57 protein-coding genes (2 of these 57 cut by a window edge) are annotated in these 55,076 nt (G+C 74.4%); 24 read left to right on the forward strand and 33 right to left on the reverse strand.

All coding sequences use genetic code 11. From position 1 onward, the window contains the following. The 10 genes in view from cobA to GKE82_RS15580 are tightly spaced (at most 52 nt apart) and all read right to left on the reverse strand, a layout consistent with a single transcriptional unit that may run on beyond the window. Positions 1-740 carry the start of a uroporphyrinogen-III C-methyltransferase gene (gene cobA / locus GKE82_RS30860; protein WP_309233628.1) on the reverse strand. 805 nt of this gene lie to the left of the window's left edge, so the window shows 740 of its 1,545 coding nt (coding positions 1-740); it begins with the start codon at positions 738-740; the stop codon falls past the left edge of the window. Further along, positions 737-1,645: a hydroxymethylbilane synthase gene (hemC, locus tag GKE82_RS15545; RefSeq protein ID WP_309233629.1), complete on the reverse strand. Its 909-nt coding sequence runs from the start codon at positions 1,643-1,645 to the stop codon at positions 737-739. The genes cobA and hemC overlap by 4 nt, the downstream gene beginning before the upstream one ends. Beyond that, positions 1,642-3,012 carry a glutamyl-tRNA reductase gene (gene hemA / locus GKE82_RS15550; protein ID WP_309233630.1) on the reverse strand — a complete coding sequence of 457 codons (1,371 nt, stop codon included), beginning with the start codon at positions 3,010-3,012 and terminating at the stop codon, positions 1,642-1,644. The genes hemC and hemA overlap by 4 nt, the downstream gene beginning before the upstream one ends. Further along, positions 3,009-3,206, reverse strand: coding sequence for a hypothetical protein (locus tag GKE82_RS28675; protein ID WP_107567854.1), 198 nt, complete (start codon positions 3,204-3,206; stop codon positions 3,009-3,011). The genes hemA and GKE82_RS28675 overlap by 4 nt, the downstream gene beginning before the upstream one ends. Next, positions 3,203-3,946, reverse strand: coding sequence for a cytochrome c biogenesis protein CcsA (ccsA, locus tag GKE82_RS15555; protein WP_154733909.1), 744 nt, complete (start codon positions 3,944-3,946; stop codon positions 3,203-3,205). The genes GKE82_RS28675 and ccsA overlap by 4 nt, the downstream gene beginning before the upstream one ends. A 14-nt stretch (positions 3,947-3,960) precedes the next feature. After that, complete coding sequence (locus GKE82_RS15560) at positions 3,961-4,668, reverse strand: heme exporter protein CcmB (protein WP_154733910.1); 708 nt, start codon at positions 4,666-4,668, stop codon at positions 3,961-3,963. Beyond that, positions 4,665-5,348, reverse strand: coding sequence for an ABC transporter ATP-binding protein (locus GKE82_RS15565; RefSeq protein WP_199223866.1), 684 nt, complete (start codon positions 5,346-5,348; stop codon positions 4,665-4,667). The genes GKE82_RS15560 and GKE82_RS15565 overlap by 4 nt, the downstream gene beginning before the upstream one ends. Next, a complete protein-coding gene (locus GKE82_RS15570) occupies positions 5,338-5,838 on the reverse strand; it encodes a MogA/MoaB family molybdenum cofactor biosynthesis protein (RefSeq protein ID WP_154733911.1) in 501 nt (166 codons plus the stop codon). Before GKE82_RS15570 ends, GKE82_RS15565 begins: the two co-directional genes overlap by 11 nt. Positions 5,839-5,890: 52 nt before the next feature. After that, entirely contained in the window at positions 5,891-6,325 is a 435-nt protein-coding gene (moaC, locus tag GKE82_RS15575) for a cyclic pyranopterin monophosphate synthase MoaC (RefSeq protein WP_154735196.1), read from the reverse strand. Positions 6,326-6,366: 41 nt separating this feature from the next. Continuing rightward, a complete protein-coding gene (locus GKE82_RS15580; protein ID WP_154733912.1) occupies positions 6,367-7,113 on the reverse strand; it encodes a bifunctional precorrin-2 dehydrogenase/sirohydrochlorin ferrochelatase in 747 nt (248 codons plus the stop codon). A 35-nt stretch (positions 7,114-7,148) separates the two neighbouring features. Here GKE82_RS15580 and GKE82_RS15585 point away from each other — a divergent pair, with 35 nt between their 5' ends. Both GKE82_RS15585 and GKE82_RS15590 read left to right on the forward strand, forming a co-directional pair. After that, entirely contained in the window at positions 7,149-7,976 is an 828-nt protein-coding gene (locus GKE82_RS15585) for an oxygenase MpaB family protein (RefSeq protein WP_154733913.1), read from the forward strand. A gap of 54 nt (positions 7,977-8,030) precedes the next feature. Then, the gene (locus GKE82_RS15590) at positions 8,031-9,425 is read left to right on the forward strand and encodes a hypothetical protein (protein WP_154733914.1); all 1,395 of its coding nucleotides are present in this window, start codon (positions 8,031-8,033) and stop codon (positions 9,423-9,425) included. A gap of 15 nt (positions 9,426-9,440) precedes the next feature. Here the strand turns inward: GKE82_RS15590 and GKE82_RS15595 are convergent, their stop codons facing one another. From GKE82_RS15595 to chrA, 4 genes are all read right to left on the reverse strand, one after another. Beyond that, the gene (locus GKE82_RS15595) at positions 9,441-11,045 is read right to left on the reverse strand and encodes an aldehyde dehydrogenase (RefSeq protein WP_154733915.1); all 1,605 of its coding nucleotides are present in this window, start codon (positions 11,043-11,045) and stop codon (positions 9,441-9,443) included. 44 nt (positions 11,046-11,089) lie between these two features. Continuing rightward, positions 11,090-11,428, reverse strand: a complete 339-nt coding sequence (locus GKE82_RS15600) for a hypothetical protein (protein WP_107567874.1) — start codon at positions 11,426-11,428, stop codon at positions 11,090-11,092. An 83-nt stretch (positions 11,429-11,511) separates the two neighbouring features. Further along, the gene (locus GKE82_RS15605; protein ID WP_309233631.1) at positions 11,512-12,804 is read right to left on the reverse strand and encodes a replication-associated recombination protein A; all 1,293 of its coding nucleotides are present in this window, start codon (positions 12,802-12,804) and stop codon (positions 11,512-11,514) included. Between the two features lie 38 nt (positions 12,805-12,842). Beyond that, positions 12,843-14,000, reverse strand: a complete 1,158-nt coding sequence (gene chrA, locus GKE82_RS15610; RefSeq protein ID WP_154733916.1) for a chromate efflux transporter — start codon at positions 13,998-14,000, stop codon at positions 12,843-12,845. Positions 14,001-14,088: 88 nt separating this feature from the next. Between chrA and GKE82_RS15615 the strand changes: the two genes are divergently transcribed. Both GKE82_RS15615 and GKE82_RS15620 read left to right on the forward strand, forming a co-directional pair. Beyond that, positions 14,089-15,423 carry a M20/M25/M40 family metallo-hydrolase gene (locus tag GKE82_RS15615; RefSeq protein ID WP_154733917.1) on the forward strand — a complete coding sequence of 445 codons (1,335 nt, stop codon included), beginning with the start codon at positions 14,089-14,091 and terminating at the stop codon, positions 15,421-15,423. Continuing rightward, complete coding sequence (locus tag GKE82_RS15620) at positions 15,420-16,226, forward strand: DUF1385 domain-containing protein (protein ID WP_107567879.1); 807 nt, start codon at positions 15,420-15,422, stop codon at positions 16,224-16,226. The genes GKE82_RS15615 and GKE82_RS15620 overlap by 4 nt, the downstream gene beginning before the upstream one ends. On the opposite strand, the gene GKE82_RS15625 is transcribed toward GKE82_RS15620, so the two are convergent. The 3 genes from GKE82_RS15625 to GKE82_RS15635 are packed head-to-tail and all read right to left on the reverse strand — an operon-like array spanning position 16,223 to position 17,563. Next, a complete protein-coding gene (locus GKE82_RS15625; RefSeq protein WP_154733918.1) occupies positions 16,223-16,984 on the reverse strand; it encodes an anti-sigma factor domain-containing protein in 762 nt (253 codons plus the stop codon). The two genes, GKE82_RS15620 and GKE82_RS15625, sit on opposite strands and share 4 nt — an antisense overlap. Positions 16,985-16,988: 4 nt before the next feature. Continuing rightward, positions 16,989-17,126 carry a sigma factor-like helix-turn-helix DNA-binding protein gene (locus GKE82_RS31510; RefSeq protein ID WP_196189408.1) on the reverse strand — a complete coding sequence of 46 codons (138 nt, stop codon included), beginning with the start codon at positions 17,124-17,126 and terminating at the stop codon, positions 16,989-16,991. Beyond that, on the reverse strand, positions 17,123-17,563 hold the full coding sequence (locus GKE82_RS15635) for an RNA polymerase sigma factor (RefSeq protein ID WP_154733920.1): 441 nt from the start codon (positions 17,561-17,563) through the stop codon (positions 17,123-17,125). Before GKE82_RS15635 ends, GKE82_RS31510 begins: the two co-directional genes overlap by 4 nt. 164 nt (positions 17,564-17,727) lie before the next feature. Here GKE82_RS15635 and GKE82_RS15640 point away from each other — a divergent pair, with 164 nt between their 5' ends. Then, positions 17,728-19,062 (forward strand): hypothetical protein, encoded by a 1,335-nt coding sequence (locus GKE82_RS15640; RefSeq protein ID WP_154733921.1) that lies wholly within the window; start codon positions 17,728-17,730, stop codon positions 19,060-19,062. Between the two features lie 168 nt (positions 19,063-19,230). Further along, positions 19,231-20,862, forward strand: a complete 1,632-nt coding sequence (locus GKE82_RS15645) for an AAA family ATPase (RefSeq protein ID WP_154733922.1) — start codon at positions 19,231-19,233, stop codon at positions 20,860-20,862. A 6-nt stretch (positions 20,863-20,868) separates the two neighbouring features. Here the strand turns inward: GKE82_RS15645 and nudC are convergent, their stop codons facing one another. The 3 genes from nudC to GKE82_RS15660 form a co-directional block, all read right to left on the reverse strand. Then, on the reverse strand, positions 20,869-21,804 hold the full coding sequence (nudC, locus tag GKE82_RS15650) for an NAD(+) diphosphatase (RefSeq protein WP_107567889.1): 936 nt from the start codon (positions 21,802-21,804) through the stop codon (positions 20,869-20,871). A gap of 12 nt (positions 21,805-21,816) precedes the next feature. Beyond that, positions 21,817-22,863, reverse strand: a complete 1,047-nt coding sequence (locus GKE82_RS15655; RefSeq protein ID WP_154733923.1) for a phosphatidylserine/phosphatidylglycerophosphate/cardiolipin synthase family protein — start codon at positions 22,861-22,863, stop codon at positions 21,817-21,819. Between the two features lie 146 nt (positions 22,864-23,009). Continuing rightward, positions 23,010-23,870, reverse strand: a complete 861-nt coding sequence (locus GKE82_RS15660; RefSeq protein WP_154733924.1) for a diacylglycerol kinase family protein — start codon at positions 23,868-23,870, stop codon at positions 23,010-23,012. Between the two features lie 64 nt (positions 23,871-23,934). On the opposite strand from GKE82_RS15660, the gene GKE82_RS15665 reads away from it, so the two are divergent. The 6 genes from GKE82_RS15665 (at position 23,935) to GKE82_RS15690 (ending at position 27,851) form a co-directional block, all read left to right on the forward strand. Next, complete coding sequence (locus GKE82_RS15665) at positions 23,935-24,120, forward strand: hypothetical protein (RefSeq protein WP_107567895.1); 186 nt, start codon at positions 23,935-23,937, stop codon at positions 24,118-24,120. Positions 24,121-24,132: 12 nt separating this feature from the next. Then, the gene (mce, locus tag GKE82_RS15670) at positions 24,133-24,543 is read left to right on the forward strand and encodes a methylmalonyl-CoA epimerase (RefSeq protein ID WP_107567897.1); all 411 of its coding nucleotides are present in this window, start codon (positions 24,133-24,135) and stop codon (positions 24,541-24,543) included. Between the two features lies 1 nt (position 24,544). Continuing rightward, on the forward strand, positions 24,545-24,769 hold the full coding sequence (locus GKE82_RS15675; protein WP_107567900.1) for a hypothetical protein: 225 nt from the start codon (positions 24,545-24,547) through the stop codon (positions 24,767-24,769). Between the two features lie 20 nt (positions 24,770-24,789). Further along, positions 24,790-25,341, forward strand: coding sequence for a phosphatase PAP2 family protein (locus GKE82_RS15680; protein ID WP_154733925.1), 552 nt, complete (start codon positions 24,790-24,792; stop codon positions 25,339-25,341). After that, positions 25,338-26,420, forward strand: coding sequence for a redox-regulated ATPase YchF (gene ychF, locus GKE82_RS15685; protein WP_230316185.1), 1,083 nt, complete (start codon positions 25,338-25,340; stop codon positions 26,418-26,420). Before GKE82_RS15680 ends, ychF begins: the two co-directional genes overlap by 4 nt. Before the next feature lie 63 nt (positions 26,421-26,483). Beyond that, positions 26,484-27,851: a diguanylate cyclase gene (locus GKE82_RS15690; RefSeq protein WP_154733926.1), complete on the forward strand. Its 1,368-nt coding sequence runs from the start codon at positions 26,484-26,486 to the stop codon at positions 27,849-27,851. On the opposite strand, the gene GKE82_RS15695 is transcribed toward GKE82_RS15690, so the two are convergent. The 3 genes from GKE82_RS15695 to GKE82_RS15705 all read right to left on the reverse strand — a co-directional run bounded on the left by GKE82_RS15695 (position 27,823) and on the right by GKE82_RS15705 (position 32,116). Then, a complete protein-coding gene (locus GKE82_RS15695; protein ID WP_154733927.1) occupies positions 27,823-29,073 on the reverse strand; it encodes a cytochrome P450 in 1,251 nt (416 codons plus the stop codon). The genes GKE82_RS15690 and GKE82_RS15695 overlap by 29 nt on opposite strands. 73 nt (positions 29,074-29,146) lie before the next feature. Further along, positions 29,147-31,198 (reverse strand): glycoside hydrolase family 2 protein, encoded by a 2,052-nt coding sequence (locus GKE82_RS15700; protein WP_154733928.1) that lies wholly within the window; start codon positions 31,196-31,198, stop codon positions 29,147-29,149. Positions 31,199-31,231: 33 nt separating this feature from the next. Continuing rightward, positions 31,232-32,116: a 5'-3' exonuclease gene (locus GKE82_RS15705; protein ID WP_154733929.1), complete on the reverse strand. Its 885-nt coding sequence runs from the start codon at positions 32,114-32,116 to the stop codon at positions 31,232-31,234. A 60-nt stretch (positions 32,117-32,176) separates the two neighbouring features. Here GKE82_RS15705 and GKE82_RS15710 point away from each other — a divergent pair, with 60 nt between their 5' ends. Continuing rightward, entirely contained in the window at positions 32,177-32,641 is a 465-nt protein-coding gene (locus GKE82_RS15710) for a MaoC family dehydratase (RefSeq protein ID WP_154733930.1), read from the forward strand. 15 nt (positions 32,642-32,656) lie between these two features. Here the strand turns inward: GKE82_RS15710 and GKE82_RS15715 are convergent, their stop codons facing one another. Continuing rightward, on the reverse strand, positions 32,657-34,129 hold the full coding sequence (locus GKE82_RS15715) for a SpoIID/LytB domain-containing protein (RefSeq protein ID WP_154733931.1): 1,473 nt from the start codon (positions 34,127-34,129) through the stop codon (positions 32,657-32,659). Between the two features lie 150 nt (positions 34,130-34,279). Here GKE82_RS15715 and GKE82_RS15720 point away from each other — a divergent pair, with 150 nt between their 5' ends. Both GKE82_RS15720 and GKE82_RS15725 read left to right on the forward strand, forming a co-directional pair. After that, positions 34,280-35,758, forward strand: a complete 1,479-nt coding sequence (locus tag GKE82_RS15720) for an NAD-dependent succinate-semialdehyde dehydrogenase (protein WP_154733932.1) — start codon at positions 34,280-34,282, stop codon at positions 35,756-35,758. Between the two features lie 94 nt (positions 35,759-35,852). After that, positions 35,853-37,847: a glycoside hydrolase family 2 protein gene (locus tag GKE82_RS15725; RefSeq protein WP_154733933.1), complete on the forward strand. Its 1,995-nt coding sequence runs from the start codon at positions 35,853-35,855 to the stop codon at positions 37,845-37,847. A 3-nt stretch (positions 37,848-37,850) separates the two neighbouring features. Here the strand turns inward: GKE82_RS15725 and GKE82_RS15730 are convergent, their stop codons facing one another. The 4 genes from GKE82_RS15730 to GKE82_RS27190 form a co-directional block, all read right to left on the reverse strand. After that, a complete protein-coding gene (locus GKE82_RS15730; protein WP_154733934.1) occupies positions 37,851-38,180 on the reverse strand; it encodes a hypothetical protein in 330 nt (109 codons plus the stop codon). Positions 38,181-38,487: 307 nt separating this feature from the next. Further along, on the reverse strand, positions 38,488-39,813 hold the full coding sequence (locus GKE82_RS15735) for a lyase family protein (protein ID WP_107567921.1): 1,326 nt from the start codon (positions 39,811-39,813) through the stop codon (positions 38,488-38,490). A gap of 98 nt (positions 39,814-39,911) precedes the next feature. Next, positions 39,912-40,760, reverse strand: a complete 849-nt coding sequence (locus tag GKE82_RS15740; protein ID WP_158276692.1) for an alpha/beta fold hydrolase — start codon at positions 40,758-40,760, stop codon at positions 39,912-39,914. After that, positions 40,757-41,218 carry a hypothetical protein gene (locus GKE82_RS27190; RefSeq protein ID WP_196189261.1) on the reverse strand — a complete coding sequence of 154 codons (462 nt, stop codon included), beginning with the start codon at positions 41,216-41,218 and terminating at the stop codon, positions 40,757-40,759. Before GKE82_RS27190 ends, GKE82_RS15740 begins: the two co-directional genes overlap by 4 nt. Positions 41,219-41,241: 23 nt before the next feature. Here GKE82_RS27190 and GKE82_RS15745 point away from each other — a divergent pair, with 23 nt between their 5' ends. Next, complete coding sequence (locus GKE82_RS15745; RefSeq protein ID WP_154733936.1) at positions 41,242-42,546, forward strand: MATE family efflux transporter; 1,305 nt, start codon at positions 41,242-41,244, stop codon at positions 42,544-42,546. A 110-nt stretch (positions 42,547-42,656) separates the two neighbouring features. Then, entirely contained in the window at positions 42,657-42,890 is a 234-nt protein-coding gene (locus GKE82_RS15750) for a helix-turn-helix domain-containing protein (RefSeq protein WP_107567928.1), read from the forward strand. A 109-nt stretch (positions 42,891-42,999) separates the two neighbouring features. Here GKE82_RS15750 and GKE82_RS30865 read toward each other — a convergent pair whose 3' ends face one another. Continuing rightward, positions 43,000-44,280 (reverse strand): HD domain-containing phosphohydrolase, encoded by a 1,281-nt coding sequence (locus GKE82_RS30865; RefSeq protein WP_154733937.1) that lies wholly within the window; start codon positions 44,278-44,280, stop codon positions 43,000-43,002. Positions 44,281-44,581: 301 nt separating this feature from the next. On the opposite strand from GKE82_RS30865, the gene GKE82_RS15760 reads away from it, so the two are divergent. The 6 genes from GKE82_RS15760 (at position 44,582) to GKE82_RS15785 (ending at position 51,089) form a co-directional block, all read left to right on the forward strand. Then, positions 44,582-45,478, forward strand: a complete 897-nt coding sequence (locus GKE82_RS15760) for a MerR family DNA-binding transcriptional regulator (RefSeq protein WP_154733938.1) — start codon at positions 44,582-44,584, stop codon at positions 45,476-45,478. 25 nt (positions 45,479-45,503) lie between these two features. Further along, complete coding sequence (locus tag GKE82_RS15765) at positions 45,504-45,980, forward strand: PAS domain-containing protein (RefSeq protein WP_154733939.1); 477 nt, start codon at positions 45,504-45,506, stop codon at positions 45,978-45,980. 120 nt (positions 45,981-46,100) lie between these two features. After that, a complete protein-coding gene (locus tag GKE82_RS15770) occupies positions 46,101-46,985 on the forward strand; it encodes a MerR family transcriptional regulator (RefSeq protein WP_196189262.1) in 885 nt (294 codons plus the stop codon). 72 nt (positions 46,986-47,057) lie between these two features. Next, a complete protein-coding gene (locus GKE82_RS15775; protein WP_158276697.1) occupies positions 47,058-47,489 on the forward strand; it encodes a MarR family winged helix-turn-helix transcriptional regulator in 432 nt (143 codons plus the stop codon). A gap of 57 nt (positions 47,490-47,546) precedes the next feature. Beyond that, the gene (ileS, locus tag GKE82_RS15780; protein WP_154733942.1) at positions 47,547-50,684 is read left to right on the forward strand and encodes an isoleucine--tRNA ligase; all 3,138 of its coding nucleotides are present in this window, start codon (positions 47,547-47,549) and stop codon (positions 50,682-50,684) included. 75 nt (positions 50,685-50,759) lie between these two features. Beyond that, positions 50,760-51,089 carry an MGMT family protein gene (locus GKE82_RS15785; RefSeq protein ID WP_154733943.1) on the forward strand — a complete coding sequence of 110 codons (330 nt, stop codon included), beginning with the start codon at positions 50,760-50,762 and terminating at the stop codon, positions 51,087-51,089. Between the two features lie 61 nt (positions 51,090-51,150). On the opposite strand, the gene trxA is transcribed toward GKE82_RS15785, so the two are convergent. The 3 genes from trxA to GKE82_RS15800 form a co-directional block, all read right to left on the reverse strand. After that, positions 51,151-51,474, reverse strand: coding sequence for a thioredoxin (gene trxA / locus GKE82_RS15790; protein WP_107569654.1), 324 nt, complete (start codon positions 51,472-51,474; stop codon positions 51,151-51,153). Between the two features lie 123 nt (positions 51,475-51,597). After that, positions 51,598-52,299: a stage II sporulation protein M gene (locus tag GKE82_RS15795; protein ID WP_154733945.1), complete on the reverse strand. Its 702-nt coding sequence runs from the start codon at positions 52,297-52,299 to the stop codon at positions 51,598-51,600. A gap of 41 nt (positions 52,300-52,340) precedes the next feature. Beyond that, positions 52,341-53,081 (reverse strand): polyprenol monophosphomannose synthase, encoded by a 741-nt coding sequence (locus GKE82_RS15800; RefSeq protein WP_154733946.1) that lies wholly within the window; start codon positions 53,079-53,081, stop codon positions 52,341-52,343. 24 nt (positions 53,082-53,105) lie between these two features. On the opposite strand from GKE82_RS15800, the gene polX reads away from it, so the two are divergent. Continuing rightward, a complete protein-coding gene (gene polX, locus GKE82_RS15805) occupies positions 53,106-54,836 on the forward strand; it encodes a DNA polymerase/3'-5' exonuclease PolX (protein ID WP_154733947.1) in 1,731 nt (576 codons plus the stop codon). Positions 54,837-54,839: 3 nt separating this feature from the next. Here the strand turns inward: polX and GKE82_RS15810 are convergent, their stop codons facing one another. After that, positions 54,840-55,076, reverse strand: partial view of a glycosyltransferase gene (locus GKE82_RS15810; RefSeq protein WP_196189263.1) — the end only. It continues 816 nt past the right edge of the window; only the last 237 of its 1,053 coding nucleotides appear in the window; its start codon lies beyond the right edge, outside the window; the stop codon is at positions 54,840-54,842.

Genomic DNA, 55,076 nt, shown 5'->3' on the forward strand with positions numbered 1-55,076 from the left:
AGCTCGTCCCCGAGCGCCGCGACGTCCCCGATCACCGTGATGGCCGGGGCGCGCATGCCCTCCTCCACCGCCCGCTGCGGCAGCGTCCCGAGCGTCGCGACGAGCGACCGCTGGTCGCCGAAGGTGCCGCGCATGACGATCGCGGCGGGCTGCTCGGCGGGCCGGCCGCCCGCGATCAGCTGCTCGCTGATGCGCGGCAGCTGCTTGACGCCCATGTAGAAGACGAGCGTGCCCGGGAACGCCGCCAGCGCCGGCCAGTCCACCTGCGTCTCCGGCTTGGCCGGGTCCTCGTGCCCGGTCACGAACGCCACCGCCGGCGCCAGACGCCGCTGCGTGACCGGGATGCCCGCGTAGGCGGGCGCCGCCACGCCGGAGGTCACCGCCGGCACCACCTCGAACGGCACGCCGGCCGCCCGGCACGCCTGGGCCTCCTCGCCGCCGCGCCCGAAGACGAACGGGTCGCCGCCCTTCAGCCGCACGACCGACCGGCCGTCCAGCGCGTGCTGCACCACCAGCGCGGTGGTGTGCTCCTGGGGCACCTGCTTGCCGCCGCCGATCTTGCCGACGTCGACGAGCTCCGCGTCCGGACGGCAGCCGTCCAGGGCGTCCGCCGGGATGAGCTTGTCGAAGAGGACGACGTCCGCGCTCTCCAGCAGCTCCAGGGCCCGCACGGTCATCAGGCCGCGGTCGCCGGGACCGGCGCCGACGAGATAGGCGGTGCCGGGGACGGCGGCGCTCACGACAGGACCTCCGGGGTCTGGTCCAGCAGGGCACGGGCCCCGGCGGCGAGCAGGCGCTCACCCAGCCGGCGGCCCAGGTCGACGGGCAGCTCGCCGGGCCCCGCCTGCAGCGCGTCGGTGACCACCGCGCTGCCGTCGGGGGCGCCGACCCAGCCGTGCAGCTCCAGGCGGTCCTCGTCGCCACGCACCGCCCGGGCGCCGACCGCGCTGTGGCAGTCCGCCCCGAGGGTCCGGACGGCCTCGCGCTCGGCGGCGAGCGTGTCGTGCGCGTCGCGGTCGCTCAGCGCGTCGAGGGCGGCGCGGGTGGTCGTGTCGTCGGCCCGGCACTCCAGGGCCAGGCTGCCCTGGCCCGCGGCGGGCACGAACGTCCGGGCGGGCAGCGGCGTGCCGACCGCGTCGAGGTCGTGACCGAGCCGTCGCAGGCCGGCCGCGGCGAGCACGATCGCCGCGAGGTCCCCGCGCTCCAGCAGGGCCAGGCGCGTCCCGACGTTGCCGCGGATCTCCACGATCTCGAGGTCCGGGCGCGCCGCACGCAGCAGCGCGGCGCGGCGCAGGCTGCTCGTGCCGACCCGCGCGCCCGGCGGCAGCTCCTCGACCGTCCCCGCCACGACGCCGCGCGCCGTGCAGAGGACGTCCCGTGGATCCTCGCGGGCCGGGACGCCCGCGATCACGAGACCGTCGGGCAGCGTCGTGGGGACGTCCTTGGCGGAGTGCACGCACGCGTCGACGCGCCCGTCCAGCAGCGCGAGCTCGAGCTCCTTGACCCACTTCTCCTTGTCCGGCGCCGCCCGGTCGCGGTCCCCGGTCGTCGTCACCTCGACGAGCTCGACGTCACCGCCCAGCAGCGACGCGACGTGGTGCGCCTGCGCGAGCGCGAGCGGGCTCGCGCGGGTGCCGATCCTCACGTCGCCGCGGAGCCGTCGCCCGCGCGCCGGCGCAGCGGACGGACCTCGGCGTCGGTCGACCGGGCGGCCTGGTCACGACCCCCGTGGGCGCCGCTCTCCAGGCCGAACAGCTCACGGACGATCTCCAGGCGACCGTGCCCGGGCGTCTCGACGTCGGCGTCCGCCAGCGCCTTGATGCGCAGCGTCGGCTCGTGCAGCACCCGCTGGACGATCGCGCGGGCCATCGCGTCGACCCGCGCGAGGTCGCGCGGCGAGGCGGTCTCCCAGCGGCCCGCGTTCTCCGCCAGCACCTGCTCGGCGACGATGCTCGCCTGCTCGCGCAGCGCGGCGATCGTCGGCAGCACGTCGAGCTGGCCCATCCAGCTCGCGAAGCGGCGGATCTCCTGCTCGACGATCTCGATCGCGTCGTCGCGCTCGCCCTCGCGTCCCTGCAGGTTGCCGGCGACGACCCGCTGGAGGTCGTCGATGTCCAGCAGCGTCACGCCCGGCAGGTCCGCGCAGGCGGCCTCGATGTCGCGCGGGACGGCGATGTCGATGAGGACGAGCGGCCGGCCGTCACGCGCGGCCATCACGAGCTCGAGCTCGTCGACGCCGACGATCGGGTGCGGCGAGGAGGTCGAGGAGACGACGACGTCCGCCGACTCCATCTGCGCGGGCAGGTCGTGCAGCGGCACGACGCTGCCGCCGATCCGCTCGGCCAGCGCGCGCGCCCGGTCGGCGCGACGGTTCGCGACGAACATCGCGGAGACCCCGTGCTCGGCGAACGCCCGGGCGGTGAGCTCGCTCGTCTCGCCCGCGCCGATGATGACGACGTCGCGCGACGCGAGCTCGCCGACGACCTCCTGCGCGAGGTCGACCGCGACGCTCGACACGCTCGTGCGCGCCACGCCGATCTCGGTCTCGGTGCGCACGCGCTTGCCGGTCTGCAGCGCCGCGGTGAAGAGGCGGTTGGTCAGCGGACCGGTGGTGCCGGCGGCGAGCGCGGTCTCGTAGGCGCGCTTGACCTGGCCCTGCACCTCGTGCTCGCCGACGATCATCGACTCGAGGCCGCTGGTCACGCGGAACAGGTGGCGGGCCGCGTCGCAGTTGCGCGGGGCGTAGACGACGCTCGACAGCTCGGTCGGTCGCATGCCGCTGCGCCGCGCGATCTGCGAGAGCAGCGCCACCTCGGCGGCGACCGCGTCGCTGACCACGAGGTAGAACTCGGTGCGGTTGCACGTGGAGATCGCGACGGCCTCGGCGACGTCGCCGCCCTCGACGAGCTCCTGCACGAACCGCTCGGCCGCGCCGTCGGTCAGCGCGAGCCGCTCGCGCAGCGCGACCGGGGCCGTCTTGTACGAGACCCCGAGAGCGAGCAGCTCGCTCACGAGCCGACCTCGGAGGGCTCGCGCGCGGCGAGCTCCTCCTTCTGGCGGTCGACGATCTCGTGCAGCTCGACGAGCTCGCGCTCCATCCGGCTGATCCGCAGCGCCATGATCCCGATGTAGATCAGCAGCAGGAGCAGCAGGACGAGGTACGCGGCGACGACGTAGCCGCCCTTGTCGGGGAGCGTCTCGGTCACGACGCGGCCTCCGGGGCATCGAAGTGGCGCGGAGCGGCGGAGCGCCCGTAGGCCACCTCGTCGTCCCCGAGCTTGCGCTTGAGCGCGCGCAGCCGGAAGCGCGTGTTCTTGGCGGTCAGCTCGAACCGCCACAGGAAGACGTAGAGCGTCCCGATCGCGAGGATCCCCGCGAGGAACGCGACGTTCATCTCCGGCGTCAGGCCGCTGCCCGACGTCGTCAGCACCCGCGGATGGATGTACGCGTCCGCGAGCCGCACCGCGAGGAAGTTCACCGGCACGAAGGCGCCCGCGGTGATCGCGAACACCGACGCGTACCGCGCCTGACGCTCCGGGTCCTCGATCGAGAACCGCATCGGCTGGTAAGTGCAGAACAGCAGGAAGACGATCAGGAAGCTCACGAGCGTCGCCTCGCGCCACTCCCACCAGACGCCCCAGGCGGCGTTCGCCCAGATCATCCCGGTGATCAGCGCGCCGGTCCCGAAGATCAGCGACAGGTGGATCGCCGTGTAGCTCTTCAGGTCGTACCGGGGGTCGCGCGTGCGCAGGTGCTTGATCGCCATGACGCCGCCGAAGATGAAGCCGAGCAGGGTCACGATCGCCAGCGGGACGTGGACGTAGATGATCTTCTGCGAGATCCCCTCGGCCGCGGCCATCGGCGCGTACCAGCCGGCCAGCGCGAACGCCCCGATCAGGGCGACGAGGGTGGCGATCGACAGAGGGCGGAGTCGGGTGCCGTACATGGTTGGCGGGACCTCTAGTCGTCGAGCAGGAAGTCGAACACGGCGTAGGCGAGGAGCCCGAAGATCAGATCATAGAGCGCGAGGACCGCAGGCCACCGGCCCGCAACCGCCATCGCGCCCTCCTGGGCCAGGAGCGGCGCGATGCCGTTCGCCAGGCAGATGATCACCGGCACGAGCAGCGGCAGGGCGATCAGCGGCAGGATCAGGTCGCGCGCCCGCGTCTGGATCGACAGGGCGCCGACGAGCGCGCCGATGATCGCGATCCCCAGGTCGGCGAGCGCCAGCATCCCGACCAGCCGCAGCCACTCGCCGGCGTCCGGGGTCGGACCCAGCAGCAGCACGGCGAACGCCGGGAGCATCACGATCTCGAGCACGACGAGGAACGCGAGGAAGCTCAGGACCTTCGCGACGAACAGCGACGTGCGGTCGACCGGGGCGAGCAGCAGGGCGTCAAAGCCGCCCTCCTCCTTGTCGGAGACGAACAGGCGGTTGGCGCCGAGCATCGCGGCGAACAGCAGCGTCACGCTCAGCACGCCCGCCGCCAGCGACCCCTCGACCGTGCGCTGGTCCAGGCCGAAGTGGAAGATCACGAACGTCGTGATGCTGAAGAGGCCCATGGCCGGCACGACCTGCGGGACCTTGCGCTCGAGCAGCAGCTCCTTGCGCAGCAGCGCGGCGACCGCCGCGCGGCTCGGGGTGGTGCGGCCCGTCGTCGCGCTCACCGGTACAGCTCCCCGATCTCGTCGACGGACACCTCGGCGGCCGGCCGCAGCAGGACCTGCTTGCCGCGGCGCAGGCCGAGCGCCAGGTCGCCGTCCGCCAGTCCGCCCGCCGGGTCGTGGCTCGTGACGATCCGCGTGCGACCCGACGCGCGGCCGATCAGCGGCTCGACGAGCTCGATCGCCGCCGGGTCGAGGTTCGACAGCGGCTCGTCGAGCAGCAGGATCTCCGGGTCGTGCAGCACCGCCCGGCAGACCGCCGCGCGCTGCACCATGCCTCGCGAGTAGGTGTGCACCGGGTCGTTCGCGCGCACCCGCAGCTTCACCGCCTCCAGCAGCTCCTCGATGCGGTCGTCGCCGACCCCGTGCAGGCGCGCGTGGAACCGCAGGTTCTCGCGCGCGCTCAGGTCCCGGTAGAGCAGCGGCTCGTGGGTCAGCAGGCCGACGCGCGAGCGGACCGCCCACGCCCGGTCGGGCAGCGCCTCGCCGAGCAGCTCGACCACGCCGCGGTGCGGGCGCAGCAGGGTGGCGAGGACCCGCAGCAGCGTCGACTTGCCCGCGCCGTTGGGACCGAACACCACGAGCGAGGCGCCCGCCGGGACCGCGAGCGTCAGGTCGTCGAGCACCACGCGCTCGCCGAACCGGCGGACGAGCCCGCGCAGGACGACGGCGTCAGTCGGCATCGTGGTGGCCGCCGGCGCGACGGCCGCCCTGCCGCTGCGCCGTGGCGACGGCATGGCGCAGGACGGGGGCGATCACGGGGAACAGCTCGTCCAGCGCCTTCGGGCTGCCCGGCAGGTTCACGACGAGCGTCCCGCCGACGAGCCCGCTGACCCCGCGCGACAGCATCCCCATCGGCGTGTGGCGCAGCGACTCCGCGCGCAGCGCCTCGGCGATCCCGGGGACCTCGCGGTCGAGCGCCGCGCGGGTCGCCTCCGGGGTGACGTCGTCGGGCGTCAGCCCCGTCCCTCCGGTGGTCAGGACGAGCGCGAACCCCTCGTCGGCGTAGTGGTGCAGCCGGTCCTCGATCAGCGCGGCGTCGTCCGGGAGGACCTCCATGGCCGCCACGTCGGCGCCCGCCTGCTCGGCGAGGTGCGCCAGGTGCGGGCCGCCGACGTCCTCGCCGCGGGCGGCGGCGACGGACGTGGAGACGGTGATCACGGCGGTCCGCATGCGTGACGGAGCGTAGAGCGGGCGGGGCGGGCGGGGTCGTGCGGAGGACCGGTCACGAGCGCACCCAGTGGCCGCTGCGCCCGCCGGACTTCTCCAGCAGCACGACCTCGGTGATCTCGACGCCCTTGTCGAGTCCCTTGACCATGTCGTACACCGTGAGCGCCGCGACGCTGACCGCGGTCATCGCCTCCATCTCGACACCGGTGCGCGCGGTGACCGACGCGGTGCCGGTGAGCACGATCGTGCCGGCGGCGGCGTCGATGACCCCGTCGACCTCGACGTGGTCGAGCCCGATCGGATGGCACAGCGGGATCAGCTCGCCGGTGCGCTTGGCGGCCTGGATGCCCGCGATCCGCGCGACGCCGAGCACGTCGCCCTTCGGCGCGTCCCCGGCCGCGACGCGCGCAGCCGTCTGTGCGCCCATCCGCACCGTGGCGCGGGCGACCGCCGTGCGCGCGGTCACCGGCTTGGCGCCGACGTCCACCATGCGGGCGGTGCCGTCGGCGTCGAGATGCGTCAGCTCGCCGCTCACGCGGCCTGTGGCGCGTGCGCGCGCTGCGCGTCCGCGATCAGCGCGTGCACGCCGGCGCTGTCCCCGGCGCGCAGCAGCGCGATCGGGTCCGGGTCCCCGTTGACGATCGACTCGAAGAACGCCTTGCGGTCCTGGTAGGTGGGCAGCGTGCCCTTCGCCCAGCCGCGCACGTCGTTGAGCATGATCGCCAGCGTCTCGTACTCGGTGCCGAACAGCTCGGCGATCTCGCGCTTCATCCGCTTCGCCAGCGCGGGCGACGCGCCCGCCGTGGAGATGGCGATCGCCAGCGGACCCATCCGCACCAGCGCAGGGAGGATGAAGTTGCACAGCGGCGGGACGTCGACGATGTTCACGAGCATCGCGCGGCGCTCCGCGTCGTCGTAGATGCGGATGTTCACGTCGGTGTCGTCGGTGCACGCGATGACCATGAAGATGCCCTCGAGGTCCTCCGGCCCGGCGTACTCGCGCTGCTCCCAGCGGATCGAGCCCTCGCGGGCCAGCTCCTCCAGCTCGGGGCCCGCGTCGGGGGCGATGACCGTGACGTCGCCGTCGCAGGCCAGCAGGCCCTCGGTCTTCTCCAGCCCCATGGCGCCACCCCCGATCACGAGGCAGCGGCGGCCCTTCAGCTTCAGGCACGCGATGTAGAAGGGCGTCTGCAGCATGTCCTTCACGCAGGTCTGGTCACAGATCCCGCGCTTGAACTGGCAGACGCACTCCTTCCCGGCATAGGCGGCAGCAGGCATGGTCGATCAAAGGTACTCCCACGTATGCCTCAGAGATGACTCGTCCTGCCTCCAAGGAGCGGTACTTCGACGACGACGCGATGATCCGGCGCGTCCACCGCGAGCAGACCGTCGCGCTGTGCGGCGGCCGGTCGCTGCTGCTGATGGCCGCCCATCCGGTCGCGTTCGAGGGCTTCTTCATGTCGACCGGCTCGCTCGACGAGCCGTACGAGCGCCTGCGGCGCGCCGGGCTGGTGCTCGACACCATCGCGTGGGGTCCGCGCCCGCGCGCCGACGCGATGCTCAAGCGCGTCCGCGCCATGCACCGCGCGGCGTCCGGCGAGATCCCGCGCGCCGCCGGTCCGTTCCCCGCCGGAACGCCCTACCGGGCCGACGATCCCGAGCTGCTGTTCTGGATCCTCGCGTCGCTCGTCGACTCCGCCCTGCTCGTCTACGAGCGCTGCGTGCGCTCGCTCGACGACGCCGAGCGCGAGGCGTACTGGCAGGACTACCGCGTGATCGGCAAGTGCTTCGGCATCCCGTACAAGGCGATGCCGCGCACGATCGACGACTTCGACGACTACATGGCGCGGATGCTCGCCTCCGACGAGCTGCACGTGACGCCGCAGGCGCGCGAGCTCGGCATCCAGATCGTGCTCAACCCGCCCGTGCCGCTGGCGCTGCGTCCGGTCGTCGAGCTCGCCAACCAGGTGACCGTCGGCTGGCTCCCGCCGCGCATCCGCAAGATGTACGGCCTGCGCTGGGATCCCGCCCGGGCGGTCGCGCTGCGCGGCGGCGCCGAGTACGCGAAGCGGGTCGTCGTGCCGCTGCTGCCCGACCGGCTGCGGCTCGTGCCGAGCGCCCGGCAGGCCGCCGCAGCCTGACCTACGTCGAATGACCCTGGCGGCTCTCGGTCGCCATCTCTAGAACTTGCTCGGATGGATGTGCGGGGGCACTGGATGCTCGGGGTCGTGGTCGGTCTGCTGCTCGGCGCAGCACCGGCGCAGGCCCGCGACTACGACGGGGGCAAGGCGTTCTTCACGACGCCGATCGCCGGGGACGCGGCGACGGACCCGCGCAGCGGCGACTGGGTCGCCGGGATGCGCAACGCCAGCCGCTACCCGTACGTGAACGGGCCGACGAACCTGTTCGCCCCGCCCGTCTACGACGTCACCTCCAGCACGCCCGAGCGAATCGTGCGCTGCCGCTTCTGCGGCGCCTACACCGGCACGGGGGAGACGAAGTACGAGGACCGGGTGACGGTCCCGATCCCCGACGGCGCGATCCCGGACCCCAGCGAGGACGGGCACATCGCGTTCGTCGACCGCGCGCGCGGCCTCGAGTGGAACCTCATCAACGCCCACGACAACGGCGACGGCACCTGGCGCGCCGGCGGGGCAGGTCAGTTCTCGCTCGCGGGCGACGGGCACCAGAACGTCGCGCTCGGCGGCGGCAGCGCCACCGGCTCGCACCTGCCGCTCAGCCAGGCGATCTCCACCGACGAGGTCCAGGCCGCGATCGCCGACGGCAGCTACCTGATCCCGCACGCGCTGCAGTTCGGGGCGCCCAACATCGACGGGCGCTGCTGGGTCTACCCGGCCCTCGGCAGCGACGGCAACGTCCGCGGCGGCCTGCCGGAGGGCGCGCGGATCCAGCTCGACCCCCTGCTCGACGTCAGCACGCTGCCGCCCGGTCCCCGGGTCCTGGCGCGCACCCTCCAGGTCTACGGGGCGTACCTGCGCGACCTCTCCGGCGCGTTCGCCTTCTACCTGCGCCCGCAGCGCGGCAGCGCACCCGCCTGGTCGACGCTCGGCATCGACGGCGACGCGCTCCAGACGATCCCGACCGAGCGGTTCCGGGTGCTGACCGTGAACTACGCCACGATCGGGACCGACCAGCCCAAGGTCCAGCGGCCCGACCGCTCCTGCGGGCCCGGCGCCGACCAGGTCGCGCCGCAGCAGCAGCGCGGCTCGTCCACGGTGCAGGGCGCGGGCACCACCACCGGCAGCGGGGGTTCCACCACGCGGCCCGGCGCAGCGGACCGGGCGCGGGGCGCCCGGCCGCTCGCGCCCCGCAACCTGTTCGTCCGGGTCCGGGACGTGCGCGGCATACGGCGCGTGCAGTTCGTCTGGTACGCCCGGCAGTCGCAGTCCGAGGTCCCCCGCTACCGGCTCTACGTCGACGGCAAGCTGCGCGCGACCGTGTCGCGGACGTACACCGGGTACCTGCGGATCCCGCCCGGCCGCCACGTCGCGACCGTCGCCGGCGTCTCGCGGACCGGGGTCGTCGGCGTGCGGCGCGCACCCGGAGTGCGCTTCACCGTCCCGGGCTGACGGCCCGCTGCCCGCTCAGCGGTTGCGCAGCGTGCGCGCGACCCGCAGCGCCACGCGACCGGCGGGCAGCGCGCCCTGGCGCAGCGCGCGATCGCGATCGGGCTCGCGGCGCGAGCGGGCCTCGGCGATCGCCCGCGCCGCGCGCGCGACCTGCTCGTCGTAGGGGAACCAGAAGAACGGCCGGCCACGCGGCGGGTCCCAGGTGACGACCTTCGGCTCGGCGCAGGTGCGCAGCGCGATCGCGCCGCGCGCGCGGCCGATGCCCGACCCCTGCACCCCACCCCACGGGATCTGCGGGGCGCTGCGGGCGACGAGATGGTCGTTCATCCAGACCATGCCGACGCGCAGCTGCCGCGCGATCCGCTGGCCCTTGTACTTGTCGGCGGTCCAGACCGAGGCGCCGAGGCCGAGGTCGCAGTCGTTGGCGCCCGCGATCGCCTCCTCCTCGCTGTCGACGACGGTGATCGACAGCACCGGTCCGGGGACCTCCTCGCGCCACATCCGCATCTGCGGCGTCACGCCCGTGAGGACCGCGGGCGCGACGAACGCGCCGCTGAGGCCCTCGACGGCGGCGCTGCCGCCGGTGTGGAGCGTCGCGCCGGAGCCGACCGCGTCGTCGAGCAGCTCCCGCACGCGGGCGGCGCGCTCCCCGCCGACGAGCGGGCCGATCTGGGTGGCGTGGTCGCGCGGGTCGCCGACCCGCAGCGCGGCGGTCGCCTCGAGCACGCCGCGCAGGAACCGGTCGGCGACCTCGCGCAGGACGAACACCCGCTCGATGCTGCCCCCGGACTGCCCGGCGTTCGCGAACGCGCCCCAGACCGCGCCGTGCGCCGCCCGGTCGACGTTCGCGTCCGCGCAGACGATGGCCGCGTCCTTGCCGCCGAGCTCGAGCACGCTGCGCTTCAGGCCGCGCGCGCACGCCTCGTTGACGTCGCGACCCGCGAGCAACGAGCCGGTGAAGCGGATCTGCGCGACGGGCGCGTCGACGAGCGCGCCCCCGACGTCGGCGTGACCGTGCGCGATCCGCAGCAGTCCCTCCGGCAGACCGGCACGGGCGAACACGCGCGCGATCCGCTCGCCCGCCAGGCACGCGTGCGGGGACGGCTTCAGCACGACGCCGTTGCCCGCCATCAGGGCGACGGCGACGTCGCCCAGCGGGGTGGCGAACGGCTCGGTCGCCGGGCCGATCACGCCCACGACGCCCAGCGGCTCGTAGGACCAGCGGGCCCGCGTGAGCGGGCGCAGCACGCGCGACACGTGCGCCTTCTCGCCGGCGAGGATCTTCGGGCCCGCCTCGGCGAGCCACTGCAGCGTCTCGACCGCCGGGAGGATCTCCATCAGCTCGACCTCGGCACGCGGACGGCCCTGCTCCCGGCACAGCAGCTCGGCGATCTCCGCGGTTTCGTCGATGACCGCCTGGGCGGCGCGCTCCATGTAGCGGGCGCGGTCGCGGATGCGCAGCTGCGCCCAGAGCCGCTGGACCGCGGCGGCCCCGCGGACGACCTCGGCGACGTTCCGCGGCCGCGTCGTGGTCACGGACCCGAGGACCTCACCGGTCGCGGGGCTGTGCGCCTCCAGGACGGTCGCGGCGTCGGGGGCGGCGGTGCTGGCGTCGGCCATGGCGCGATTCTGGCAGCCCGGCCGCGCGGCGCGCGGGCCTCGCGTCAGGCCGCGGCGCTGGCGCGCTGCGCGAGCGCGTCGAGGAGCAGTGCGCGCACACCGGGGGCGAGCGTCTCGTCGGCCAGCAGCAGGTCCGGGGCGGCCTGTCCGCGGTCGGCGCCCGCCCAGCCGGCGAGCAGCTGGTCGCTGCCGTCCCAGACGATCGCGCAGACGACGGTGCGGGCCCGCGGATCGAACCGCAGCTCGCGGGCGAGGTCGAGCTCGTCGTGCGCGAGCCCCAGCCGGCCGAGCAGGTCGCCCAGCCGCGGACGGTCCGCCGCGTGCGGGAGACGCAGGCGTACGCGGGTGCCGTCGGGAAGGGATGTGGTGGCGTCGAGCCGCACTGCAGGATCTTCTCGTCAGAACGGATGAATCCCGTGTGCAGACCGTGAAGATCCTGGACGTGTGACCCACCTCACACGGCCGGTCAGGGCAGTCCGCGGGCGCGCCGGAGGTCCTCCACGCGCTGGCGGTGGCGCGGTTCCATGTCGTCCGGCTCGTAGAACCGCAGCCCCCGGATCGCCTCCGGGCGCACGTCCTGCGGGGTGAGGTGACCGGGCCGGTCGTGCGGGTAGTCGTAGCCGGGCTCGCGGCGGCTCGCCGACCGCAGGTAGGCGGGGGGCGGCGCCGCGCCGTGCTCGCGCACGTGGGCGCGGGCGGCGTGCAGGGCGGCCCCGACCGCGTGCGACTTCGGGCTCAGCGCGAGGTGCACGGCGGCCTGCGCGAGCGGGTAGTGCGCCTCGGGCATGCCGACGAGGTGCGCGGCCTGCATCGCGGCGACCGCCACCGGCAGCGCGGTCGGATCGGCGAGGCCGATGTCCTCGCTGGCGAGGATGACCATGCGCCGCGCGATGAACCGCGGGTCCTCGCCGGCCTCGAGCATCACCGCGAGGTAGTAGAGCGACGCGTCCGGATCCGAGGCCCGCGTGGCCTTGATCCAGGCGCTGATCGTGTCGTAGTGCTGGTCGCCCGCCTTGTCGAACCGGATCGCGCGGCGCTGCAGCGCGTCCTCGGCGTGCGCCAGCGAGACGCTCGGCGCGCCGGCGCTGGCCGCGGTCACCGCGGCGAGCTCGAGGGCGCCGAGGGCGGTCCGCGCGTCGCCGCCGCAGCGGTCGGCCAGGAACGCGAGCGCGCCGTCGTCGGCGGGCAGCGGGACCTCCCCGCGCTCGACCGCCCGGTCGAGCAGCACGCGCACGCCGTCGGCGGTGAGCGCCTGCAGCTCGTACAGGCGGGTCCGCGAGAGCAGCGCCGCGTTGACCTCGAAGCTCGGGTTCTCGGTCGTGGCGCCGATGAGCGTGACGAGCCCGTCCTCGACCGCCGGCAGCAGCGCGTCCTGCTGGCCCTTGTTGAACCGGTGGATCTCGTCGAGGAAGAAGACCGTCGGCTGCCCGCCGCGGCGCCGCTCGGTCGCGCGCGCCATCACCGCCCGGACCTCGGCCCGGCCCGCCTCGACGGCGCTGAGCTCCTCGAACGCGGCGCTGGCCGCGCGCGCGACGATCCGCGCGAGCGTCGTCTTGCCCGTGCCCGGCGGACCGTAGAGGAGCATCGAGTGCGGGCGCCCGGTCTCGATCGCGGTGCGCAGCGCGCTGCCGGGGGCGAGCAGGTGGTCCTGCCCGACGACGTCGGCGATCGTGCGCGGGCGCAGGCGCGCGGCGAGCGGCGCGTCGCGGGACGGCGGCGGCTCCTGGGGTGTCGGTTCGGGTGCGAACAGCTGGTCCACGGGGCCGATGGTGGCGCGCCGCCCGGACGCCTCGCGCCTCAGAGCGCCGGCAGCGGCCCGCCCGCGAGCCCCAGCACGGCACCGACGGCCGCGGCGCCGAGCAGCACCCGGACCACGCCCTGGCGCAGGACGAGCAGCCCGATCGCGGCCGCCGCGGCGACCGCCCACTGCCACGGCTCCTCGAGCGCCCCGGCGAGCGGCACCCCGGCCCCGAGGATCGCCCCGATCGCCGCCGGTCCCGCGCCGTCGAGGAACGCCCGCGCCGACGCGTTGCCGCGCAGCCGCTCGAAGCGGGCGCCGCCGAGCGCCACCGCGAGGAACGACGGCGCGAACGCGACCGCCGCGGCGAAGAGCGCCCCGCCGACGCCGGCCGCCGCGTAGCCGACGCCCGCCACGGTCTGCACCACCGGGCCGGGCGTCAGCTGTCCGATCGCCACCGCGTTGAGGAACTCGGCATCGGTCATCCAGCCGTACGCGTCGACCGCGTCCGCCTGCATCAGCGGCACGATCACGAACCCGCCCCCGTAGGAGAGCGCCCCGACCTTGAGCGCCGTCCACGCGAGCGCCGGCAGCGCGCCCGCCCCGGTCGTCACCGCCAGCGCGGCGAGGCCCGGCAGGGCGACCGACGCAGCACCGCCGCCCGCCAGGCCGCGCCGCCACGTCAGCTCCACGAGCCCGCAGCCCAGCAGCACGAGCACGACCCACGGACCGACCACCACGGTCGCCACCGCGGCCACGGCCACGTAGGCGATCCCGCGCGCGAGCGCCGCGCCGCGCAGCCCCGCGACCGAGCCGCGCGCGAGGCCCCACGCCGCGTCCAGCACGACGGCGACGACCGCCGCGCCCGCCGCCGCCGACACGCCGCGGACCCACCCGGGCGGCGCGTCCTGCAGCGACACCGCGATCAGCCCGATCAGCAGCAGCAGCCCCGGGACGATGAACGCCAGGCCGCCGACGACCGCGCCGCGCAGCCCGGCGACGCGGTGCGCGCAGAAGATCGCCAGCTGCGTGGAGGCGGGCCCGGGCAGCAGGCCGCACGCGGCGTTCGCGTCGGTGAACGTCTCGTCGTCGATCCAGCGCCTGCGCTCCACGCACAGCTCGCGCAGCAGCGCGACGTGCGCCGGGGGTCCGCCGAAGCCGATGCAGCCCAGCCGTCCCCACTCGCGCAGGACGGTCGAGAGCGGCACCTCCGGCATCCCGGGATCGTCCCAGAGGCGGCGCCCGCGACGTGACGGGCGTGTGAACGGTCGGGACGCCCGGTCGGCGGGGGTAGCATCGACAGCGATGCCCGACGCCCAGACCTCCTCCGCCGCCGAGCAGCTGCAGCAGGAGGCGACCACGCTGCTCCAGACGCTGATCCGGTTCAACACGGTGAACCCGCCGGGCGCCGAGCGCGCGGCACAGGAGCACACCGCCCGGCTCCTGCAGGACGCCGGCTTCGAGGTCACGCTCGTCGGGCGCCTGGAGGACCGGCCGAACCTCGTCGCCACCCTGCGCGGCGCCCAGGACGGCCCGACGCTCTGCCTGCTCTCCCACATGGACACCGTGCTCGCCAACCCGGCCGAGTGGCAGCGCGACCCGTGGTCCGGGGACGTCGACGAGGACGGCATGCTCTGGGGTCGCGGCGCCCTGGACATGAAGTCCCAGACCGCGGCCGAGGTGACCGCCGCGGTCGCGCTCGCCCGGTCCGGCTGGCGGCCCGCCCGCGGCACGCTGAAGGTCGTCGTCGTGGTCGACGAGGAGGTCGGCGGCGCCGAGGGCGCCGTGTGGATCTGCGAGCACCACCCCGAGCTCGTGTACGCCGACGAGCTGCTCAACGAGGGCGCCGGACCGGTCATCCCCTACGACGGCACCCGGCACCTCGGCGTCTGCGTGGCCGAGAAGGGCGTCTTCCGCTTCGACCTCATCACCGACGGCGTCGCCGGGCACGCGTCGATCCCGCGGATCGGCGACAACGCGCTGCTGAAGGTCGCGCCGCTGCTCGCGCGGATGGCCGAGGCCCAGCCCGCGTTCGACCTCACCGAGGGGCCGCGCGCGATGCTCGCCGGGCTCGGCCTGCCGGTCGACGGGGACGACCCGACCGCCTCGCTGGAGGCGCTGCGGGCCACGGACCCGGTGCTGGCGATGCTCGTCGAGCCGATGCTCGGCGTGACGCTCGCCCCGACCAAGGCGCGCGCCAGCGAGAAGATCAACGTGATCCCGAGCCGCGCGGAGATCCGCGTCGACTGCCGGGTCCCCCCGGGGCTCGGCGCCGAGCAGACCCTCCGGCGCGTCCACGAGCTGCTCGGCGGCGAGGGCTACCGCCTGGAGTTCACCGAGCAGGTGCCGGGCAACTCCTCCCCCGTCGACACGCCGCTGATGGACGCGATCCGGGCCTGGGTCGAGCGCGAGGACCCCGGCACCCGCGTCATCCCGACGATCCTCCCCGGGTTCACCGACTCGCGCACCTGGCGCTCGACGTTCCCCGACTGCGTCGCCTACGGGTTCTTCCCGCACCGCCACATGACCCTGTTCGAGACCGCGCCGCTGATCCACTCCAAGGACGAGCGGATCGACGTGCGCGACCTCGGGTACGCCACGCGCTGCTACGCCGACATCGTCCGGGAGCGCCTCGGATGAGCGCGACCCCGGAGAAGCTCCGCCTCGGCGGGATGGCGCTCGGCAACGGGCTGCTCGTGCACGGGCCGACCGCGTGGTCGGCGGCGATCCGCCGCGCCGACGGGACGATCGGCGTCGCGTCCGGGCGCAAGCCGCGCCTGCGCGGCCGCGTCGAGGACGTCCCGGGCGCGCGCGGCGTCGTCAAGCTCGGCGAGGCGATGCTCGTCATCCCGCTCGTCAAGCGCGCGCTGCCCGACGCCAAGCTCCCGTTCCAGAGCGCGTCGACCGTCGCCGCGATGGGGGCCACCGCGCTCGCCGGCCAGCTCGTGCGCAAGCGCCTGCCGGGCACGGGCGGGGAGGCCGCGGTCGCGGTCCTGTCGCTCGCCCCGTCGCTGCTGGCCCTGCGCAGCGGCGACCTCGCCGCCTACCACGGCGTCGAGCACAAGGCGATCGCCGCCTACGAGCAGGGCGACGGCGCGGACGCCGCCGAGGCGGCCAAGGAGCACGACCGCTGCGGCAGCCACCTGATGGCGCCGCTGCTGACCGCGAACGTCGCGGGCGGCGCGCTGCTGCGCCGGCTCGTGGAACGACCCACCCCGGCGCACGGGGCGGCGCTCTCGCTCGCCTCGCTCGGGGTCGCCGTCGAGGTGTTCGTGTGGAGCGAGAAGCACGCCGACTCCGCGGTCACCCGCGCGCTGCGCCGGCCCGGGCACGAGCTGCAGCGCGTCCTCGGCACCCGCGAGCCGACCGCCGAGCAGCTCGAGGTCGGCGCCGCCGCCCTCCAGGAGATCCTCCGCGCCGAGGGCGCGGAGACCACCGCCTAGTTCGTGCGGACGAGGTCCGGGCCGGACGGCGACGGGTTGCCGTCGCCCGGCTCCCGCGTGATCGCGACGCCCGGGTAGACCGCCGGGTCGACGGCGGCGTGGAACGTCACGTCCGACGCCCCGGCCGCGTCGGGGTGGAACGTCCCGGCGGAGATCCGCTGCGGCGCTCCCGGCCGGTCGTCCGGCCCGACGAACCACAGCTCGTAGTAGACGCCCTTCGGCAGCGCCGGGAGCGTCGAGGAGCGCAGCGTCACGACCCGGCCGGTCTCGCCGCGCCGCACGACGAGGTCCGCGGAGAGCGGGCCGCCCGCGGCAGGACGCAGCTGGGCGCGCAGCTCGACCGGGAGGGGCGGCGTCGCGTCGTCCCCGCCGCGGCCGAGCAGGACCGCGGCCAGCGCCACGGCCGCGCAGGCCGCCGCGGCCGCGAGTCCGGCGCGCCGCCGGCGGCGGGCGGCAGGCGCGGGCGCCGTCGTGGCCGCGCGGCGCGCCGCGAGCTCGTCGACGGGCGTGACCGGGTCGGCGGTCGGGGACGGGGCGCCCGCCTGCGGGGTGGCGGCGACCGCGGCGAGCACGCGGGCCTCGAGATCGGCGGGCAGCGCCGAGGGCACCGTGCCCTCGAGCATCCGCGCCACCTCCTGCAGCTCCTGCGCCTCCACGCGCAGGCACGGCGACGCCGCCAGGCGCCGCTCGACCGCGGTCGCGCGCGGCCCGTCCAGGCGCCCGAGGACGTGCGCCGCCAGATCGGGCGTGCGGGGCAACCGGTCAGCCAACGAGACCACGCTCCTCGAGGTCGAGCCGCAGCGCGCGCAGCGCGTAGTAGGTGCGGCTGCGCACCGTGCCCACCGGGACGCCGAGCCGGTCGGCGATCTGCGCGTCGGAGAGGTCCTCGTCGAACGTCAGCTCGACGACCTCCCGGTGCTTGGGGAGAGCCGCTGCACCGCCTCGCGGACGGTGAACTCCTGCGCGACGCGCTCGACGAGCTCCTCCCCGCCGACCGGGTCGACCGGCTCGGGGACGCTGCCGTCCTGCGCGGCCGCCACGAGCCGCGGCCGGACGCTCGCGCGGCGCAGCTGGTCGACCGCGGCCCGCTGGGCGAGCGTGAAGACGAACGCGCGCACGCTGCCGCGCTCCGCGTCGAACCGCGGGGCGCTCTGCCACAGCCGCACGAACGTCTCCTGCACCAGGTCCTCCGCCTGTCCGGGGTCGCCGAGCGTGCGCAGGCCCAGCCGGTGGATCCGGCCCGCGTAGGAGCGGTAGAGGGCGACGAGCGGCTCCCCGCGGTCACCGGCGGCGACCTGGGCCAGCAGCTGCGCCTCCTCACGGTCGCGCACGTCCATTCACCGGGCTCTTCGCAGCGCGCGCAGGAAGGGTTCACCGCGAGGGGACGATCTGGCAGCATCCTCGCCATGATCGGTCGGGGGTCGCCGTCGCAGCGTCGCTCGTCGCCCTGGCGGCGGCGACGAGTCCGACGGCGCAAGCGCAGACGTCGACGGCGGTCATCGTGCCGACGCTCGACTGCGTGCGGATCTCGCCGACCCGGCTCGAGGTCACGGGGGTGTTCGGCTACTGGAACACCGGCTCCACGGCGACGGATGTCGCGATCTCGGCGAACAACGTCTTCACCCCTCCCCCGGGGTTCCGCGGGCAGCCGACGACGTTCCAGCCGGGCCGTCAGCAAGCCGCGTTCACGGTGACGTTCCGCACGGACGTCACGCCGACGATCACCTGGAGCCTCCAGGGCCGGGCGCTGACCGTCGATCCGGCCACGGCGCCGCGTTGCGCGGGCTACGACGGCACCTTCACCGACGCGGCGATCATCGGCACGCCGGTTGTCGGCCAGCGGCTCGCCGCCCGGGTCCCGACGCTCGACGGTGGCCATGCGCCGTACTTCTCCTACCGATGGCAGCGCTGCGCCACGGTCGACGAATCGAGCTGCGTCGACATCCCGGGCGCGGACGCGCCCGGGTACGTCCCGACCACCGGGGACGCCGGCAGCCGCCTGCGCGTGCGGACGGTCGGCGTGAGCCCGTTCTCGGCCTCGGCGTTCCTGGATGGCCGCCCGACGGCGTTCGACGGCCCGTTCACCCGCACCTCAGACAGCGCGATCAGCGCACCGGTGGCGGCGCGGCCCGCCGTCTCCGCGCTGCCCGAACTGACCGGATCGACCGAGCCAGGCTCCACGCTGACCGTCGTCGGTGCGACCTTCACCGGTGACGGCCTCGGGACCCCGACCCGCACGATCGAGCGCTGTGGACCCAGCAGCTGCACCGCGGTCCAGACCGGTGGCACCGGCTACACGGTCGTCGAAGCGGACCGCGAGACCACGCTCCGCGTCGTGGAGGAGGTCGCCGGCGTGGACGGGATCACCGCGCGCGCCGTGTCGGCGGCCCGCGCGGTTCCGGCTGCACCTGCACCACCGACCACGGTGACGGCGCCGCCGACCACCGTGACGCAGACGGTGACGGCGCCGCCGACCACGGTGACCGTTCCTGGTCCGACGGTCGGCGGCCAGGGTGCACCGACGACGCCGTGCACGCAGACCTGCTCGCCGGCCATCACGACCCTCCGGCGCACCGCGACCGCCCTGCGGTCCACGGTGCTCGTGCCGGCCCGCGCCACCGTGGTGCTGCGCGTCCTGGTGGCGGGCCGGCCGCTCCCGCTCGCCGCGGGGAGCCGCGTCGGTCCGGTGCGCGTGCGCCGAACGACCACGCAGGTGCGTCTGCGTGCCACACCGGGACCGCTGGACGTCGCGCTGCGCGTCCGCGCCCCGCGCGGGGCCGTGCTGGAGGTCAGCGCCGCCCGTGGGGCCGAGAGCGTCACCGTGCGACGGCGGTAGGCGGCGCGAGGAGAACCCCGGCGCCGGGGCTCGCGCAGATGGGGTCCTCAACCCAGGTTGCAGGGGGTGCCGGCCGGGAAGACCCGTGGCACACTGGGGCGCGGGACCGTCCAGCCCGGACGCGCACCGGTCCAGCCGACGGGCGTCCGTGCCGATACGCGAGGAACCGTGCCGACCGACCAGCAGCTCCTGGACAGCAAGACGAAGCTCACGGAGGCGCTCCAGAGCGCGGTCGCGTCGCTGCAGAGCGTGACCGTGCAGCCGGTGCCCGACGACGGCGGCTGGGCGACCCGCCTGCAGGACTTCGCCGCCGACTGGGGCGGCCTGCTCGGCCTCTTCTTCATGGCGGCGATCGTCTACGTCCTGTGGCGGACGCTGAAGATGATGCCGCGGACCAAGCCGGTCCAGATCAAGCCGCAGGCGAAGCTCAAGGTCGGCTGGGACGAGATCGCCGGCGCGGACGAGGCGAAGGCCGAGCTCATGGAGGTCGTCGACTTCCTGCGCGACCCGAAGCGGTTCAAGAAGCTCGGGGCGACCGTGCCCAAGGGCGTGCTGCTGCACGGGCCCCCCGGCACCGGCAAGACGCTGCTGGCCAAGGCGGTCGCGCACGAGTCCGGCGCCCAGTTCTTCGCCCAGAGCGCCTCCTCGTTCGTGGAGATGTTCGCCGGCCTCGGCGCCGCCCGCATCCGGCGGCTGTTCGACGAGGCGCGCAAGAACGCGCCCGCGATCCTCTTCATCGACGAGATCGACGCGGTCGGGGCGCGCCGCGGCAGCGACAACAACTCCGAGCGCGAGCAGACGCTCAACCAGCTGCTCGTCGAGATGGACGGCTTCGAGTCCACCGGCGACCTCGTCGTCATGGCCGCCTCCAACCTGCTCGAGAAGCTCGACCCGGCGCTGCTGCGCCCCGGGCGCTTCGACCGCCAGGTGTTCGTCTCCCCGCCCGACGTCGAGGGCCGCTACCGCATCCTCGAGGTCCACACCCGCGACAAGCCGCTGGCCGCCGACGTCGACCTGCGCACCGTCGCGGCGCAGACCAGCGGTCTCACGGGCGCGGACCTCGCGAACCTCGCCAACGAGGCCGCGATCTTCTGCGCCCGACGCGGCGCCGAGGCGCTGACGATGGCGGACTTCGACGGGGCGCTCGAGCGCGTCGTCGCCGGCGTGCAGACGAACACGACGCTCAACGAGCACGAGCGGCGCGTCGTCGCGTTCCACGAGGCCGGGCACGCGCTCTGCCGCGAGCTGCTCGTCACCACCGATCGCGTCCACAAGATCTCGATCGTCCCGCGCGGCACCGCGCTCGGGTACGTGATGAACCTGCCCGACGAGGACAGCTACCTGAAGACCCGGGAGGAGCTCGTCGACCAGATGACCGTGCTGCTCGGCGGCCGGGTCGCGGAGCAGATCGTGTTCGGCGCGGTCACCAACGGCGCCGCCAACGACCTCCAGCGCGTCGCCGAGATCACGCACGCGATGGTCCACGAGTACGGCATGGGCACGACCGCGTCCGGCTCCGCCTCGCGCGCGGTCACCGACGCGAACATCGTCTCCGACATGACCCGCCGGATCCGCGACGAGGAGCAGCAGGCGCTCGCCTACGAGGCCGAGCGCGCCGCGTACGCGCTGATCGAGCAGCACCGCCCGAAGCTCGACGAGTTCGCGCACGCGCTGCTGGAGCGCGAGGTGCTCGTCCGCGACGACATCGACGAGATCATGCGCGGCGTGCCGCGGATCGAGCGACGGCCCGGGGCGACCGGACTGCGGATCGCCGCGGTCGAGTCGCCCGGCGCCCCCTGAGCTGCGTCAGCCCGCCAGCCAGCGGTCCAGCAGGTGCCGCGCGATCGCGATCGACGGCGGCAGCAGCAGCGGCGCGCCCGGATCCCCCGCCACCGCGGCGGCGATCTCCTCGCGGGTGAACCAGCGCACGTCCTCGAGCTCGGCGTCGACGACGTGCGCGTCGCCGCTCACCCAGCGGGCCTCGCAGCCGATCATCAGCGACGCCGGGAACGGCCACGGCTGCGTCGCGACGTAGCGGACCTCGTCGACGAGGATCCCCGCCTCCTCCGCGACCTCGCGGGCGACCGCGGCCTCCAGCGACTCGCCCGGCTCGACGAACCCGGCGAGCGAGCTCCAGCGGTCCGGCGGCCACGACGGCTGCCGGCCCAGCAGCACGCGGTCGGCCCCGTCGGTCACGAGCATGATCACGACCGGGTCGGTCCGCGGATGGGTCTGGTGGCCGTCCGGGCAGGTGCGCACGTGCCCGGCGTCGCCGGAGACGTTCGGCCGGCCGCACACGCCGCAGAACGCGTGCGTGCGGTGCCAGTGGCGCAGCGTCGAGGCGTACGCGAGCAGCCCCGCGTCCTGCGGGCTCAGCACCGCGGCGGCCGCCCGGAGGTCCGACAGCTCGTCCTCGGGGCCCGCCTCGGCGACGTACACGGCGGTGCCGTCCGCGTCGACGCCGAGCAGCAGCGGCGCGCCGTCGCCGTCCGCGCCCTGCCCGACGAGCGTGCGGCCCGCCAGCGGCACCCGGCCCGCGTGCAGGAGCTCGCCGTCCTCGGTGAGCGCCCACGGGTCCGCGCCGCTGAGCTCGACCGTGCCGTCAACCAGCACGCCGCGGTCCCCGACGACGACCGCGCGCGTCCGCGGATCGGCGAGGGTCTCGGTGACGAGCGCGGGATCGCTGCGGCGCTCGCCGAGGCGGTCCAGCGTGCCGCCGGCGTACGGGATCGGTGCGGGCATGCCGGGAGTCTCCTACAGCTCCCGTCGCACGACGCGGGTCGCGGTCTCCCTGGCGCGCTGGAGCACCCCACGCTCCTCCCACGCCTGTGGGTCGATCCGGTCGCTGACCGCGAGATCGCGCTCGAACTGCGCGGTCAGCAGACCCGCGACCTCGCGCGACTGCACGCACAGCGTCGCCTCGTCGTTGCGGGAGAAGCTGCGGTTGTCGAAGTTGATCGAGCCGACCGTCGCCCACGCCCCGTCGACGGTCAGCGTCTTGGCGTGCAGCATCGTCGGGCCGTACTCGTGGACCTCCACGCCGCAGTCCAGCAGCGCCTCGTACGTGTCCTGCCCCGCGCGACGCACGAGGTCCTTGTCGGCGTGCTCCCCCGGCACCAGCACCCGGACGCGCACGCCGCGCCCACGGGCCGCGCACAGCGCGGAGGTGAGCGCCGCGTTCGGCGCGAAGTACGCGGAGGTCAGGTCGATCGACCGGCGCGCCGAGGCGATCGCCAGGAACAGCAGCGCCTCCGCGTTCGTGTCCCCGACCGTGGCGCGGGAGCGGACGAGCTGCATCGGCCCGCCGCCCTCCAGCGGCGCGAGGTCCGGCAGGTGGTCGTCGCCGCACAGCAGCTGGCCGGTCGCCTCCAGCCAGCTCTCCGCGAACGCGCCGTGCAGCCCGCGCACGACCGGGCCGCGCACGCGCACGTGGGTGTCGCGCCAGTGCTCGGGGTCCTGCGCGTCCCCGGTCCACTCCTGCGCGATCCCGACCCCGCCGGTCATCCCGACCTCCCCGTCGACGACGAGGATCTTGCGGTGGTTGCGGTGGTTGGCCTGCAGCGGGCGCAGCGGCGACGCGGGCCGGAACCGCTCGATCCGCACGCCCGCGCCCTCCATCTCGGCGAGCACGTCGCCGGGCATCTTCAGCGAGCCGATCGCGTCGAGCAGCACGCACACGTCGACGCCGGCGCGCGCCCGGTCGGCCAGCGCGTGCGCGACGTCGTGCGCGATGTCGCCGGACCAGTACACGTAGGAGAGGAAGCAGATCGTGCGCCGCGCCCCGCGGATCGTCTCGAGCATCGCCGGGAAGATCCGGTCCCCGTTGACGAGGATCTCGAGCGCGTTGCCGTGGGAGATCGGCGCGCCCGTGAGCGCCTCGCAGGCGCGCAGGAACCCGGGCGTCGCGACGTCCAGCGGGTCGTCGAGCCGGTAGCCGCCGTCCGCGCTCAGGGCACGATCACCGCCACGCGCCGCGGGTGGACGTGGACCTCGAGCGTGGCGACGACCACGAGCTCGCCGTCGACGTTGAAGCCGCGATGGTCGTCGTCGGCATCGAGGTGCACCCGGACCCGGCGGGCGCGCTCGTGCGGCACGTCGTGCTGCTCGCCCAGCGTGCCGCGGCGCAGCCCGTAGGCGCGGCGGACGAGCGAACGGCGGTTCACCGCCGGCACGATCGTCACGTCGAGCAGCCCGTCGTCCTGGTCGGTCTCCCCGACCGCGGAGCCGCCGCCGAAGCGGCCCGTCCCCGAGACGCTCACCTGCCACGCCTCCCCGTCGAAGAACGGGCGGCCGTCGAGCGTCACCTGCACGCCGATCGCGGGGGCGCGCAGCCCCGCCCGGGCGGCACCGGCCATGTAGGCCAGGGGACCGAGCCGCGCCTTCATCCCCGACGCCTCGCGGGCCGCGCGCACCGCGAGCCCCGCGTTGGCCGCGTTCACGAACGGCCGGTCGTCGGCGGTCAGGCAGACCTCCGCCGGTCGGGTCGCCGGCGTGGGGGCCAGCGCGACGCGGGCGGCGGCGGCGAGGTCGAGCGGCAGGCCGAGCGCGCGGGCGAAGTCGTTGGCGGTCCCGGCCGGGAGCACCCCGAGCGGCACGCCGGCGTCCGCGGCGGCGCGGGCGCTCGGCCCGATCGTGCCGTCGCCGCCCGCGACGATCAGCCGGTCGGCGCCGCTGGCGACCGCGGCCGCCTCCTCCCCGCAGGCGAAGCGCACGACCTCCGAGGCGCCGCTCTCCCGCAGCAGATCGACGACCGCCTGCGGGTCGCGGACCGAGCCGCTGGCGGGATTCAGGACGAGGGCCGTGCGCATTGCCACGTGCAGGTCTACCCGCAGCCGCGGCGGAACGGATCATCGACCCGGCTACGATGGACCGGTGGCGCACGGCTGCGACACCGGCATCTGCGCGGGGGACGTCCCGCCGCTGGTCGGCTCGATCCTCACCGGGACGGGCCTGACGCTGCCCCAGGCGGCCGCCGCGCTGCTCGACGACCGTCCCCTCCCGCCGATGACCGCGATCCAGCGGCGCCTGGTCGAGGAGCACGCGGCGTCGCTGGCGTAGACTGCGCCCCGCATGTTCGGACGCATTGACCACATCGGCGTCGCCGTCGAGTCCATCGACGACACGCTGCCCCTCTACGCCCAGCACTACGCGATGGAGCTCGTCCATCGGGAGCGGGTCGAGGAGCAGGGTGTCGAGGCGGTGCTGCTCGACGTCGGCGAGAACCACGTCGAGCTGCTGCAGCCGCTCGGTCCCGACACGCCGGTCGGCAAGTTCCTCGCCAACCGCGGCCCGGGGCTCCACCACGTCGCCTACCAGGTGGCCGACATCGAGGCCGTGCTGGAGTCGCTGAAGGGCGCCGGCATCCGCCTGATCGACGAGACGCCGCGGATCGGCATCCGCAACTCGCGCGTCGCGTTCCTGCACCCCAAGAGCTCGGGCGGCGTGCTCACCGAGATCGTCCAGCCCGCGGAGGACCACTGACATGGCCGACCCCGTCAAGCGCGTCTCGATCGGCTTCCACGCCTCGCCGCCGCTCGGACTGAAGCTGACCGAGCAGGCGCTCGCCGCCCTCCACGCCGCCGTCGAGCAGGGCAGCTGGTTCGAGACCGAGGCCGAGGACGCCGTCGTCAAGCTGAACACGGCGCAGGTCCTCTACGTGCGGGTCGAGAAGGACGAGCCGCGCGTCGGCTTCGGCTTGGGCGCCTAGCCCGGCCCCTCCCCGGGGTCATGCAGCTCGCCCGTCGCCGTCCGCGCTCGCGGTTGCCGCGCGGCACGCGCCGGGCGATCGGCGCGGCCGACGTCGCGGTCTACCGCCTGCTGCGCGTGCACACCTGCCCGGACCGCGCGGTCCCCTGGGTGCACGCGTACTCGCGCACCGGCGAGCACGCAGCGGTCTGGCTGGCGATCGGCGCCGCGGGCGCCGCGGTCGACGTCCCGCGCCGCGACCGCTGGCTGCGCGGACTGGCGTGCATCGGCGTCGCCTACGGCGTCAACATCGCGGTCAAGCAGCAGGTCGGCCGTCGCCGGCCCGCGTTCGAGGAGCTGCCCGCCCTCACCCGCACCCCCACCCAGCTCTCGTTCCCGAGCTCCCACGCGACCGCCTCGTTCGCGGCGGCCGCCGCGTACCGCGGCCTGCTGCCCGGCCGTCCGCTCTACGCGGCCGCCGGCGCGATGGCGCTGTCCCGCGTGGTGCTCGGCGTCCACTACCCCACGGACATCGCCGCGGGCGCGCTCCTGGGGACCACCATCGGCACCATCGGAAGGCTGAAGCGCGCATGAGCATGAAGGTCGGCATCGTCGGGATGCCCAACGCGGGCAAGTCGTCGCTGTTCAACGCGCTCACGAAGGCGGGCGCGGAGGCGGCGAACTACCCGTTCACGACGATCGAGCCCAACGTCGCCGTGCTGCCCGTCGGGGACGACCGGCTCGACCGGCTCGCCGCGGTCATCGGGGCCAGCGAGGTCGTCGCCGACACGATCGACTTCCACGACATCGCGGGCCTCGTCGCGGGCGCCTCCAAGGGCGAGGGCCTGGGCAACAAGTTCCTCGCGAACATCCGCGAGACCGACGCGATCGTGCACGTCGTGCGCTGCCACGGGGACGACGGCGTCATCCACCCGGAGGGCAAGGTCGACCCGGCGTCGGACATCGAGACGATCGAGACCGAGCTGCTGTTCGCCGACCTCGAGGGCGCGGAGAAGCGGCTCGAGCGCGTCGTGCGCGGAGCGCGCGGCGGCGACAAGGCCGCGATCGCGGAGAAGGCGTGGCTCGAGGAGCTCATCGCCGGCTACCACGAGGGGCGCGCCGCCCGGCACACGCCGATGCCCGACGACGTGGACCGCGGGCAGACCGTGCAGCCGCTGACCGCCAAGCCGGTTCTGTTCGTCGCCAACGTCGACGAGGGCAGCGACGAGGTGCCCGCGGTGGTCGCCGAGCACGCCGAGCGGGTCGGGGCGAAGGCCGTGGCGATCTCCTCCCGCATCGAGGCCGAGCTCAGCGACCTCGACGAGGAGGACGCCGCCGCGATGCGCGAGGACCTCGGGATCGCCGAGTCCGGCCTCACCCGGGTCGTGAAGGGCGCCTTCGACCTGCTGCACCTGCTGACGTTCTTCACCGTCGGGCAGGGCGTCCGCGCGCAGTCCTGGCACCTCGAGCACGGCCGCACCGCCTGGCACGCCGCCGGGGAGATCCACACGGACATCCAGAAGGGCTTCGTCCGCGCCGAGGTCGTCCCGTGGGACGCGCTGCTGGAGGCGGGCGGCTACGGCAAGGCCCGCGAGGCCGGCACGCTGCGGCTCGAGGGCCGCGACTACGTGATGCAGGACGGCGACGTCATCACGGTCAAGCACACCGGCTGACGCCCCCGCGCCGGGAAGCTCAAGATCGGGCGGGGCCGGCCGACCGCCACGGGGGTGGGCGCGGTGCTCGTCGTGGAACCCAGTCGGCTGCTGCAGTCCGTGCACGGGTCGGAGCTGCGCGCCGCGGGCCACGAGGTGGTCGCGGTCGCCGACGTGGTCGCCGCCCTGACCGCGCTCCGCGACCGCCGGTTCGACGCGGTCGTCTCCGCCGTCGACCTGCCCGCCCCGGGCGGGTACGGGCTGCTGCGCGCGGTCCGTGCCGATCGCGACCTCGCCGCCCTGGTGTTCGCGTTCGTCACGACGCACGACCCCGCGATCGTGCGCGCGGCCACCGGCCGGGACTGGGTCGACGCGATCGTGCCGAAGGGGCAGCCCGGCGCGCTCGCCGGCGCGCTGCGCGCCGCCGACCGCGGGGGCCGGGCCGCCGGTGGCCGGGTGCTCGTGGTCGACGACTCGCCGCTCGCCCGGCGGCTCGTCGCGGACGCCCTGGCGGACGCCGGCATGGAGGTCGAGATCGCGGGTCGGGCGGACGAGGCGATCGATCTCGCGATCCGTGCGGCACCGGACGTCGTGGTCCTCGACATCGACCTCCCGCAGGCCGACGGCTTCACGCTCCTCGAGCGCCTGCGCGACCGGCCCGCGACCGCCGAGCTGCCGGTCGTCTTCCTCACCTCGATGGACGGGATCGGGCACCTCGAGCGGGCATTCGTCGACGGTGCCGACGACTTCGTCCGCAAGGCGCAGGACCCGCGCGAGCTGGTCGCGCGGCTGCGCCGCATCCTCGACCGGCGGTGGGCCACGCGACGGGCCGCCCGGCGCGAGATCGAGCTGACGCAGGACGCGAACGTCGACGCGCTGACCGCGCTGGCGACCCGCGGTCACGCCGAGCACCTGCTCGCGGTCACCGCGGGCGAGTGCCGCTCCCGCGGTCGGGAGATGGCGCTCGCGCTGCTGGACGTCGACCACTTCAAGACGGTGAACGACCATCACGGCCACGAGGCGGGGGACGCGGTCCTCCGCGCGCTCGGGGAGCGGCTCCTCGGTGCGCTCGGGGGCGGGGACTTCGCCGCCCGGTGGGGCGGGGAGGAGCTGCTGCTCGCGTTCCCGGGGGCCTCGCTGACCGACGCGGCGGCCCGGGTGGACCGCCTGCGCGAGGAGGTCGCCCGCGCGCCGGTGCCGACCTTGGCCGGACCGGTCGACGTGACGTTCAGCGCCGGGGTCGCCGCCGTGCGCGACGACACGGCCGCCGCGATCGGCGCCGCCGACCGCGCGCTGTACCGGGCCAAGCGCGCCGGCCGCGACCGCGTCCTCGTCGCCCCCGCCCCCGCCCCCGCGCCGTCGAACAGGGAGTTCTCCCGGCTGGAGCCGAACAACTCCCTGTTCGACGCCGGGCGGGTCCGGCTCAGGGAAGCCGGACGGGCAGGGTCTTGAGCTGGTTGACGAACGGCGACTCGACGTAGCGCGGCTCGCCGTCCAGCGCGATCTGCGGGTGGCGGGCGAGCGTCTCCTCGATCAGCACGCGCAGCTCGAGCCGGGCGAGCGCCGTACCCAGGCAGAAGTGCCGGCCGCCCGCCCCGAACGCCTGGTGCTCGGCACGACGGCGCAGGTCGAACCGGTCGGCGTCCTCGTAGCGGGTCTCGTCGCGGTTGGTCGACGCGTACCACATGACGACCTTGTCACCCGCCCGGATCCGGCGGCCGCCGAGCTCGACGTCGCGGGTGGCGGTGCGCCGGAAGTGCGCGAACGCGGGGAACATCCGCAGGGCCTCCTCGACCGCGTCGGGGATCAGCGCGGGATCGTCCAGCAGCAGGGCGCGCTGCTCCTCGTCCTCCATGATCGCCCGCATGCCGCTGCAGTACGTGGCCTTCGTCGAGTCGTTGCCCGCGGCCATGAGGAGGAAGAACCCCATGACGATCTCGTGCTCCTCGAGCCGCTCGCCGTCGATCTCCGCGTGCACGAGCACGCTGAGCAGGTCGTCCGTCGGCTGCGCGCGGCGCGCGGCGATCAGCTCCTGGCACCGACGGAAGATCTCCGGGACGTCGCGCGCCATCACGGTCTCCGGGCCCTCCGGGTTGACGTCGGGGTCGCCGGCCCCGAGCGTCGTGTTCATCAGGCGGGCCCAGATCTCGTCGTCCTCGGGCGGCAGGCCCATGAACGAGCCGATGACCCGCGACACGACCGGCTGCGCGACGTCGGTGACGAGGTCGCAGCGGTCGCGGCCCTCGAGCCGGTCGAGGACGCCGCGGGTGATCGCGCGGATGTCGTCCTCGTGGGCGGCGATGCGCCGCGGCGTGAAGCCGCGCTGGAAGAGCCCCTTGACGCGGTCGTGCTTGGGCGGGTCCATCCCGATGAACATCGCCTGGATCAGCTCGAGCGGCATCAGGCTGTCGCTGACCGCGGTGAACCCGGAGGCCGACGAGTAGGTCTGCCAGTCGCGGCTGACGGTGTGGACGTCGTCGGCGCGCGTGACCGACCAGAAGCCCGCCTCCTGCGGGAAGTCGGTGATGCTCGCTGTCCAGTGCACCGGACAGCGCGCCCGCATCTCGGTGAAGAGCGCGTGCGGCGGGCCGTCGACCCAGTGCTCGCGGTCGGTGACGAGGACGCCGTCGAGCGGGGCGTCGCCCGTGTCGGTGCGGGTGTCGAGGTCGGCCATGCCCGCGACAGTACCGACTGACTGGCTGGTCAGCTAGTGCGTCACCGGCGCGGCTTCCCGGGCGGTTCGCGTCTCAGCGTCGTGCGACCGATGATGCGGTTCGCCGGCGGCCGCGGAGGATGCCGCGGAGCATCACCGCGTCGGCGACGAGCAGCGCGACGATCGCCAGCACGACCGCCCAGGCGAGCACGCCCGCGCTTCCGCCGCCGCCACCGCCGGCGGCCTGCGCGGACGCGGTCAGGCCGTCGGCCCGGAACAGCTGCGTGGCGCGGAAGTTGTCGTGCGCGACGTCCCAGGCGGGCTTCGGGCGCCCGTCGTAGGTGATGAGCCCCTTGTTGTGGATCCCGTCGCGCGGCACGTCCCGCTGCGCGCCACCGTCCCAGTCGGGCTTCACCGCGAACTCCCGCAGCGTCCAGTAGATCGCGCCACCCAGGAACGGGGAGCGGTCGACGATGTCGAGTACCCGGGCGACGTAGTCGTCCTGGAACGCGTACGTCTCCTTCGTCGTGCGCGGGCCGACGAACGTGGACTCCGCCCCGAACTCGGTCAGCACCAGCGCCGAGTCCGGGTACTTGCGGCGCATCGACGCGAGGTACGGCTCGAGGTCCGCGAGCCGCTCCGTGGAGTGCTTCTTCTTGCCCTTGTACCAGCCGAAGTACGAGTTGACGCCGAGCAGGTCGTAGGCGGCGAACGCCCGCTGCGCCGGGAAGCCCGGGTAGCTCAGCAGGTCGACGCTCACCGGCAGCGTCGGGTCGAGGTCGTGCACGAGCCCGCGCGCGGACTGCAGGAACGCCCGCGTGCCCGGCGTGGTGTCCGGCGTCGCGCTCAGCTCGTTGGCGACCGAGTGCGTGATCACCGACGGGTGCGACCGCGCGGCGATCACGGTGCCGCGCAGCGTGCGCAGCGCCTCCGCCCGCTGCGCAGGCGTCACGAGCCGCTTGTCGCGGTGGTAGATCGGCGCCTGGCTCCAGACGAGGATGCCCTCCTCGTCGAGCCGGTCCAGCAGCCGGTCGTTCAGCAGGTAGTGCGCGCGCGTGACGTTCGCGCCCAGCGCCTTGAGCTCCTTGACGATCAGCTCGATGTCCGCGTCGGACAGCGCCGGGCCGCGGCCGCGCAGGTCCTCCTGGATCGACGCGCCGCGCATGTCGATCGCCCGGCCGTTGAGCTCGAGCATCCCGTTGCGCACGCGGACCGAGCGCAGCCCGACCCGCTTGCGGTCGACCTGCAGCACGCGATCACCGAGCCGCGTCTCCACGCGCGCGGTGTAGAGCCGCGGCGAGCCGGGCTGCCACAGCTGCGCGTCGCCCTGCACCGGGACCGAGAAGCGGATCCGGGCGCGCTCGCCGGGACGCAGCGCGCGCGGGGACGGGGCGCTGCCGGTCGTGACCGTGCCGTCGGGGGCGGTCAGCCGCAGCGCGACGGTCGGCCGGGCGGTGCCGCTGCCGCGGTGCTCGAGCGTGCCGTCGACGATCACCTTCGCGGTGCACGGCGGGCGCTCCTCGCCGGCCGCCGCGTCCGGGCAGGTGACGTCCGACAGCACGCCGACGTCGTCGAGCCCGATCGCCGCGCGCGGCACGAGCGTCACCGGCCGCGTGATGCCGCCCCAGTTCCACCAGCCCTCGCGGGGCTCGGCGCCCTTGCGGCTGTCGGCGCGCACCAGCAGCGTGTTCATCTGCCCGGGGCGCAGCCCGGCGGCCGGGAGGGTGAACGGCACGTACGGGTCGCGGTTGCGGCCCAGCGGCCGCCCGTTGAGCCAGACGCGCGCGTCGCGGCGGACCTGGTCGAAGCGGATCCCCCAGCGCATCGTCGGATCGGCCGTGGTGGGGGCGCGGAACCGCAGGCGGTACCAGCCGACCGTGCCGAAGAAGTCCTGCTCCACGGGCCGCGCGTCGAACACGCCCGGGACCGCCGCCGCGCGCCACGCGGGGGAGCCCGCGCCGGTCTGCCAGCGCTCGCGCATGCCGCGGTCCGCCGGGTCGAGGGCCAGCTGCCAGCCGCTCGTCAGCGCCACCGCGGCCGGGGGGCCGGGCGGCGGGTCCTGTGCGCGCGTGGGCGCGACCGTCACGACGGCGATGAGACCCAGCGCGAGCGCCGGCACCGTCCTGGAGCGAAAGCGAGACACCACGAGCGCCGAATGATGGCGCACTCCGCGCCGCGATCAGCCGGACAGCGCTGCCAGCCGGTCGGCCAGCCGGCCCATGCCGCGCTCCGCCGCCGCGGTGGACGCGGCGGCCCAGTCGCTCGGCGCGTCCACGGGCCGCTGCACGGCCACGTCGCGGAGCGTCGCGATGTCCTTGAACGCGCGCAGCTCGTCCGCCTGGTCGACCAGCGCGCCGATCGCCCGCGGCTTGAGGCCCGCGGCGCGGGCGGCGACGCCGTCCTGGGCGAGCGCCAGCAGCGCCTCGAGTGAGCCGTGGGCGCGCAGCATCTCCGCGGCGCCCTTCTCCCCGATCCCCTTCGCGCCCGGCAGGCCGTCGGACGGGTCGCCGCGCAGCGCGATGAAGTCCGGCACCTGCTCGGGGTCGACCCCGTACTTCGCCCGCACCTCGTCGGGGCCCATCGCGGTCGGCCCGTCCTTCGCGCCGGGGTAGAGGACCGTCACCTGCGCGGACGCGCACTGGAACATGTCGCGGTCGCCGGTGAACAGCACCGCGTGGCCGCCCGCCGCGCTCTCCAGCCGCGCGAGCGTCCCGAGCAGGTCGTCCGCCTCGAGGTCCCCCGCGTGCTCGGACCGCCAGCCGAACGCGCCGAAGAAGGCGGGCGCGTCCGCCCACTGCGGCACGAGCTCCTCCGGCATCTCCGGGCGGTCGCCGTGGTACGCCGGCCAGGCGGCGGTGCGGTAGTGGGCGGCCTCGGCGCCGAAGCACAGCACCACCGCCCGGGGTGCGAACCGCTCGACCGCCTGCAGCACGAGGTTCGCGCAGCCGAGCAGCGCGTTCACCGGCCGGTCGTCGGTGCCACGGATCGAGGAGGGCAGCGCGAAGAACGCCCGGTAGAGCAGCGACGGGGCGTCGACGGCGAGGAGCGGGGCGGGAGCGGGCATCGCGGCGAGCGTACCGCCGCCGTAGGATCCGGCCCCCACCGAGCACGACAGGAGCGAGACATGGCGAAGCGGACGATCAACGGCATCGAGGAGCTCAAGTCCCTGGCGGGACAGGACCTCGGCAGCAGCGAATGGATCGAGATCGACCAGGGCACCATCCAGGCGTTCGCCGACGCGACCGGCGACCACCAGTGGATCCACGTGGACGTCGAGCGCGCGCAGAAGGAGAGCCCGTTCGGCGGCCCGATCGCGCACGGCCTGCTGACCCTCTCGATCGGTCCGCGCCTGATGTTCGACGTCTTCGAGATGACCGGGGTCGCCGGCGGCCTGAACTACGGCTACGGCAAGGTGCGCTTCCCCGCCCCCGTCCCGGCCGGCGCGAAGCTGCGCATGAACGCGACGCTCACGAGCGTCGAGGACGTCCCCGGCGGCGTGCAGGCGGTCGTCACCCAGACCTTCGAGGTCGAGGGCGGCACGAAGCCGGTCTGCGTCGCCGAGGCGATGGTCCGCTTCTTCGGCGGCTGAGCGCCGCCGCGCGGCTCAGCGGGCCCGGACGGTCGGGCCCGCGATCCCCCGGTACACGATCCGGTAGCTGCCGGCCCGCGGCACGGTCGCCTCGTAGCGGCCGTCCCGCTCCACGGTCGTCTCGGCCACGAGCACCCAGCGGCCCTTCGCGCGCCGCTCGACGCGCAGCCACGACCCGGTGGTCGCGGGACGGATGCGGCCGACGAGCCGCGGCCCGGTGACCGCGCGCGGCGCGAACGACGAGGAGGCGCGCGCTCCCGGGGCGGCGCCACCGGTGGTGCCGTCGCCGGGGGTCGGGGTGGGCGTCGGCGTCGGGGTCTTCTCCGGGGCGGGCTTCGCGGTCGTGGAGACGACCGTGAACGTCGCCCACGTGTCGAACAGGCCGAAGCGGCGGCGCAGCTCCGGTCCGGTGACGGTCGTGCGGCCGCCGGTCCCGACGACCTGCGCGCGCACGATCCGCGGCGACTTGCCCTTCTTCAGGATCTTGATGCTGCGGAAGCTGCCCTTGACGAGCCCGCGGAGCTTCGCCTGCGCCTGGCTCATCGTCAGCCGGTAGGGCCCCCAGGTGTGGCGCGGCGACTCGTTGTCGAACGGGTCGCGCACGCTGACGAGGTACGGCTTGGGCTCGGCTCCGAGGAAGCCGTTCTCGACGTTCTCCGTGCGACCGCCGGAGGTGGAGAAGAAGTACGTGACGATCGGCGTGCCCTGGTACGTGACGATCTGACGGGCGGTCTCGCGCACCGCCCGGTCCGTGCTCGCGGTCTCCGCGCCGACCCCGCCGTACACCTGCGAGCGCACGTCGGCGTAGTGCTGGAAGCCGTCGCCCGGCTTGTCGGTCGTGATCGCGTAGGTGCGGGCCGCGACGGCCTGCGCCTTCAGCGCCTCGATCGGCCAGCTCGACGGGCTCTCCTTGCTGACGACCCCGCGGACGTAGTCCTCCAGGCCGACGGCGTTGACCGCCAGCAGGCCGCTGAGCGAGCCGCTGCGGAACTCCAGCGCGCCGCGGTAGCGCCCGCCGCTGATGCCGTTCTCGGCCCGGCCGCCGAGCCGGATCGAACCGCCCGCGGGCGCCTCGACGCGCAGCGGCGAGCGGTACGTGTCGAGCACCTTGCCGCCGGCGGTGCGCAGCGCCACGCCCTGGGAGGTGCGGGCCACGGAGTACGTGGCGTCCGGGTCCAGCGAGCGCTGCCCGCTGACCTTCGCCGCGCCGCTGAACGAGCCCGAGAACCCGGACTGCAGCAGCACCCGGATCTCCTGGTCGGTCCCGAGCCGCGACAGCGCGGTGCCCTGGTAGTAGTGGCCGAGGATCTGGTCGTAGGTCCGGCCGTTCTTCGCGAAGCCGAACGCCCCGTACTGGCTCATGCCGACCCCGTGCCCGAACCCGCGGCCCTTGATGACCAGGCGGGAGGCGGCGTCGGCGGCGGAGGCCCCCACGAGCCCGCCGGAGAGGGCGAGCGCGGTGGCGGCGGCGATCGGGCGTCGGGACATGCGCATCAGGGATCGGAACGCGTCCGTCGGGATCGAGTTGCGGTCGCGGGGACCGGACGGATCACGCAGTGGACGAGCGTACGTGACGGCGCGCCCCGGGGCGCCGCACGCGCCGGAGTGGCGCGCGGCGACGCGGGTAGCCTTCCCGGCATGAGCTCGGGTCCCGACGCATCCCGCGAGGCCGCCGTCGTCGACGGCGTCCCCAAGCAGCTGTACATCGGCGGCACGTGGCGCGACGCGGGGGGCGGCGGCACCCTCGACGTCGACGACCCCTCCACCGGCGACGTGCTGTGCGCGGTGGCCGACGGCACGGTCGCCGACGGGGACGCCGCGCTGGCCGCGGCGCACGCCGCCTTCCCGGGCTGGCGCGACACGGCCCCGCGCGAGCGCGGCGAGGTCCTGCGGCGCGCGTTCGAGCTGATGACCGAGCGCACGGACGACCTCGCGCTGCTGATGACGCTCGAGATGGGCAAGCCGCTGGAGGAGTCGCGCGGCGAGATCGCCTACGCGGCCGCGTTCCTGCGCTGGTACGCGGAGGAGGCGGTGCGCATCGACGGCCGCTTCACCACGAGCGAGAACGGCAAGGGCCGGATCCTGACGATGCGCCGGCCGGTCGGGCCGTGCGTGTTCATCACGCCCTGGAACTTCCCGATGGCGATGGGCACCCGCAAGGTCGGCCCCGCGATCGCGGCCGGCTGCACGATGGTCGTCAAGCCGGCCCAGCAGACGCCGCTGAGCATGCTCGCGCTCGCGGCGATCCTCGAGGAGGCCGGCCTGCCGGGCGGCGTCTGCAACGTCGTCACGACGCACAGCACGGCCGAGGTGATGGCGCCGCTGATCGCCGACCCGCGCGCCCGCAAGCTGTCGTTCACCGGATCGACGCCGATCGGCAAGAAGCTCATCGAGCAGTCCGCCGAGCAGGTGCTCCGGGTCTCGATGGAGCTCGGCGGCAACGCGCCGTTCCTCGTGTTCGAGGACGCCGATCTCGACGCGGCGATCGAGGGCGCGCTGCTGGCGAAGATGCGCAACATCGGCGAGGCCTGCACGAGCGCGAACCGCTTCCTCGTGCACGAGGCGGTGGCCGACGACTTCGCGCGGCGGCTGGCCCACGAGCTCGGCTCGATGAAGGTCGGGCGGGGCACCGAGGAGGGCGTGCGCGTCGGGCCGCTCATCGACGAGGCGGCCGTCGACAAGGTCACGGAGCTCGTCGGCGACGCGGTCGACCGCGGGGCGCAGGTGCTCACGGGCGGGGAGCGCGTCGGCGATCGCGGCCACTTCTACGCCCCGACCGTCCTCGCGGGCGTCGATCCGGACGCGCGCGTCAACCACGAGGAGATCTTCGGACCGGTCGCCCCGATCACGACGTTCTCGTCCGACGACGAGGCGATCGAGCGGGCCAACGACACCGAGTACGGCCTCGTCGCCTACGCGTACACGCGGGATCTCGCCCGCGCGTTCAAGGTCATGGAGGGCCTGGACACGGGGATGATCGGGCTCAACCAGGGGCTCGTCTCCAATGCGGGCGCCCCGTTCGGCGGCGTCAAGCAGTCCGGCTTCGGTCGCGAGGGCGGGCCGGAGGGGCTCGGCGAGTACCTCGAGACGCGCTACGTCGCGATGAACGTGCCGTAGGCCGACCTTGCAGCGCGACATCTGTCGCGCTGCGCCGCCGGTCGGGTGCCGGGTTCGACACGGGGACGGCCTCGCTCGCTACCCTCCGCCGTCGATGCTTCCGGTCCGCCGCCAACCGAGGAGAGCGCTCCTCGGCGTCGCCGTCGTGGCTGCTGCCGCCGCCGTGGGGGTCCCCGTCGCCACCCAGGCCGACGGCGAGACCCAGGTCATCACCGAGGTGCGGCCCGCGCAGCTCGTGCCGAAGTCCAAGGCCCGGCCCGCCCCGACCGCCAGCGCCTCGTCGCTCTCGCAGACCGCGCCGAGCGTCATCAACAGCGGGCCGACCGGGCGCGTCGCGCTGACCGGTCCGTGGCGCGTGAAGACCGACCGCTACGACACCGGCTCGAGCAAGGGCTACCAGTCGGGGGCGTTCGACGGGCGAGCCGTCACGCTGCCGTACTCGCCCAACGCCCGCACGCTCACCGGCAACGCCGGGGTCGAGAGCCATCGCGGCACCGTCGCCTGGTACCGGACGTCGTTCGCGGTCCAGAAGGCGGGCGACTACCGCCTGCGGTTCGAGTCGGTCAACCACCGCGCGACCGTCTACCTCGACGGCAGGAAGATCGGGACGCACGTCGGCGAGTACCTGCCGTTCGAGTTCCTCGTCGGCCTGAAGGCGGGCGTCGAGCACGAGCTCGTCGTGAAGGCCGACTGGCGCGGCCCGCTGCGGATGAAGCGCGAGGGCTGGCACCGCACCTGGTTCAACTTCGGCGGCATCAACCGCGAGGTCACGCTGCGCCCGGTCGGCGACAGCGAGCTGACCGCCCCGACGATCAACACGCGCCTGCAGCCGGACGGCAGCGCGAAGGTCGACATCACGGTCCACGCGAAGAACCGCATCGACAGCCGCGCGCTCGGCGTCATCGGGGTGCTGCGCCGCGGGGACGAGCGCTACGAGCTCGACTTCCCCGACCTGGTCGTGCCCCGGCGCGGCACGAAGATCCTCTACGCGCAGGTCACGGTGCCCAAGCCCGCGCTGTGGGAGCCCGGCTCCCCGAACCTCTACGACCTCGAGCTCGGCGTCCCCGGCGAGTCCGGCTACGTGCAGAAGGTCGGGCTGCGGCAGGTCCAGCGCGACGGCACGAAGCTCCTGCTCAACGGCAAGCGCGTGGAGCTGCACGGCGCGTCCATCCACGAGGACGCGAAGGGCCGCGGTGACGCCGTCACCGGCCCGGACATGGACGCGCTCGTCGAGGACCTGAAGTCGATCGGCGCGAACGCGACCCGGGCGCAGCATCCGCTGCACCCGGCGCTGCTCGAGCGGCTCGACGCGGCGGGCATCCTCCTGTGGATGGGCGTCGGCCCGGTCGACGCCCCGGGCGCGTGGACCTCGCGCGGCCCGCGGCTGCTCGCGCAGGCGAAGAGCCGGGTGCGCGCGTCGTACTTCCAGGCCCAGCCGCACCCGTCGCTGATCGTCTGGAACCTCGTCAACGAGATCGCCGGCAACGGGCACCCGGCCGGTCAGGTGCCGTACATCCAGTCGATGTCGGCCGAGCTCAAGCGCCGCGATCCGGGCCGCCTCGTCGCGCTGGACATCTGGGGCGCGCACCCGCCGAAGGTCGCGGGGCCGGTGTACCGGAACATCGACGCGATCGGTGACACGAACTACATCGGCTGGTACGAGCTGACCAAGGCGCCGCGCCAGACGGTCCGCAACGCGATCCGCACGCACATCACGGACCTGCAGAAGATCTTCCCGGACAAGATCATGGTCGTCACCGAGTTCGGGGCGGAGGCCAACGACCTCAACCCGACGAACCGGCCGGGCGGCTTCCGCTTCCAGGCGGATCTGCTGCGGCTGCACCTCGACGAGTACGCGAAGATCGAGAACCTGTCGGGCGCCCTGGTCTGGAACCTGCGGGACTTCGCGGTCGCGCCGTCGTTCGCGGGCGGCTCGATCCGCAAGCAGGTGCCCGAGATCCGCATCGTCAAGGGCATCAACCAGAAGGGCCTGTTCGAGTACGCCGGGCGTCGCAAGCGCAGCGCCGACGTGGTGCAGGGCGCGATCACCCGGGCGCTCGCCCGGACCGCGGCCGGCGCCGGCGGCTGAGCCCTACGGGCAGCGCGGCGGGGAGGCCGCCGCGGCGCGCGCGGCCTCGCCGGCGGCGCGGGCGATCGCCGTCGTCATGGCGGCGGCGCGCGCGACGGTGAGCGAGAGGAACGCGGAGGTGCTCGTGCGGCCCGCGTCGTGGCGCGTCTGCTGGGCGAACAGCTCGAGCTCGAAGCGCGTCGCGACCGGGAGGTCCTCGACGGCGCGGGGGAACGTGCACGCGCTCGCGGCCGTGCGCGCGGCGGGCGCGGTGGCCGGCGCGGCGGCGGGGATCGCGGCGGTGGCGGCGACGAGGGCGACCAGGCGGAGCGGGCGGCGGGGGCGCGTGCGCATGCCGTGATGGTGGCGAAGACCGCAGAGAACTGCAATCCGGTCTGTCGATGTGCTGGTCCGCGGCGCGTCGGGGTGTGCGCGGGGCACGCCGCGGGCCGGGCGGTCGCGTCCGGCGCGCGCTGGGCGCCTGGGTGCGGCGGCGCACCGCCGCTCGGCGGTTCTGGGTGATCTGGGGCCCGTATGCGGCCTCCGGATCACCCAGTTCGGCGGCGCGGGCCGCCCGGCCGGGCGGTTCTGGGTGATCTGGGACCCAAATCTGGCCCGCAGATCACCCAGTTCGGGGCGGGCGCCGGGGCGCCCGCACCCGTCAGGCCTGGTTGCCCGCGGCGATCTTGCGCAGGTCGATCGTCTTGTCGTACAGCTCGGCGTCGACGCCCTCCTCGAGCGCGACGTCGCGCAGCGGCCGGCCCGACGACGTGGCCTTCTTCACGATCACCGTGGCGAGGTCGTAGCCGATCGCCTCGTTGAGCGCCGTGGCCGTCGCGAGCGTGTTGCCCGCAGACGCGTCACAGCCGGCCTTGTTGGCCTTCAGGCCGTCGATGCACTTCTCGCTGAACGCGACCGACGCGGTCGACAGCAGCTGGATCGACTGCAGCAGGTTGCGCGCGATCAGCGGGATCCGGACGTTCAGCTCGAACTGGCCCTGCATGCCGCCGATGGTGATCGCGGTGTCGTTGCCGATCACCTGCGCGGCGACCTGCAGCACGACCTCGGGCAGGACCGGGTTGACCTTGCCCGGCATGATCGACGAGCCCTTCTGCAGCTCGGGCAGGAACAGCTCGCCGATGCCGGCGCGCGGGCCGGAGCCCATCAGGGCGATGTCCTGGGCGATCTTCGTCAGCGAGACCGCGGTGACCTTCAGCGCGCCGGACAGCTCGACGAGCGCGTCGCGGTTGCCCTGCGCCTCGAACGGATCGGCCGGCGCGGCGATCGCGCGGAGCTTCGACTCCTTGATCAGGATCTTGCGGACGCCGGCGGCGAACTTCGGGTGCGTGTTCAGGCCCGTGCCGGTCGCGGTGCCGCCGAGCGGGATCTGCCCGACGTGCGGGAGCGTCGCCTCGATCCGCTCCTTGGCCAGGCGGATCTGCGCCGCGTAGCCCGCGAACTCCTGGCCCAGCGTGACCGGCACCGCGTCCATCAGGTGCGTGCGGCCGGACTTCACGACGTCCTCGAACGCCTTGGCCTTCTTCGTCAGCGACTTCTCGAGCTTCGTCAGCGCCGGCAGCAGCGTCCGGGTCGTCTCCTCGAGCGCGGCGAGGTGCACGGCGGACGGGAACACGTCGTTGGACGACTGGCCCATGTTGACGTGGTCGTTGGGGTGCGCGGCACCACCGGTCAGCGCGGAGATGACCTCGTTGGTGTTCATGTTCGACGAGGTGCCCGAGCCGGTCTGGAAGACGTCGATCGGGAACTGGTTGTCGTGCTCGCCGGCGCGGATCTCCGCGGCCGCGGCCGCGATCTTCTCCGCGAGCGCGGGGTCGAGCTTGCCGAGCTCGCCGTTGACGGTCGCGGCGGCGCCCTTGATGGCCGCGAGCCAGCGGATGACCGAGACCGGAACGGTCTCGCCGGAGATCGGGAAGTTCTCGACGGCCTTGGCGGTCTCGCCGCCGTAGAGGCGCTTCTTGGTCGCCATGCGGTTCGTGCTCCTGTCGGGTGACGGGTGGGGTTCGGAGCGGTCAACCCTACTCCGCGGGCGCGCCCCGTCCGTTCCGGGCGCGGCGGCCGGTCGCCTCAACGCTGGCCGCAGAACGCGACGAGCTCGCGGGCGACCCCGACCGGGTCGTCGTAGGCCATCAGGTAGCCGGCGGACTCGAGCACCCGCAGCTGCCCGTCGGGCAGCAGGTCGAGCGCCTCGCGCGCGGTGGCGAGCGGATGGTGCGGGTCGGCGCCCGCCCACAGCAGCAGCGTCGGCACGGTCAGCGCCGGGTAGGCGTCGAGCAGGTCGCGCTCGGCGAGCGTCGGCCAGTCGGCGGCGAACCGCGCCCACGACCGCGCGAGGTTCGCGTTGCCGCCGACGTCCTGGAAGGCGTGGCGCACCAGGTCGCGGGCGGCCGGGTTGTCCGTGGCGGTCAGCGACGCCCCGTAGGCGGGACGGAACACCGCGCGCGCCGCGTGCGAGAGCGTGCGGTCCAGTCCGGGGACGGCGCCGGCCCGGGCCGCGAGCCGCCACGCGCGCCGGCGCGGCATCGGGGTCCCCGGCGGGCGGTGCAGCGGCGTCGGCATGATCACGGCGCGCCGCGGCCGCAGCGTCCCGCGCGCGATCGCGCGCACGAGGATCTCGGCGCCGAGGCCGTGCCCGGCGACGAGCGGCCGCGGCCCGCACGTGTCGTGGCAGAACGCGCCGACCACCTCGGCGAACCAGTCGCGCGAGTACGGGTGGCGCGGACGGTCCTCGCTGTCGCCGTGCAGCGGCAGGTCGGGAAGCACGACGCGGAAGCGGTGGGTGAGGTGCTCGACGGCGGGCTCCCACTCCCGGTGGTTCAGCAGCGCGGAGTGCAGGAGGCAGAGCCCCGGGCCGGTCCCCGCCTCCCGGTAGGCGACGCGGGCGCCGTCGTGGTGGTGGAAGAGCCGCAGCTTCACCCGGCGCGCTTCCCGTCGGCGCGCCCGGCGGCCAGCGCGGCGGCGAGCGGCGGGGCCAGCTCGAGCCGTCCGGCGACGAGGCCGACGCGGCGGGCGAGCTCGAGGCTCAGGCCGTTCGTCCGTGCGGCGCCGCGCTCGGTGGCGCCGACGAGCCAGCCGAGCTGGCGCGCCGCGGCCGCGTCCTGGCGCTCCTCGACGCGCTCGACGAGGTGGTCGGCGGCGGTCGTCAGGACGACCCCGAGCCGCTGCAGGTCCGCGTCCTTGACGACCCGCTCGGCGCAGTCCGACAGCGAGGTGCCGTCAGGGAGCACGACGGGGCCGCCGGTCGCCGCGTTCTCGAGCGCGCGCTCGATCGGCACCGGGTCCACGAGGCACAGCTCGCTGACCGTCGGCCGCTCGTCACCGCACGCGGTGAGCGAGAGGACGGAGAGGCTCGCCAGGAACGCCGGCATCCGCACGGACCGATCGTAGAGTGCCGGGCGTGCTCCGCTCGCCGCACGACCGCGAGATCGTCGCGCTGGCGCTCCCCGCGCTCGGCGCGCTGGCGGCCGAGCCGCTGTACCTGCTCGTCGACACGGCGATCGTCGGGCACCTCGGCACGCGCGAGCTGGCGGCGCTGGCGCTGGCCGCGAGCGTGCTCGGCGTCGTCACCGCGCTGTGCAACTTCCTCGCCTACGGCACCACCGCGCAGGTCGCCCGGCTGAGCGGCGCCGGGGAGGGCGACCGGGCCCGCGAGATCGCCGCCCAGGCGTTCTGGCTCTCGCTCGGGCTCGGGGTGCTCGTGGCGTTGGCGGTGATCGCGCTCGCCGACCCGCTCGTGGCGCTGCTCGGCGGGGAGGGGGAGACCGCGGACCTCGCCGCGCGCTACCTGCGGCTGTCGGCGATCGGCCTGCCGGCCGCGCTGCTCGCGCTCGGCGGTCAGGGCTTCCTGCGCGGGGTCGCCGACCTGCGCACCCCGCTGGTGATCCTCGGGGTGGCGAACCTCGTCAACGCGATCCTCGAGGTCGTGCTGGTCTACGGCTTCGACACCGGTCTCGACGGCTCCGCGCTGGGCACGGTCGTCGCGCAGGCCGGCATGGGCGTCGCCTTCGCGGTGCTGCTGCTGCGTGGCGGGGGACCGGGCGTGTCGCGCCGTCCGCGCCCGGACCTGCTGCGCCCGCTGCTGCGCATGGGCGGCGACATCGTCGTGCGGACCGCCGCGCTCCTCGGCGCGTTCGTGCTCGCGAGCGCGGTCGTCGCGCGCGCCGGCGAGCCGAGCCTCGCCGCGCACCAGATCGCGTTCCAGCTGTTCGTCTTCCTCGCGTTGACGCTCGACGCGCTCGCGATCGCCGGTCAGGTGCTCGTCGGCCGGCGGCTCGGCGCGCGCGACGCGGCCGGTGCCGCGGCGGTGGGTCGGCGGCTCGTCGTGCTGTCGGCCGCGCTCGGCGTCGCGGTCGCGCTGCTGCTGCTCGCGGGCCGCTCCCTGATCCCGCAGGCGTTCACCGGGGACGACGCGGTGCTCGAGCGCGCCGCGGCGCTGTGGCCGCTGTTCGCGCTGCTGCTGCCGCTCGGGGCGGTGACGTTCGCGTTCGACGGCATCCTCATCGGGGCGGGCGACACCCGGTTCCTGGCGGGCGCGATGGTCCTCGCCCTGCTCGCGTTCGCCCCGGTGGCGCTGCTGGCGCTGCACCGCGGCTGGGGCGTGGTCGGCGTCTGGGCCGGGCTGAACTGGCTGATCGTCGTGCGCGCCGCGAGCACGGGCTGGCGGTTCCGCAGCGGCCGCTGGGCGGTCGTCGGCGCCCGCTGAACGCTGCCCGAAGCTCCCGAACCCGACCGGAGCGCACCTTCCCCCGCGCAAAGCTGTGCAAAGCCGCCGGGGCCCCACGGGGCTCCCGGGTGCGCGGTAGACCTCGCGGCATGAGCACCACGAACAGCGCCAGCCGGCTGGGTCTGACCACCTCGCAGGCGGCCGCGCACCTGGGCGTGTCGCTGTCGACCGTCCGCCGCTGGTCCGACCTCGGGCACCTGCGCGGCTACCGCACGCCGGGCGGCCAGCGGCGCTTCAGCGTCGAGCAGCTCGACGACTTCGTCCGGGGCCTCGACGGCGGCGGGGGGACCGCCGCCGGGCCGCAGGGCCGCGACGCCCGCTGAGGCGCGGCGCGGCCCGCCCCGGACCCGATCGGCCGGCGACGCCCGACGTCGCCCGGTCACGCCGGTCGCCGCGTCCCCTCCGGGGGACGCGGTGGCTGTCAGGCGTCGATCAGGATCGCGCGGCGTCGTTGATGCGTCGCTCGATGTCGAGCTCCGCGGCGAAGTCCGCATCCCCGAGATGGCGGTAGGCGGTTCCCTGACCGGCCATCAGGCCGGCCAGGCACTCGACGTAGACCGGGTCGAGCTGCGAGCCGGCGACGCGGCGTAGCTCGTTCAGCGCCTCGAAGCTCGTCATCGGCGACCGGTAGGTGTCGGGGGCGGTCAGGGTGTCGTAGACCTCCGCCACCGCGACGATCTTCGCGATCGCGGGGATCTCCTCCGCCGTGAGACCGTCCGGATAGCCGCGGCCGTCGGGGCGCTCGTGGTGGGCGCGGACGATCGCCGCGACCGGACCGTAGACGCCGAGGTCCTGGAGCAGGTCCGCGCCGAGCTCCGGATGGCGCCTGATGGCCTTCCAGTCGTCGGGCCTCAGCTGCGTGCCCCGATCCATGACACGGTCCGAGAGCGCGAAGCGTCCGATGTCGTGCAGCAGCCCTGCCGTGTGGGCGAGGTCCTGCTCGCGGCGGCCCATGCCGCTCGCGGCCGCGATGTCCCGCGAGAACTTCGCAACGGCGGCGCAGTGACGTGCCGCACGCGCGTCGCGTGCGTCGAGCGTCCGGATCAGACCGCTGAGCAGTCCCCACGAGAGGTCGGCGTACTCGCGGGTCCGATCGCGGGCGCGGATGACCAGCCGGTACATGTACGCGAAGGCCAGGTTGACGACGACCACGAAGGCCAGCGCGGCACCGCCGAGCTCGACGTAGCTGGCGACGGTGCTGACGATGAACGCGACCTGGAACCCGAGCGCAGGCAGAAGGGACCGGGCGCTCAAGGCTGTCCGGCGCAGCGACGCGCCGTCGAGGACCGCCATCAGCGTGAGGACGATGACGCCGTTGCCCACGCTCGCGACCAGGACCGCGAGGAGCAGCGCTCCGACGAACCCGGCGCCACCGGCGCCCGGGTCGGGGACCATCGCATGGAACGTCGCGCCCGCGACGGCGACCGGGGTCACGAATCCCGCGAGGTTCACGACGAGCGCCTGGACGCGGTAGCGCTCGACGAGCCATCCCGCCAGGCAGACGGCAAGCGCGATGGCCGCCCCGGCCGCGGTGCCGGCGACGACCATGGCGAGCAGGTAGCAGGACTCCGATCCGGTGAGCTGGAACCGGACGGCGAACCGGGTACCCGCGATCTCCGAGGCGACGGCGAGCGCCGCGAGCGCGGCGACCAGCCAGACGGGCCCCGTGGAACCCCCTTCGGGGAGCAGGAGCAGCGATCCGGCGAACGCCACGCCCGCAGCACCGAGCGCGAGGCCAGGCCGCGGAGTGCGATGGGTGTCGGGAACGGCTGGCACGGAGGACGCGGGAGTCCTCGAGCCTATGGGACTGGGTGGAGGAACTAGCGGCCGCTGATCGGCATCAGGGCACCTCCTCGTCAGGAGCGGGTTGGTCGGGAAGCGCATCGGCTCGACGCACTTCCCGAAAAGGTACGGGGCCGAACGAGGTAAATGCACAGACTGCACGCCGAAACTGCTGCAAATTCCCGGGTCGTTCCCGTGACCGGACGCCTCTTCGCTGCACTGCGGAGATCGCATGCGGACGCTGAAGACCTCCGAGGCTGCGGCGATCCTGAACGTCAGCCCGAACACGCTCCGCGCGTGGGAGCGCCGCTTCGGCTACCCGCGCCCGATGCGGTCGCCCGGGAAGCACCGGCTCTACACCCACGGCGAGGTCGTCGCACTCCGAGACGCCCTCAACGACGGGCTCTCGATCTCCTCCGCGATCTCCCGGGCTCGGGAGGCGGTGCGGGCCGACACGCACGTCCTGCTCGGGGCGCTCACCGCGTTCGATCTCGGTCGCGCCGACCAGGCGATGGAGGCGGCACTCGCGCTCCGTCCGCTCGAGCGGGCGGTCGAGGAGGTCATGCTTCCGAGCCTCGACGAGATCGCGTTGCGCAACGGGGTGGACAGCGCCCCCTGGGCCTGGTCGGCGGCGTGGGCCGCGGAATGGGTGCAGCGCGCCCGTCGCCTCACGCCTCCCCCGTCCCGAGCGGCGTGCGTCCTGGTCGGCGACGCGACGGCCGGCCCGCACGATCGACGGGCGCTCGCGATCCGGGCGCTGGAGCTGTTCACCGCCCGCGCAGGCGCACGGGTCGTCACGCTTCCCGTGGGGTGCCTCGCGGGCCTCGGACCGGTCCTCGACGCCCACCGTCCCGACGCCGTCGTCATCGCGGGGGCGGGATCGCCCGACGACGAGCTGGCCCGCTGGGCGTACGCGGTGCGGGCGTCCGTGGGCGCCCTGCCGGTGCTCCTGTTCCACCGCGGTGTGCGCCCCGGGCGCTCGGCCAGCGCACGCACGCTGGACGAGCGGGCGAGTGCAGCCGTCTCCCAGATCGTCGCCGCGATCGAGCCGCCGTCCGGCCTGCCGGAGCCCGGTATGGGCGAGCGGTCCCAGAGCGTGGCGGCGCGCCCCCGTAGGATGAGCGCGTAGCCGCATCGCCAAGGAAGGTCTGCTGATGTCCCGCCCGTTCCTCCGTGCCGTCTCGCCGCTCGCCCCAGCCCAGGACGTCCGCTTCTGCGGGCACTGCGGCCAGCCGCCGCGCGACCCGCAGCTGACCGCTCGCGTGTGCGACCGCTGCCATCTCGGCATGGTGCTGACCGCCTCTGCGGACCTCGCGCCGACGGGTCGGCAGCCGTTCCTCGTCGTCGACCGCCAGCTCGCGGTCTGCGCGATGTCCCGGAGCGCGGAGCGGCTGCTCTGCGTCGAGGAGCCCGACGCGATCAACCGGTTGCTCACCGACTTCCTCGTCCCCGCCGACGCCGAGCGGGCCGCGCAGGACGATCTGCTGGCGCTCGTCGTGGCGGCGGCCGGCGGGGGTGTGGCCGTGACGACGACCACCGTCCGTCCCGCCGGGGAGTTCGGGGTGTTCTTCGAGGCCCGGATCGGGATCGTCGGCCCGCCGCCCGCGGCGCTCGTCGTGCTCGACGGCTGACGGCCGTCGCGGTCGGCGCGCGGACTCCTTCCTGCGGCCCAGACCCGCACGAAACCTCCCCATCTGCACGCTTCGCTGCGGACCTTGCCGCAGGCCTGACCGGACCTCATGCTGGCGCGCATGGGGTCGATCCGCACCAACGCCGCCGCAGCGATGCTCGGCGTGAGTCCGAACACGCTGCGCTCGTGGGAGCGGCGCTTCGGGTTCCCGGAGCCCCGCCGGACCGCCGGCGGGCACCGGCAGTTCGACCTCGCGGAGGTCGAGGCCCTGCGCTCGGCCTTCGAGGAGACCCACAACGTCTCGTCCGCGATCACGATCGCTCGTGAGCGGGGTGCCGGCCCGGCCTCGCCCACGCGCCTGCGGTCGGCGTTCCAGCGGTTCGAGGAGCAGGAGGCCGACCGCATCGCCGAGGAGTCCCTGAGCGTGCGGTCGGTCGAGCGCACGGTCGAGGAGGTCATCCTCCCGACCGTCGAGGCGCTCGCCGAGGACGACGTCGACGCCCCGGAGTACGGCTTCGCGTGGCGCTGGTCGGCCGGGTGGCTGGCGGCGCAGCGCCGCGTGGCCCCGCCCGCGTTCCGCGACGACACCGTCGTCCTGTTCGACGCCAGCCATTCCGGCGACGTGGACGCGCTCCACGCCCAGGCGCTGGAGCTCGTGCTCCGGCGCAGCGGCCTGAGGACCCTCACCCTCACGGTCGCGCTCGACCCGACGCGGCTCACCCGCGCCCTCCACGCGGTGATGCCGCGCGCGGTCGTCCTCACCGGCGGCCGGGCGTCGCTCGACACGCTCAGCCGGCTCGTCTACCAGGCGCGCCGGGTCAGCGCGGGGGTTGCGGTGCTCGACTACCGCGGCGCCCTGCCCGACAGCGGCGCGACGATCGTCGAGCACCTCGGCGACCGGCCGCTGTTCGCCCGCGAGCTCGTGCTCGCCCACCTGGACCCGTCGACGGCCGGCGAGCGACCGGGCGCGACGGCGCTGCGCGAGGCGCGGCACGCCACGGGCTGACCCGTCGCCGCGCCCCGGCGGGCAGCCGCCGTGGCGCTCTTGCCGTCCGACGCGACTGTCAGAGTCGCGCGCGTGCAACTCGTCCCAGGCGATCCGCTCGCCCACCGCGCCCTGGAAAGCCTCCTGCGCGCGGAGGCCAGCGTTCGGCGACGTCTGAGCGCGGACCTCGACCGCGAGGGCCTCTCGACCTCCGGGTTCTCGGTCCTCGTCGTCCTCACCACCGCGGGCGGGGAGCTGGAGCTGCGCGACCTGCGCGCGCGGCTGCGGACCTCGAAGGCGAACGCCACCGAGGTCGTCTCGACGCTCGAGTCGCGCGGCTACGTGGTGCGTCGGCGGCTGCCGTCGGACCGCCGCGCCGCCGCGGTCACGCTGACCGAGCGCGGGCAGGAGCTGGTGGACCGCCTGTTCCCCGAGCACACCGAGCGCGTGTCGAACGCGTTCAGCTGCCTCGACGAGGCCGAGAAGCGGTCGCTCGAGGCGATCTGCCGCAAGCTCGCGGCCTGAGCGCGGCCGCGGCCCGGGCGGCCGCCCCCCGCGGCGTCCGGCTGAGACAATCACCGGATGGCGCAGCGTCCGGTCGATCCCGCCCAGTCCTTCCCCGAGCTCGAGCAGCGGATCCTCGAGCGCTGGCGCGACCGCGACGTCTTCCAGGAGTCGATGCGTCGCCGCGAGGGCGCCGAGCCGTGGGTGTTCTTCGAGGGTCCGCCGACCGCCAACGGCAAGCCGGGCGTGCACCACGTCCTCAGCCGGGTCTTCAAGGACATCTTCCCGCGCTTCAAGACGATGCGCGGCCACCACGTGCAGCGGCGCGGCGGCTGGGACTGCCACGGCCTGCCGGTGGAGATCCAGGTCGAGAAGGAGCTCGGCCTCACGAGCAAGTCGGACATCGAGGCGTACGGGATCGCCGAGTTCAACGCGAAGTGCCGCGAGTCCGTCTTCACGTTCCTGGAGGACTGGAACGCGCTGACCGAGCGGATCGGCTTCTGGGTCGACCTCGAGCACGCGTACCGCACGCTCGACGCCACCTACGTCGAGTCGGTGTGGTGGTCGCTGAAGGAGATCGCCGGCAAGGACCTGCTCTACGAGGGCCACCGGGTCGTCCCGTACTGCCCGCGCTGCGGCACCGCCCTGTCGAGCCACGAGGTCGCGCAGGGCTACAAGGACGTCGTCGACCCGTCGGTGTACGTCCGCTTCGTCGCCGCCGCCTCGCACGGCCCCGTCACCCAGGGCGACGTGCTGCTCGGCTGGACCACGACCCCGTGGACGCTGCCGAGCAACGCGGCGCTCGCCGTCGACCCCGACCTCGAGTACGTGCGCGCCCAGCGCCACGGCGACACCGACGTCTACGTGCTCGCCGCCGCCCTGCGCGAGAAGGTGCTCGGCGAGGCCAGCACGGTCGTCGAGACCTTCACCGGTCGTCAGATCGAGGGCCTGCGCTACGAGCCGCCGTTCGACTTCATCCCGTCCGCGGAGTGGGGCGAGAAGGCGCACTCCGTCCTGCTCGGTGACTTCGTCACCGCCGAGGACGGCACCGGCATCGTCCACACCGCGATCGCGTTCGGCGAGGACGACTACCGCCTCGGCACCGGCGCCGGGCTGACCGTCGTGAACCCGGTGCGGCTCGACGGCACCTACGACGAGCGGATCACCGGCTACGAGGGCCGCTTCGTCAAGGACGCCGACCGCGACCTCGTCGCCGACCTCGAGGCCCGCGGCCGGCTGCTGCGCGCCGAGGACTACGAGCACTCCTACCCGCACTGCTGGCGCTGCTCGACCCCGCTGCTCTACTACGCCAAGCCGTCCTGGTACATCCGGACCTCGCAGATCCGCGACCAGCTGCTCGCCGCCAACGAGACGATCAGCTGGTACCCGCCCCACATCAAGGAGGGGCGCTTCGGCCGCTGGCTGGAGAACAACGTCGACTGGGCGCTCTCGCGCGAGCGCTACTGGGGCACGCCGCTGCCGGTCTGGCGCAGCGACGACGACCCGGACACCTGGATGGTCGTCGGCTCGTTCGCCGAGCTGCAGGAGCTCTCCGGCGTCACGCTCGAGGACCCGCACCGGCCGTTCGTCGACGACGTCACCTTCCCGCACCCCGAGACCGGCGCGACGATGCGCCGCGTCCCCGAGGTCATCGACGTGTGGTTCGACTCCGGGGCGATGCCGTTCGCGCAGCTGCACGCGCCGTTCGAGCACCGCGAGGAGTTCGAGGCGCACTTCCCGGGCCAGTACATCTGCGAGGCGCTCGACCAGACCCGCGGCTGGTTCTACTCGATGCTCGCCGTGTCGACGCTGCTGTACGGGCGCAGCTCCTACGAGAACGTCGTCTGCCTCGGGCTCGTGCTCGACGAGCACGGCGAGAAGATGTCCAAGAGCAAGGGCAACATCGTCCCGCCGTGGGAGGTCCTCGACGAGTTCGGCGCGGACGCCCTGCGCTGGTACTTCTTCACCGCCAAGCAGCCGTGGGACGGCTACCGCTTCGACCGCTCGGTGATCGGCGAGGGCGTGCGCGTGTTCCTGCGCCAGCTGTGGAACACCTACGGCTTCCTCACGATCTACGAGCCCACGGCGGACGCGGTCGCGCGGCCGGCCGGCGAGCGCGCCGAGCTCGACCGCTGGATCCTGTCGCGCCTCGCGGCGACCGTCGCGGAGGTCACCGAGCGTCTCGACGACTACGACGCGACGTTCGGCGGCCGGGCGATCCAGGCGTTCGTCGACGACCTCTCGAACTGGTACGTGCGCCGCTCCCGCCGCCGTTTCTGGGACGGGGACGCGGACGCGTTCGCGACCCTGCGCGAGTGCCTGCTGACGACCGCGAAGCTGCTCGCGCCGTTCACGCCGTTCGTCGCCGACGAGATCTACGACAACCTCGACGGGGAGCTCGGCTCGGTGCACCTGTGCGACTGGCCGGCGGTCGAGTCCGACGAGCGTCCGCGCGACGTCGCGCTGGAGGAGGCGATGGCGACCGCGCGCGAGACCGTGCGGATGGGCCTGGCGGCGCGCGGGCAGGCGAAGGTGAAGGTCCGCCAGCCGCTGCGCGAGGCCGTCGTCGTCGCGGCGGGCCGCGAGCGCGAGGCGATCGAGGCGCACGCCGACGTCGTCCGCGAGGAGCTGAACGTCAAGGCGATCCGCTTCGTCGAGCAGGCCGACGAGCTCGGCTCCTACGAGCTGAAGGCGAACTACCGCGCGCTCGGCCCGCGGTTCGGCAAGGAGATGCCGCAGGCGGCGGCCGCGATCGCCGCGCTGGATCCGGCGCACGTCGCCGCGACCCTGCGCGAGGGCGGCACCGTCGGCGTGCACGTCGGCGGGCACGAGCACCAGCTCGGCGCCGACGACCTGACGCTCGCGATGCAGCCGCTGGAGGGCTACCAGCTGGAGCGCGAGGGCTCCCACGCCGTCGCCCTGGACCTCACCGTCGACGAGGAGCTGCGCCGCGAGGGGCAGGCCCGCGAGATCGTCCGGGCGGTCCAGAACGCGCGCAAGGACGCGGGCCTCGAGGTCGAGGACCGCATCCGCCTCGCGCTCGGCGGCGACGACGGGCTGCTCGGCGTCGCCCGCGAGTTCGAGGCGGTCATCGCCGGCGAGGTGCTCGCGACCGCCTACGCGACCGACGCGACCGACGGCGTCGCGGACGCCGCCTACCGGACCGACACGACGATCGACGGCGCGACGCTGGCGATCGGCGTGACGAAGGCCTGAGCCGCACCCCGGGGGCGAGCGGACACCCGCTCGCCCTAGTGGTCGAGAACCCGACCACGAGGAGGTGCGGCCGCCATGGCCGAGCAGCAGCAGGAAGACCACGACTGGGACCCGACCCGGCTCCCGGCGATCGTCGCGGCGATCCCGCGCGGCGGCTGGATGAGCTACGGCGACGTCGCGCGCGCGGCGGGCGGCACGCTCCAGCACGCCCGCGGCCTGAACCGGCGCTTCGTGCGCGACGCCGTCCCCGGCGCCCACCGGGTGCTGCAGGCGGACGGGAGGATCGGCCCGACCGCCCTGGACGACCCCGACCGGGTGGCGCGGCGGCTGCGCCGGGAGGGCGTGCGCTTCACCGACGGGCGCGCGGACCAGGACGCCCGCGTGCGCGCGCTCCCGGACCGCTGAACGACCGAGGGCCCCGTCGCGTGACGGGGCCCTCGAAAGGTCCTGCGGGCGGGCCGGTGCGCTACGCGAGCGCGGGCTCGAGCTCCGCCTCGATGCGCTTCTTCGGCTGGGCGCCGACGATCTTCTTCACCGGCTGGCCGGCCTTGAAGAGGATCATCGTCGGGATCGACATGACGCCGAACTGCGCGGCCGTCTGCTGGTTGTCGTCGATGTTGAGCTTCACGACGCGGACGTCGTCACGCTCGGCGTCGATCTCCTCGAGGACAGGGGCGACCGCGCGGCACGGGCCGCACCAGGGCGCCCAGAAGTCGACGAGGGTCGGGAGGTCCGCCTCGATGACCTCGGCCTGGAAGTTGTTGTCGGTGACCTCGGGGAGGTGTGCCACGGTCAGCTCCTTCGCGGAATCGTCTGGCCCCCGGACGGGGCACTTCAGAAAGTATAGCGCCTCGCGCACGCGGGGTCCCGCGAGCATGACAGAGCCGGCCCCGCGCCTGTGCGGGACGGTCGCTCAGCCGCGCAGGAAGAGGATCACGTGCGGGCTCACGTACACCTCCACGAACGCCGACGCCACCAGCACCGGGACCGCGAGGCCGACCGTCACCACCGTCGCCGCCAGCAGCTCGTGCCAGTCCTTCGCGCGGCTCGCGATCATCCACGCCGCCAGCGGCAGGAACAGCGCCACGAGCTCGGGCAGCGCGTGCGGCAGCAGGCCGAGCAGCAGCAGCGCCGGGCTGATCCCGCCCTGCGCGGCAAGGGTGCTCGCGCCCGAGCCCAGCACCAGCGCCTGCGTGATCAGCGAGAACGCCGTCGCGGCGGCCACGAACAGGATCGCCAGCGGGCCGGCCTTGTCGTGGATCCAGCGGACCACGCCCGTGTAGCGCTGCGCCTCCATCGGCATCGAGCTGCCCGCGATGAACCCGGCCACGCACGCGAAGCCGTGCAGGGCCAGCACCAGCGCGTTGCGCTGCAGCACGTGGACGACGTCGTCCATCCCCGCCGGCACGTTGAGCCCCGGGAACGCCAGCGGCGTCGCGTCCGGCGTCGACACCAGCGCGATCGCCAGCACCGCGGCCAGCAGCGCCACCGTCACCAGGGCCGAGCCGAGCAGCCAGCCGCGCAGCACCGGCCACGGCGCCGCGTTCCAGCGCGCGAGCGTCCCGCGGGTGTCGCGGATCCCCTGGACCAGCACGAAGTCGTCGGCGCGCGCCATCTGGGGTCCGCATCGGCGCCCGGCCGCGCGGGCTTGAGCGGTCAGCGGCCGCGTCGGCGCAGCTGCGGCACGAGCCACATCGCCTCGACCGCGATCGTCGGCGACATCTTCGACTGGCCGAGCTCCCGGTCGCGGAACACGATCGGCACCTCCGTGACCGTGAAGCCCTGCTGCACCGCCCGGTAGGTCAGCTCGACCTGGAACGCGTACCCGTGCGAGCGCACGGTCGGCAGGTCGATCGCCTCCAGCACCTCGCGGCGGAAGCACTTGAAGCCGCCGGTCAGGTCGCGCACCGCGAGGCCGAGCACCCGCCGCGCGTACCACGACCCGCCACGGCTCACGACCTTCCGCACCAGGCCCCAGTCGGTGACGCTGCCGCCCGGCACGTAGCGGGAGCCGAGCGCCACGTCGGCCGCCCCGTCGCGGACGGCGGCGAGCAGTCGCGCGAGGTCCGCGGGGTCGTGGCTGAAGTCCGCGTCCATCTCGAAGACGTACGCGGCCCCGCGCTCCAGCGCGTGCGCGAACCCCGCCAGGTACGCGGGGCCGAGGCCGTCGCGCTCCGTGCGGTGCAGCACCTCGACCTCCGCGTGCGCGGCCGCGAGCCGGTCGGCGATCGCGCCCGTCCCGTCGGGGGAGGAGTCGTCCACCACGAGGATCCGGAAGCCGTCCGGGGCGCACGCCGACAGCACCGCGTGGGCGGCGAGGACGATCCGCTCGACGTTCTCGGCCTCGTTGAACGTCGGCAGGACCAGCCAGGGCAGTGCGGGGATCGGCACGGGCAACGGCGGCGTAGGCTAGACGGTCAGATGCCCGACCCGACGAACGCCGAGATCGCCGCCCTGCTCGACGAGCTCGGGGACCTCTACGAGCTCGACGGCGCGATCATCCACCGCGTCACCGCGTACCGCAACGCCGCGAAGGCGGTCCGCGACGCGACCACGTCGATCGCCGCGCGCGTCCGGGCGGGCACCGTCACCGAGATCCCCGGGATCGGCAAGACGCTCGAGGAGAAGCTCGTCGCGCTCGTCGAGACCGGCGAGATCCCCGCGACCGTGAAGCTGCGCGCGAAGTTCCCCGCCGGCCTCGTGCAGATGACGCGACTGCCCGGGCTCGGCCCGAAGCGGGCCCGCAAGCTCTTCGACGAGCTGGGGATCGACTCGCTCGACGCCCTCCGCACGGCGGCCGAGAGCCAGTCGCTGCGCGCGGTGAAGGGCTTCGGGCCGAAGTTCGAGGCGACCGTGCTCGCCGCGCTCGACGCGGGCGCCGGGGAGGCGCCGCGCGGGCGCGTGCCGCTCCACGACGCGCTCGCGATCGCCGAGCCCGTGCTCGCCGCGCTGCGCGAGCACCCCGCGTCCGAGCGCGTCGAGCTGGCCGGGTCCGCCCGCCGCTGGGTCGACAGCGTCAAGGACCTCGACATCATCGCCACGGCGTCCGACCCGGCCGCCCTGGCGCAGGCGTTCGCCGAGCTCGACCTGCTCGAGTCCGCCGGCGGGATCGGGGCCGCCGGCGCCCGCGGGCGCACGCACAGCGGCCTGTCGATCGACCTGAAGATCGTCGCGCCCGCCCAGTTCGGCAACCTCCTGCAGCACTTCACCGGCAGCAAGCAGCACAACGTCGCGCTCCGCGAGGCGGCCGTGAAGCGCGGCCTGCACGTCAGCGAGTACGGCGTCACCGACGACGCGACCGGCGAGACGCACCACTGCGAGACCGAGGCGGAGGTCTACGCGCTCCTCGGCCTCCCGTACATCGAGCCCGAGCTGCGCGAGAACCGCGGCGAGCTCGCCCGGGACTTCGTGGCGCCGACGCTCGTCACCGTCGAGGACCTCCGCGGCGACCTGCACTCCCACACCACCGCCAGCGACGGGCACGGCACGATCCGCGAGATGGCGCAGGCCGCCCTCGCGCTCGGCCACGAGTACCTCGCGGTCACCGACCACTCCGCCTCCCACGGCTTCGGCAACGACGTCTCCCCGAAGGAGCTCGTCGCGCACATGGCGGCCGTGCGGCGCGTCAGCGACGAGCTCGACGGCATCACGCTGCTGGCCGGCAGCGAGGTCAACATCCTCACCGACGGCACGCTCGACTACGAGGACGACCTGCTCGCGCAGCTCGACTGGGTCGTCGCGTCCGTGCACACGTCGTTCGCGATGACCGCGCAGGAGATGACCGACCGGATCGTGCGCGCGATCGAGCACCCGCTCGTCGACGCGATCGGGCACCCGACCGGCCGGCTGATCGAGCAGCGCGCCGCCTACGCCCTCGACATGGACGCGATCATCGAGGCCGCCGCGCGGACCGGCACGTTCCTGGAGATCAACGGCTCGCCGCGCCGCCGCGACCTGCACGACGTGCACGCGCGCGCCGCCGTCGACGCGGGCGTCAAGCTCATCATCAGCAGCGACGCGCACCGCACCACGACGCTCGAGAACAAGCGCTGGGGCGTCGCGACCGCGCGTCGCGCCGGGCTCGCCCCGGACGCGATCGCCAACACGCTGCCGCTCGACGAGCTGCTCGCGCTGCGCGCCGGTCGCCGCTGACGCTCAGCGCGCGGTCAGCGCGGGGAGGACCTGCTCGGCGATCACCCGGTCGGTCGCCGCGCGCCGGTAGGGGGCGAGCACCGCGTGCGTGCGCGCGACGAGATCCGCGGGGCGGCCGTCGAGCGCGGCGCGCACCGCGGCGGCCAGCACGTGCGGGGTGCGGTCGTCCGCGACGATCCAGCGGGCGTCGACCCGGCGCGCCAGCTCGACCGCCACGTACGGCCCGGGCGCGTCGGTGCT

The organism is Conexibacter sp. W3-3-2, from assembly GCF_009707605.1.
Lineage (GTDB): Bacteria > Actinomycetota > Thermoleophilia > Solirubrobacterales > Solirubrobacteraceae > Paraconexibacter > Paraconexibacter algicola.

Bases quoted from the DNA above. Each gene is read 5' to 3' on its own strand.
- nudC (WP_107567889.1), bottom strand. From the start codon at position 21,804: ATGCCCGCACCGATCCCGTACGCCGGCGGCACGCTGGACCGCCTCGGC.
- GKE82_RS15720 (WP_154733932.1), top strand. From the start codon at position 34,280: ATGAGCTCGGGTCCCGACGCATCCCGCGAGGCCGCCGTCGTCGACGGC.
- GKE82_RS15785 (WP_154733943.1), top strand. From the start codon at position 50,760: ATGGCCGAGCAGCAGCAGGAAGACCACGACTGGGACCCGACCCGGCTC.
- GKE82_RS15675 (WP_107567900.1), top strand. From the start codon at position 24,545: ATGGCCGACCCCGTCAAGCGCGTCTCGATCGGCTTCCACGCCTCGCCG.
- moaC (WP_154735196.1), bottom strand. From the start codon at position 6,325: ATGGTGGACGTCGGCGCCAAGCCGGTGACCGCGCGCACGGCGGTCGCC.
- mce (WP_107567897.1), top strand. From the start codon at position 24,133: ATGTTCGGACGCATTGACCACATCGGCGTCGCCGTCGAGTCCATCGAC.
- GKE82_RS15660 (WP_154733924.1), bottom strand. From the start codon at position 23,870: ATGCGCACGGCCCTCGTCCTGAATCCCGCCAGCGGCTCGGTCCGCGAC.
- GKE82_RS15655 (WP_154733923.1), bottom strand. From the start codon at position 22,863: ATGCTCGAGACGATCCGCGGGGCGCGGCGCACGATCTGCTTCCTCTCC.
- GKE82_RS15565 (WP_199223866.1), bottom strand. From the start codon at position 5,348: ATGCCGACTGACGCCGTCGTCCTGCGCGGGCTCGTCCGCCGGTTCGGC.
- GKE82_RS15635 (WP_154733920.1), bottom strand. From the start codon at position 17,563: ATGGACGTGCGCGACCGTGAGGAGGCGCAGCTGCTGGCCCAGGTCGCC.
- GKE82_RS15710 (WP_154733930.1), top strand. From the start codon at position 32,177: ATGGCGAAGCGGACGATCAACGGCATCGAGGAGCTCAAGTCCCTGGCG.
- GKE82_RS15590 (WP_154733914.1), top strand. From the start codon at position 8,031: ATGGATGTGCGGGGGCACTGGATGCTCGGGGTCGTGGTCGGTCTGCTG.
- GKE82_RS15615 (WP_154733917.1), top strand. From the start codon at position 14,089: ATGCCCGACGCCCAGACCTCCTCCGCCGCCGAGCAGCTGCAGCAGGAG.
- GKE82_RS15770 (WP_196189262.1), top strand. From the start codon at position 46,101: ATGGGGTCGATCCGCACCAACGCCGCCGCAGCGATGCTCGGCGTGAGT.
- GKE82_RS15715 (WP_154733931.1), bottom strand. From the start codon at position 34,129: ATGTCCCGACGCCCGATCGCCGCCGCCACCGCGCTCGCCCTCTCCGGC.
- polX (WP_154733947.1), top strand. From the start codon at position 53,106: ATGCCCGACCCGACGAACGCCGAGATCGCCGCCCTGCTCGACGAGCTC.
- ychF (WP_230316185.1), top strand. From the start codon at position 25,338: ATGAGCATGAAGGTCGGCATCGTCGGGATGCCCAACGCGGGCAAGTCG.
- chrA (WP_154733916.1), bottom strand. From the start codon at position 14,000: ATGCCGGAGGTGCCGCTCTCGACCGTCCTGCGCGAGTGGGGACGGCTG.
- GKE82_RS15695 (WP_154733927.1), bottom strand. From the start codon at position 29,073: ATGGCCGACCTCGACACCCGCACCGACACGGGCGACGCCCCGCTCGAC.
- GKE82_RS15795 (WP_154733945.1), bottom strand. From the start codon at position 52,299: ATGGCGCGCGCCGACGACTTCGTGCTGGTCCAGGGGATCCGCGACACC.
- GKE82_RS15595 (WP_154733915.1), bottom strand. From the start codon at position 11,045: ATGGCCGACGCCAGCACCGCCGCCCCCGACGCCGCGACCGTCCTGGAG.
- GKE82_RS15580 (WP_154733912.1), bottom strand. From the start codon at position 7,113: ATGCCTGCTGCCGCCTATGCCGGGAAGGAGTGCGTCTGCCAGTTCAAG.
- GKE82_RS15730 (WP_154733934.1), bottom strand. From the start codon at position 38,180: ATGCGCACGCGCCCCCGCCGCCCGCTCCGCCTGGTCGCCCTCGTCGCC.
- GKE82_RS15620 (WP_107567879.1), top strand. From the start codon at position 15,420: ATGAGCGCGACCCCGGAGAAGCTCCGCCTCGGCGGGATGGCGCTCGGC.
- GKE82_RS15735 (WP_107567921.1), bottom strand. From the start codon at position 39,813: ATGGCGACCAAGAAGCGCCTCTACGGCGGCGAGACCGCCAAGGCCGTC.
- GKE82_RS15725 (WP_154733933.1), top strand. From the start codon at position 35,853: ATGCTTCCGGTCCGCCGCCAACCGAGGAGAGCGCTCCTCGGCGTCGCC.
- GKE82_RS15570 (WP_154733911.1), bottom strand. From the start codon at position 5,838: ATGCGGACCGCCGTGATCACCGTCTCCACGTCCGTCGCCGCCGCCCGC.
- ileS (WP_154733942.1), top strand. From the start codon at position 47,547: ATGGCGCAGCGTCCGGTCGATCCCGCCCAGTCCTTCCCCGAGCTCGAG.
- ccsA (WP_154733909.1), bottom strand. From the start codon at position 3,946: ATGTACGGCACCCGACTCCGCCCTCTGTCGATCGCCACCCTCGTCGCC.
- GKE82_RS15765 (WP_154733939.1), top strand. From the start codon at position 45,504: ATGTCCCGCCCGTTCCTCCGTGCCGTCTCGCCGCTCGCCCCAGCCCAG.
- GKE82_RS15705 (WP_154733929.1), bottom strand. From the start codon at position 32,116: ATGCCCGCTCCCGCCCCGCTCCTCGCCGTCGACGCCCCGTCGCTGCTC.
- GKE82_RS15585 (WP_154733913.1), top strand. From the start codon at position 7,149: ATGACTCGTCCTGCCTCCAAGGAGCGGTACTTCGACGACGACGCGATG.
- GKE82_RS15750 (WP_107567928.1), top strand. From the start codon at position 42,657: ATGAGCACCACGAACAGCGCCAGCCGGCTGGGTCTGACCACCTCGCAG.
- GKE82_RS15760 (WP_154733938.1), top strand. From the start codon at position 44,582: ATGCGGACGCTGAAGACCTCCGAGGCTGCGGCGATCCTGAACGTCAGC.
- GKE82_RS15680 (WP_154733925.1), top strand. From the start codon at position 24,790: ATGCAGCTCGCCCGTCGCCGTCCGCGCTCGCGGTTGCCGCGCGGCACG.